Source organism: Natronolimnohabitans sp. A-GB9 (genome assembly GCF_030848565.1).
In the GTDB taxonomy this organism is placed as follows: Archaea; Halobacteriota; Halobacteria; order Halobacteriales; family Natrialbaceae; genus Natronolimnohabitans.
The window spans coordinates 1-57,671 of sequence record NZ_JAVDDV010000006.1; the positions used below are offsets into that span (position 1 = coordinate 1).

Consider the following 57,671-nt stretch of genomic DNA (forward strand, 5'->3'; position numbering starts at 1 on the left):
CTCGAGAGACAATACGTATGCTCGAAATCATGTCCTCTCGGCCGATAACTGTACGCAGAGACACCAACCGAACTTCGAAATCAGACGGCGGAAAAGGAATGGGCCAACTCGGATTTGAACCGAGAGCCTCCACCTTATCAGAGTGGCGCTCAACCTAATTGAGCTATTGGCCCGCGCTTCGGCGCTTCGCACTCATTGATTGGTGGGAGGGATGTTTAAGGGTTTCTTTCTGATCCCGCTGTGAGAACTGCTATCGGGCGGAGGGGTCGTCGGAGTCGTCCAGTTCGTCGCTGGCGTCGGACGTGCGTTCGTCGCCGAAGTCGATCGTGTACCCGTCTCCATCGCGTCCGTCGTCGACTGTGTAGTCGTCGGCACCGAGATCGTAGGTTCCAGCATCGGTCGAGTCGGTCCGTCCGTCTCGAGCCGTCTCCTGATCGGGGAACCCGAACGTCCAGACTTTGCCGCTGGCGAAGCCACCCGTCTTCTTATCGGCGTAGGGGACGATCACGAAGCGTTTGATGGCGGCTCGGATCGGGATCCGGGTCACTGGGACGACGAGCAGGAACCCGACGGCGTCGGTCACCAGACCCGGAGTGAGCAGAAAGGCTCCGGCGGCGATCAGGAGGCCACCGTCGAGCAGTTGATTGGTCGGTGGCTCTCCCTGGGCCAGCGACCGTTGCATCTTCCGGACGGTTCGACGACCCTCGGCACGGACGAGAAGCATGCCGACGAGTCCGGTCAGAACGACGAGTAGCACCATCCCGACCCAGCCGAGATAGGTCGTCTGACTAACGACGACCGCGAGGATCACGGCATCGAGAAACGGGATGAGCAACAAAGCGGCAATCCACCGGAGCATGCCTCGACATAGCTGGTGGAGGGTGAAAACGCTTTACGCTCTTGTCTCGCTGAATGTGCCGGTCGATTTCGAAATCGGCGAGCTCCCGGGAGTGGAGCGAAACGGGCTGTCGGGTGGGAACGAAGGGCTTACCCCCACGACAGACGAGACTCCGGTATGGACGACCCAACACGTGTCGAGTGGCGCGAGTGGGGACAAGCGGCCTTCGACGAGGCGACTGAGGCCGACAGTCCCGTCTTGCTCTCGCTCACTGCGACGTGGTGTGATCATTGCCACGAGATGGACGAGGAGACCTACGCAGAGCCACGCATCGCGGCAAACATCAACGATAGCTTTGTCCCGATTCGAGTCGATGTCGACCGGCATCCGCGCGTGCGTGATCGATACAACATGGGCGGATTCCCGTCGACCGTCTTTCTGGCGCCCGACGGCTCGGTACTGACCGGTGCGGGCTATCTCGGACCGGACGGAATGCGCCAGGTCCTGGATAGCGTCCGGACCATGTGGCAGACGAAAGGAAGCGGCGCTGGACGAGTGCCGCGACCGCTCCGAGAGGACAACCCGCCAGCGGGTGACCTCACGGTCGACGTCGAGTCGGCGATGCTCGGCCAACTGAGCGAGACGTACGACGAGGTCGCAGGTGGCTGGGGTGGAAGTCCGAAGTTCCCTCTTCCGGATGCCCTCGAGTTCGCACTCAAGCGCGATCGGGAGATGGCCCTGCGCTCGTACGATGCAGTCAGTGCGAACCTGTTAGACGAGTACGACGGCGGCTTCTATCGCTTCGCGGCCGAGCGGGACTGGTCCGGGCTACAACACGAGAAACTACTGGACTCCAACGGCGCGCTCGTACGCGCGTTCGCGAACGCTTACCTGGTGACGGGGAAAGACGAGTACCGCGATCCCGCCGAGCGGACGATCGACTACCTCACGACGACGCTGTGGAACGACGACGTCGACGCGTTCGCGAACAGCCAGGCGCCCGGCGAGGACGAGGCCCACGGTCTCGACGCGACCGATCGTGCCACGGCCGATAAGCCACCAGTCGATGAGGGTGTCTTCGCCGGACCGAACGGGCTGGCGATCGAAGGGCTGTTGACCTACTATGCGTACACCGACGACGAGCGGGCCCGGCGATACGCCGAGCGTGCACTCGAGACGCTCCGGGACGAACTACTCGTCGACGGTGTCGTGGCTCACGTCGTCGAAAACGGATCCAACGGCGGTGAAGCCAACGAGCCGATCCCACTGCTGGCGAACCAGGCCCGCGTCCTAGCAGCCCTGACGACGGCTGCGAGCACGCTCGAGACGGACGTCCTCGACGACGCCATGGCAATTGCAGACGCAACGATCGAACGGCTCCACGACGGAGCGTCGTTCCACGATGGGCCTGCGGCAGGTGCCGGTCTGCTCGAGCGACCGCTCCGACCGCTCGACACCAACGTCGCCATCGCGGATGCATTGCTCGAACTCGCGGTCCTGACGGGCGAGGAGCAGTACCGCGAGGTCACACGGGAGACGCTCGAAGCATTCGCGGGTGCGAGCGATCGCTTCGGCGTCCAGATGGCCCGCTACGCGACGGCCGTCTCACGGCTGCTCGAGGGGCCGCTGGTGATTCGTGTCGCCACCGAGCCCGGAACCGATCTCCACCGTGCAGCGCTCCGACTCGCCGATCACGAGAAAGTCGTCGTCCCCAATGCCGACGGCCTCGAGTCGGGGACAGCACGTGTCGAACGCGACGACCAGACGTCGGAGGTCGCCGAAACCCCTGACGAGTTGAGTAATCGCGTCCAGTCGATCCTCGAGTAGCACCGCCAGCAGGGCCGACGCGTCGAATCACTCGCCTATCAAACCACCACAGCGTTTATGTTTCTCCGGTCGATTCCCTCATCATATGGCCAGTCTCAGGGATCTCGGGCTCTCGGAATACGAAGCTCGAGCGTACCGCGCATTGCTCAATACCGGTCCGACAACAGCTAAAGAGTTGTCACGTGCGAGCGACGTACCGATGGGGCGGATCTACGACGTCTTGAATAGCATCGAGCAGTACAACCTCGTCCGAAGCCAGACGGCGAGTCGGCCGAAGAAGTACGTCGCCGTCGAACCGTCGACGGCGCTGGATCGCCTCCTCGAGGATAAGAAACGCGAACTCGAGGAAAAGGCCGACCAGTACGAGTCGATCGTCGACGAGTTGGCCGACGAACTCGACGCCGCCGAACCGGTCGAGGATCAGTTCTGGACCGCCGCAGTCGGACCCGAGGAGACGATCGATCTGCTGCTCGAACGGCTCGCGGCCGCCGACGACCACATCGTGATGGTCTCTGCCGACCCGGCACCCCAGTGGGACCTCGAAACGGTAAGCGAAGCGGTAAGCGCCCAACTCGAGGACGCCCTCGATCGGGGCGTGTCGGTCGATCTCCTGATGACTCGCGAGCTGGTTGGCTCGCTCTCTGCTGACGTCGGCCAGCGCTACCGGGATACCCTACAGCAACGCGACGACTTCGACGTCAGGACGAACGACGACATCTCCGGCTCGTTCAACATCATCGACGGCGTCGAGGTCTGTATTCAGGTCCCCAATCCCCTCTCCTCGGGCGAGGCGTTCGGAATGATCGATCTCAAGGATCCGGAGTTCGCTGCGAACGTCCACGACGAGTTCGTTCCGCGGTGGAAGGAAGCCGAACCGCTCGAGTTCTGACGCCGTCAGTAACCGTACTGCCACGACCGCAAGCCGCCGTAGGATGGCACACCCCAGACGGGTTGGGGCGGGCCGGCGCTGACGGACGGTGACTCTTATCAGGTCTCGTCGAGGACGACTGGGACGCCCCTGGCCGCGACGTCGGCCGCGAACGCCCGAGAATCGGCCTCGAGTTCGGGGAACGTATTGTAGTGGATCGGACAGACGAGATCGGGGTCGATCGCTTCGGCCAGCGACGCGGCCTCGGTCCGGTCCATCGTGTAGTTCTTCCCGATCGGCGGCAAGAACAGTGAGACCGAGCGGTCGGCGTGAGAGTCGAGTACGTCGGAGTCACCGGGCCAGAACACGCTCGTACCGTCGACCTCGAAGCGGTAGCCACAGCCGAACCCCTCGGGATGGATGGGGTCGCCCTCCGTGTCGACGTTTCGCCCGTCGGCGTGGTTGTATGCGGGACGGACCTCGAGGTCGACGCCGCTGACCGTCAGTTCGTCGCCGTATTCCACCCGAGTCACGTCGTAGGGAAGTGACTCGAGGTCGTCGACGTCGCGGCCACCCTGCCGGATCGACTCGGCGTCGACGGCTTCGTAGGCGACGACGGTGGCGTCGTCGTTTGCGACTCGACGAACGCCATCGGAGTCGTAGTGGTGGTCGTGAGTCACCAAGACGAGGTCGCCGTCCCGTGTATCGTACTCCCGACCAGGGGGATGGGAGACGTCACCGTCCCAGTCGCCGGTGAGCGTCCCGTATCGGCCGGGATCGAGGTAAACGACCGTGCCGTCGTCGGACTCGATTCTGACCGTGGCGTAGCCCAGCCACGAGACCGTCAGATCGTCGTGTCGTACCGTCACGGGAGTGGCTATCCCTGGTTCGCTGATAACGGTTTGGGTCCAAACGAAGGGGTGTCGTACTCGAGAGGAGAAAAAACAAGAGCCGTGGACTGCCACCGAGCGTCCGAACCGCCGATCCTATGCGTTCTCGGAGACTTCCTCGCGCAGCGTTCCCATCTCGACGACTCGTTCGGCGTGGGCGTTGTGCTGGTGGATGGACTCGTCGTTGGACTGTTTCATCGTGATCACCGCGTCGTCGGGCAGATGGTCGAACTCGTCGACGACGCCTTCCGCCAGCGCACGGACACAGTCCTCGACGAACTTCGCGTCCGCGTGGGCCGCGTAAGTCATGTGGTCCTCGTCGGGACGCTTCGCGAGGTTGTAGATCCGGGCACTCATCGCGTCACGCGCGATATCGATGATGTCGTTCAGATCGATCTCGGGGTCGCCGTTGGACTCGACGGTCAACGTCGCGTGGCCGCGCTGGGAGTGGCCCGGCTGTGGCACTTGCTCTAGGAACTCCGTGATGGTCCCTTCTTCGACGCCGAGATCCTCGAGGGTCTGTTTTGCGCGTGCGGCGGACATCCCCTGCGAGCAGGGACAGACGGTCATCCCGGTGACTTCCGCGCCGATCTCCTCGCGAGTGCCCTCCTCCGTAGCCGTGGCGGAAGCGATGATGTCGACGGTGTGTTGGGTTTCACGGTCGCTTGCTGGCGTCTGCTCGCGGCGCATGAACTCCGCTTCCATCGATACCTTCGCGGTGGAGGTGTAGTCGTGTTTCTCGAGGAGCCGTTCGGCGGCGTCGCCACAGATCTCCTCGACGCGGTAGGCCTCCTCACGGGTAGCTTTCTCTAAGATCTCGTCGATGACCTCCATGTTGCGGCTCATGTCGGCGCCCTTGCGCCAGGCCGGGAGGTCGACGAAGACTTCGAACTCGGCGGTGAGAACGATCGGGCGTTTGCCCTCGCGGGCGATCTTGACGAGTTTGTCGACGCCGGTGACGCCGACCTGACTCAGACCGACGGTGACGTCTGGCGACGTTGCCTGCACGTCCGGGAGCTGGTGACTCATTGTCCGTACTCGGGCCAGCGACCGATTATGCCTTTCGGAACCTGCAGTCGTCGGAGCTCGTGCTCGCAGACTCGATGTGAACCGACGGAAAACGAGACACGGCGCCCCGGAAACTCGAGTCGCGTCGTCCACAGCCAGCGGATCGCGTCGTGATCGTTCGACGCGATCGGTTCTTTAAGTGCCTCTGGTCACAAGGTGTAGATACGACGGACGAACGGTTCTCCTCGAGTCACGTATTCTACAGTCAGCGGAACGCACAGCGGTTCGACTGACCTATCTCCGCAGAGCAGTTGACTGTCGGCACAAGTCTATCACGAGGCACAAGTCTATCACGAACCCGAGAAGCCAGTCGTCCTTTAAGTTCCTCTGGTCATAAGGTGGAGATACGACGGGAAATCGTCCTTCTCTCTATCTCACCTCGAGAAGTCACGACGCTGTGGCCGGGGAGACACGAGTCGTCTCGAGCCAGTCGCTCTCTAACACAGTATCTCGCTGTGTGTCGTATCGACTCGAGTCCGATCGCTTCTTTAAGTGTCTCTGGTCACAAGGTGGAGCTATGACGGGAGGACGTCGTTCTTCGCGGTTCTCATCGTAGCGAGTCTCCTCGAGCGGAGGGTATCGCACCCCATCGTCGTTTAAGTGCTTCTGATCACAAGGTAGAGCTACGAAGGGCATTTTGGAGCGACAAACTGCTATTGAGCGATAGCTATGCCATCCGTCCCAGCCTACGTTTTCGACGCTGTCGACGAGTTACTAACCACGATCGAAGGTGAGTACGACGTCGACATCGCAGTGGCGGCCGCTCGCGGGAGCCACGCTTGGGGCGCGGCGAGTCCGGATAGCGACTACGACGTCGGCGCCGTTTTCGTCCCGACCGATCTCCGGCAGTACGCACATCTCGAGGGGCCGACGGACGTCGTCCACGAGACCGACGGCGAGATCGAGGTACAGGGCTGGGACGTCCACACGTTCGTGCGTCTGCTCGCCGACTCCAACGACGGCGCGATCGACCTCCTCCGGAGTCCGATCCGGTATCGAGTCGACTACGAACCGGACGATCTCAGAGACTACATCGAGCGGACGTACAACCCGATGGACCTCTATCACGCGTGGCGCGGCATCGCGACGAGCAACTATCGGAAGTACATCTCACACCACTTGGTGCGTACCGACGACGAAACGTTCCCGATCGTCGAGAGTCGCGAGGACGAATACGTGGTCGAAACCGACGACGGAACGACGACCGTCCCAGCCGACGACGAGCGATTCGAGGAGACACAGACGAAACCAACAGTGAAGCGAAACCTGACGATCGCCCGGGCAGCGATGTCGGCACGCTATCTGAAAGCGACCGGCGAACGCGGGGGCCACGAGCTGCCGGCACTCGAGTTCGACCGATTCCTGACCGAACAGGCGCCGTCGGTCTTCGACGACGACCGAATCGAACGGGCCCGTGAACTGCTCGAGCGGAAACGGGCGGGAGAAGGGGCCGCGACCGTCGGCGATGCCGTCGGCCGCGGGTTCGCCCATCCGCCGAAAGCAATCGACCCCGAAGTACACGCACGCAGCGGGCCCGATCCCGAACGGTTGGACGAGTTCATCGACGACATCATCGCCGCGGTCCAGTAGCTCGAACGCCGCGCTATCGGATCGTTCTTTAAGTACTTCTGGTCACAAGGTGAAGCTACGAAGGGCTTTTCGCGGACGTTGCTTCGAGCGCGAGCGTATCGCTCGTCGCTCGAGTCGACTCGATCTGTCATCTCTGCTGTCAGTCGCCGTTTCCGATAGTTTGACGGGAGCGAGCCTTTTTCCGTCTGCCGGTCCGAGAGTGCGATAATGAGAGACGACGGTGCTGAACCCGGTCCCGGCCCCGCCGATGCCGCGGCCGTCGGCGACAGCCCGCGACTCGAGGAGGAGGACGATCGCCGCCTGGAGACCCGACCCGGTTCGGGATCGCTCTCGCGGGCGGACGTCCAGCGCGACTCGACGGTCCGTCAGTGGGGCGTCGTCACGCCGAGTGCGACCGTCATCGGCCGTGCGGAGTCGCCGGACGCGGACCTCTCCGAGAGCGTGCGTCGCCTCCACGACGAACAGCACGCGGCAACGCCGGGCTACAGCGAGCGTGCCCACCGGCTCGACCGGTTGCGGACGACGCAAGCGCTGTGTAACGCACTCGAGATGACGCCGTGGCAACGCGACCTCGCACTCGGCGTCATGGACGAGATCGACCTCACCGAGTTCGGCAGCCAGCGTGCGATCGAAAAGGTGGCACTGGTGGTCATCCGCCACGTCGTCGACGTCGACCGGCGACAGTACTTCGGGCTCGACGACATCGACGCCCAGGAGCTTTCGGCCGATCGAATGGAGGAGCTGTTCGGCCAGTATCGAGCCCACGACATCACCGAAGAGGAGACGTTCAAGCGCCTCGCCGCTGACTACGGGCTCGACACGACGAGCTTGAACCGACTCCGTCGCGTCCTCAAAGAACAACTCGACGACGAGCTTCCCGCCTACGGACGCAACCCCTACCGGGACCCGAACTTGCCGAGCGTGACCGAGCAGACCGAAAGCGGCGAGAGTGGCCTCGCGGCCGGCGAAGACGCCAACGGCGTCTGATCCGACGGGTCACCGAGGACCGATCGCGAATCCGAGCCGTCGACTCGAGGCGACACCGAACACACCTCCGAGTGCCGTCGACTTTTCCGTCACCGTTGCCTATCGAGGGTATGTCCGAACCGACCGATCGGCTGTCGCTCTATGCCGACTACGTCTGTCCGTTCTGCTATCTGGGAACGCGATCTCTCGGGCAGTACCGGAAAACACGAGACGCGCCCCTCGAGGTCGACTGGCAGCCGTTCGATCTCCGAAGTGACAAACGGAATCCGGATGGATCGATCGATCACGACGCCGACGACGGGAAAGACGAGCAGTACTTCGACCGCGCCCGCCAGAACGTCCGTCGCCTGCGGGCCGAGTACGACGTCGAGATGGCCCAGGAGTTAGCGATCGAGGTCGACTCGCTGCCCGCCCAGCAGGCCTCGTGGTACGTGAAAGGGGAGTATCCCGCCAGGTGGGCTGCCTTCGACGAGGCGATTTACGACGCGCTCTGGCAGGATGGTCGGGATATCGGCGAGCGCGACGTCTTGACGGACCTCGCCGACGACGTCGGACTGCCGGTCGGCGAGATCCGATCGGCGATCGACGACGACGGGCTTCGAACTGAACTCGAGGACCGGTTCACGATGGCCCAGCGGCGTGGGATCACCGGCGTCCCGACGTTCGTCGCCGGTGATCGGGTCGCCCGTGGTGCCGTTCCGCCGGCCAAACTCGAGCGGCTGCTCGAGGGGACGAACGACGACACGAATCCGAACACGCGGCGCTAGAGCGATTACCGTCAGTCGAGCTTTTCGAGACTCTCTATGAAGTTCCCCTGTGGACCGACGAGTCGGATCGGCTCGTCCGCAACCGAGAGTGTGACCGTCGTCGGTGGGTCGAGCCGCCGTCGGTTCCGGCCGTCGCTGATCACGTAGGCAGTGTCGGTATCGGAGACGGTGATCTCGAGATCGGTCTCCGGATCGACGACCAGCGACGGCATCCCGTCGGCGGTGGCCATCCCCGTGACGACGAGGCCGTCGGCCGAGGGATGGACGATCGGTCCCCGTTCGCTCAGGTTGTACGCGGTCGAGCCCGTCGGCGTCGCTACCAGAACGCCGTCGGCGTGACTCGCGGCGTAACAATCGCCGTCGACCTGAACCTCGACGGTCGCACCGCCGCCGTGGCCCCGGCGTGGGCCGTGAACGACGATTTCGTTGAGCGCCGGCTCGAGCGTCCAGTCGGCGTCCTGGCTCGTCGCCTCGAGTCGGGTGAGTTCGCGACCCTCGAGGGAACCGGTCGTCCGTAGCTCGGCGACGAGATCGGTGACGACGTCGACGGCATCGGCGGGCGTGACGGCGTTGAGAAAGCCGACTTCACCGAAGTTGACACCGAGGATCGGGGTAGAGCCGACCTCGCGGGCGACGAATAGCAGCGTACCGTCGCCGCCGATACTAACGACGAAGTCGCGATCGGTCATCTCGCCGACCGGACGGGCCGGCGCGTCGACTGCGTCACCAGTCGCGTTGTCGACGACGACCGACACGGGCGCGCTCTCGTGGCCGTGTTCGTGTTCACGGTCGTCTTCACGCTCGAGCGCCTCGATCAGCGTCGCAGCGAGTTCTTGGGCGCGCTCGTTACCACGTTGGGCGACGATGCCGACGGCGACGTCCATCGGCGGCGGCTACCCGTTCCGGAGTCAAAAAGCCACGCTTCCGCGTCGAGTGCAGGTATTCGGCTGATACGGAAGCTGTACCGGTCCTCCGATATTCCCACGTCACGATCGGAGCTGTGGCGATCCACTCTGACAACGGCCATGCGAAACTGGTTGGACATCGACGGTCAGGAGCGACAACACCTTACGACAGAGACACGTGGCGTAAGAACACGTTCAGTAACACGAACTGACTCGAGATCAAGCCCCGTGAATTCTCCGAGACCGCTGGTAAAAACCCGTTAGGAGCGCGTTCGCTGCCCATACTTTTGCGGCCGTCACCGCCACTGGGCCGTATGGCCGAACGGACGACGTTCGACGACCGACTCCCGCGATCGGAAGTCGCAGCATATCTGGCGGCTCTCGCAGCGGAGTTCGACGACGAGGACGGAATCGACGTCGAGGTCGGTAACAAGACGATCTCGCTCGATCCGCCCGAAGAGGTCGACTTCTCGGTCGACGTCGTCGAACGCTCCTCGATGCTACGGGGCAGTCGTGAGACGATCGAACTCGAAGTGAGCTGGAAACCTTGATCTCCGTCCTAACCGATGTCTGCCATCGACGCAGCCGTCATCTTCGTGCTTAGTCTCCTGATCGGGACGGTCGCGATCGTAGCCGGGGTTCGGGTCGTACTGGACCGGGACGCCGGCGTCCCCAACGCCGCATTGACCGCCCTCGTCGGGGCGGCCGCCTGGGCGGTGACGAGCTACGTCGCCGGCTGGCTTCCGCTCGTGGGCGTCCTGATCATGCTCGTCGTGTGGGTTGGCGTGATCAACTGGCGCTATCCCGGTGGCTGGGCGACGGCGACCGCGATCGGCGTCGTCGCGTGGGTCGTTGCCGTCGTGATCGTCTACGCGGCCGCACTGGTCGGAATCGTCACGCCGGAGGCGCTTGGTATTCCCGGCGCCTGATACCGCCGGACAGCAGTCAGTAACCCATCGGCGCGTCGTGCTGTCCGTCAGTATGACTGTTGTCAGGTATACGACCGCCGCGAACCGAGCCGGTAGTGGCCGCCGAGAAGGAGTTTGTCGACCGTTACGAGGCGAGACGCGGACTCGGGGGGCTATTCCCACGAGCGGAGAACGACGGTAATCGCTTTTTCGCCAGGGACGAGTCTCTCGAGTAGGTCCCGATGTACGATACAGTTCTCGTCCCCACTGATGGCAGCGAGCAGGCAGCAGTCGCCGCGACACACGCGATCGACATCGCGGAGACACGATCGGCGGCGGTTCACGTCCTCTCGGTTGTCGACGATCGAGCCTTTCTGGTCCTCGGCGACGACCGCATCGAGGCGGTTCGCGAGGACTTGCAGGCGAACGCACACGAGGCGGTCGACACCGTCGCGACCGAGGCCAGTGGGAAGGGTCTCGACGTCGAGACTAAAATCGAGACGGGTCACCCCGCCGAGTGTATCGTCGACTACGCCGGCACACACGACGTCGACCTGATCGTAATGGGGACAAGCGGCAACGAGTACGAGCGAAACGTCGTCGGGAGCGTCTCCCAGCGGGTGGTCCGCGAAGCGCCCGTCCCCGTCCTGACCGTTGGGCCGGACGTCGACGACTGATACGGACTGCTGTACCGATATCCGGCACTCGAAACCGACGGGCAACGATCACGTGGATTGATGGACATCCGTTCGGTATTGGCGGGAGTATGCGTCGGTCGCTCGTGATCGCGGTCGCGTTGGTGGCACTCTCGTTTCTCTTCGTCGGCGGCCCGTCGCTGTTGTTCTCGCCGTCGACCGACACCATCGACTCCGACGAGACTGAAACGCCCGAGCTGGTCTCGATGGATGGCTCCGAAAGCGAGTTCTGGAAGTACCTCAGCCCACAGGAGCGATTTCAAGAGCGGAGTCCGCTCAACGTGATCGTCCGCGGCGACAGCGAGGACATCACGTACGCGATGACCGAGGCTGACGACGGCGACTGGGAGGAGATCGAGGAGGTCGAAGCCGAGTACGAGGACGACGAAACGCCCCTCCCAGAAGAGCAGTTCCTCGAGGAACACGACCGCCACGCGACGGGGATCGAGTGGGGTGACGCCCACGGCACGACCCGCTATGCCTGGATCGACCCTGGCCCCGAGGCGGACGCCTACTGGTCAACCGAGACGGGGCAACTCGAGGAAGGTGACTACTACGGCCAACGGTACCACATCCGGCTCTACGAGAGCCCGAACGCCGACGACGAGTGGGTCGCCATGCAGGCACACACCGAACACTTCGACTGGTTTACTCTTCGCCACCGCGTCGACGGCGTCGAGGCCGCCCAGTCGAAGGTCGAGCGAGACTTCATGGACCACCCCGGAATCGACGTCGAGGAGGACGTCCGCCGGGTCTACCTCGGGAACACGAATTCCGCCGACTCCGATGGGTGGGCGACCGTCGTCGATCTCGCCGGACTGATCGTTCTCCCCGCAGGCGTCGGACTCGTGGCCCGCAGACGCGCCCGGGCAGCAGGCGACGTCGATCGACGAACCGATCCCGAGCAGGTCGCTGATCACACGCCCACAGCCATCGATGATCGCCTGACGGACGTCGACCGGCGCCGGATCGCGGCTGCCTACGACCGCCTCGAGGCCGGCCACATCGTCCTCGTCTTTACGATCCTCGCGCTGTTTCTCGGCGTGCGACTCGGTGGGATCGCCCTCGAGCGCAACGTCGGATTCCTGACGCCACACATGATCGCCGCACTGCTGTATCCGGTGATCGCGGTCGGAATCCCGGTCGCAACCTATCTGATCGCCGGCACGCTCACGCGACGACTCGACGCGGCTGTCGTTGCCGCCGGTTCGCTGGCGGTGGCGTTCTGGCTCGACTACGGTCTGTTGGGCGTCGATTCGCTACCCGTCGACGTCGTCGTTCAGCGAATGCTCGTCGTCATCGCACTGGGGCTGATCGCCGGTGGCGCGGCAAGACGCGCGACTCGGGAATCGCGGTTCAACGACATGCTGCTTGCAGGTGTCGCGACGTGGATCATCGTTCTTGGCGGGACGTTGTTGGGCTACTTCTAGTGGCGGTCCACGCCTGCACTGCTGGGTGAAATCGATGGCTGTCGGCTGCTGTCACCCATCAGTCGACGGTTGGAACGGGACTCGTTTCCCGACCCGATACGGCGGGTCGAATCCGTCGTGCAGAACCGGTTCGATCCCTGATCGGCTGGTCAGAAGCGATCGGACACGAGGGCGAGACCTAAAAGGCTCGGTCACCAGTATCTAGTCGAAATGACGAGCCCAGCTCGCCAGCGCGAACGTGATCCCGAGACGACAGACACGAACCAATCAACACGCGAGCGGGCCTGCGACGAGTGTAACGAGGGCCAACTCGTCAAAAGCGAGGATCAAGGCGAGCTCGTCTGCGATCACTGTGGCCTGATCGTCGAAGGGACGAACATCGATCACGGGCCGGAGTGGCGCGCGTTCAACCACTCCGAACGCCAGAACAAGTCCCGCGTCGGCGCGCCAACGACGAAAACGATGCACGACAAGGGGCTGACGACCTCGATCGACTGGAAGAACCAGGACGCCTACGGGCGATCGCTCTCCTCGGACAAACGCTCCCAGATGCGCCGCCTGCGAAAGTGGCAAGAGCGCATCCGTACCAAAGACGCCGGCGAGCGGAACTTACAGTTCGCGCTTTCGGAAACCGACCGTATGGCCTCCTCGCTGGGGATCCCTCGCTCGGTCCGCGAAGTCGCCTGCGTGATGTATCGGCGGGCACTCGACGAGGACCTCATTCGCGGCCGTTCGATCGAAGGCGTCGCGACCAGCACGCTCTATGCGGCCTGTCGGATGGAGGGGATCCCCCGCTCGCTCGAGGAAGTCGCCGCCGTCTCTCGCGTCGAGCGCAAGGAGATCGGTCGCACTTACCGATACGTCGCTCAGGAACTCGGCCTCGAGATGGCGCCGGTCGACCCGAAGAAGTACGTCCCGCGATTCTGTTCCGATCTCGAACTCTCCGAGGAGGTGACGGTCAAGGCAAACGAGATCATCGATACGACAACCGAGAAGGGACTGCTCTCGGGGAAGTCACCGACCGGCTACGCCGCCGCGGCGATCTACGCCGCGTCGCTGCTCTGTAACGAGAAGAAGACCCAACGCGAGGTCGCCGACGTCGCGCAGGTGACCGAGGTCACGATCCGAAACCGGTATCAAGAACAGATCGAAGCGATGGGGATCCACTGATAGCGGGGGCAGCGACTACGCGCTGAATATCATCGAGAGCAGTTTCCGTTCGGCCTTCCGTAAGTGTTCGGCGAACGTCGGGTACGTCACCTCGAGTTCGTCCGCGAGTTCCTCGCCGGTCTTTTTGCGCGGCCACTCGTAGTAGCCGTTCGAGTAGGCAAACAGGAGAACCTCGTGCTGTCGGGGCGTAAGCAGCCGGGAGACAGCATCGGCGAGTTCCTGACGCTGGAAGAGTGAAACCGGGTAGTCCTTCTGTCGCCGTGCGATGATCTCCATCGACGGATAAGTCTCCTGAAACCGGTCGATAACGTCCGACGCGGAGTAGATCGACGGGATCTCCGCAGCGATCCGCGCGACGCCGTCCGTACTCGCTAGCTCCGTCGGAATCGCACCCGCGTCGGTCAGGCTGATCGTGAAGAACTCACCGCCACCATCGATTCGAAACTCGACGATGGCGGTGTCGTCACCGTCGCTGACGACCTGTGCCTCGAATCCGTCGTAGTCGCGTGCGAATTCGACGATCCGTTCCGGGGGAGCGTCCGTAACTCGATGGAAGACCGTATAGGAACCGTTGCTCCGCGGGAGGATCTGAAGCAGTTCCATCTCACAGCCAGTCTCCGCCGAGAGCGCGACCAACGGGTACTGCGGGTCGGAAACCTCGAATTCGACTTCGACGACCGTCTCGGTCCTGTCTGCTGTGGTCACATATAGGGACAGTACGACATCCGTGTTACGTGTTTCCGTGCCACATGAGCGTATGCGATACGGTTCGATATGATTAGGTGTTCGCCACAGTGCTGGAACGGGCAACTATCAGTACCGACCTCGAGAAAACTCGGATGCGCTGGCCGGGAATTGAACCCGGGCTATGAGCTTGGGAAGCTCATGTCCTACCACTAGACCACCAGCGCACTATACACCGACACGTAGCTGTCGGTCGCACTTCAACGTAGCGCTCTGCCTCGAGTACCGATAGTCCGAGGATCTAACATTCGTCCACTTTCTTCCCGTGAGGGGGAGTCTATTAGGCCAGCCCACCCGTACGGACGGCCAGACACATGCTCGACCTTCGTTTCTCGGATCCGGAACTAGGCCAGCGACGCGATCACATCGTCGAGTTCATCCGGTCACAAGTCGACGCTGCGGGGGCCGACGGCGCCGTCCTCGGACTCTCCGGAGGCATCGACAGCACGCTTACCGCCTATCTCGCCGTCGATGCGCTCGGCGCCGAGAACGTCCACGGCCTCGTCCTCCCAGCGACCGTCAGCAGCGACGAACACATGAGCGACGCCGAACGCGTCGCACGGGACCTCGAGATGAGTTACGACGTCATCGAGATCGAGCCGATCGTCGACTCGCTGCTGTCGGCCTACCCCGACGCCGACGGCGATCACGAGGCTGTCGGCAACGCCCGTGCACGCGTTCGTGCCGTTCTCAACTACCTCGTCGCAAACCACGAAGACCGACTGGTGCTTGGAACGGGCAACCGCAGCGAGGCCGCAGTCGGCTACTTCACCAAGTACGGTGACGGCGCGGTCGACTGCCATCCGATCGGCAACCTCTACAAGGCACAGGTCCGCCAGCTCGCAGACTACGTCGGCGTTCCCGAGGATCTCGTCACGAAGACACCCACGGCAGAGCTATGGGCCGACCAGACCGACGAGGACGAGATGGGACTCAGCTACGAGACGCTCGACTCGATCCTCGCAGCCCACATCGATGGCCCGCTGTCGGTCGCCGCGACCGCACGAGAACTCGAGGTCGAAGAGGAAACCGTCGAAAACGTTCGAGGCATGTACGAGCGCAGTGCACACAAACGGCAAGTGCCGCCGGCGCCGGCGCCCCTCGACTGATTCGCTCGATTTCGACCCACATTCTGTCAGACGGGCGAGTCAGTACTGTTTACTCGAGAACGGCGTCGACGTCGTCTGCGTGGGCTTCGACGAGCTCGCCGAACGCGTGGGCCTCACGTCGTTCCTGGGTGGCCCGCTCGGCGTCGTCGCGCAGCCGCCGTTTCAGGACCGCGAGCGCATCGGTGGCGTTCCCGGCGATTTCGTCGGCAACCGCCCGTGGCTCGTCTTCGATCCGCGAGATCAGCCCCATCCGCAGCGCTTCCTCGGCGTCGGCGGTTCGTCCCGAGAGCGCGAACTCGAGGGCGTCGCCCTCACCCAACACGCGGGGCAGACGCACGGTGCCTCCCCAGGCACCGAACAGGCCGAAAGTGACGCCGGGCTCGCCGTACGTCGAGTCGGGCGTCCCGACGCGAACGTCACAGGCGAGAGCGAGTTCGAGCCCGCCGCCACGTGCAGGGCCGTCGATTCCAGCGACGACGATCGCCGAGGTATCCTCGATCGCCCGTGCGACGCGTTGACCAAGCCGGGCGAACTCGACAGCGCGGTCGCGGTCGCCGTCGAGGTCGCCGACCGCCTCGAGGTCGGCACCCGCACAGAACGCAGGGCCGGCCCCGCAGAGATAGATCACGGGCTCGTCGGCGTCGGTGATCGCTGTCTCGAGTGTCTCGAGGCCCTCGGTCGTCAGAGCGTTGCGCGCTGCGGGGCGGTCGATCGTGACGGTGCGAATCGAACGGTCGGCATCGACGTCTACATCGATCATGTACGCGAATCTACCGGACGTTTCCAAAGGTCTTTGGCTCCTCCGTCGTAAGGGACCGCCAATGGAACAAGCCGACAGCTGTCGGCGTGCCGCCGCCGAGGCCATCGCGGATATCGAACCACCCGAGTTACACGACCGTATCGAGACCCTCCTCGAGGACGCGTCGATGGTTCCTGGCGTACTGACCCTCGAAAGCGCTGCAGCGACGGCGGCCGACGGACGTGCCGTTCTCGAGACCGACGACAACACAAGAGCACAACACGACGCCGGCGACCTCGCCACGCAGGCGGCCGGCGTTCAACTCATCTACGAAGGACTACGGTTGACCCGCTCGCTGGCCCACGAGGAGCCCTGGACGGGATCGGGAGACCGAGACAGCGATCGAGGTGACCTCGAGATCCTCGCCGCCGACATTCTCGTCGCCCGTGGGTTCTACCTGCTCGCTCGCACCGACGCCGCTGGCAAGGCAGTCCGGACGGTCCAGGCGTTCGGGCGGGATCAGACCCGTCGCGACGAAGTCGCCGACGAAACTGCGTCGGGTGTGGCCGGTACCGATGGCGACGCCGCCGTCGATCCGACATCGATCGACGCCAACCTCGAGCACGACATCCTCGAACTCGCCGTTCTCACCGGTGCCGCCGCCGTCAGCGACACGCCGTCCCAACGACTGCTCGCGACCGCAGACGAGATCGCCGACCGCGTCGGGACCGCCTTTCCGCCGGCCGCGGAGTGTCTCGACAACTGCAGGTCGCTCCGGTCAGACCAGTCCCTCGAGGACCACACGACCGATCGAGCGACTTCGGTGACCGACCCGTAGTCCCACTGGAACTGTTACTACCGGACGCCACGATTGAGGCCGACCGTGTCGGCCAGTCACTGATCGTTGTCCACCAGTACGACGACCGACCGTCCTACCGAGACTATCTCCTGTACTGATTTCCCGGCACAATCACAGATAGATCGCGATCGTGCCGGTATGACAGACAGTGGTCCGTCTGCGGACTGTCTCGAGTGCCTCGATATCTCACCCCACGCCCGGTTGCAATCGAAAGCCATAAAGTCGACTCGAGACAACGAATAACTGCGTGCCTGGGTAGCTTAGCGGTAAAGCGCGTCCTTGGTAAGGACGAGAGCCCGGGTTCAAATCCCGGCCTAGGCTTGATACGACTTCTTCAATTTCTCCCGTAAATGGGGGAAGGCTACCTGAACACTACAGTTTCAACTCTCATAAATTTGGGTGTCGCGCGAGGCATATCGTCGGCGCGCCGCCCGAGACGACCGCCGGATATGAGGGCCGGCTCTCAATGGAGGAGGTGGTCTAAGTGGCCGCCCAGCAGTTCCTCGAGACCCAGTGCCACGAGTTCGACGCCTACCTCAATTTCGACGAGTACGGGCTGAAGCCGTACTACGGACTCACTACGTTCCGGAAAGAACACGACTGGGTCAATAACGGAAAGCCGTCGACGACGTTCGAATTCGACGGACAGGAATACGCAGCCGTCCTGGACTACGACGACCAGCCGATTCTCCCATGGTCCGATCCGTCCTACAAGCTCGAGACAGCGTACCTCTATCGCGTGTACGTCGTCTGCATGGACGAGACGTACGACGACAAGAGCGCCGACTCGAGCCAGCGGGTGAAAGGCGGTACGTTCACCATCTACCCGCGGTGGCCGGACATGAAGAAACGCGACGATGAGACGGGCGAGATCAGCAAGGTCAACGGCTACATGGATCTGGGTCGGCCGTATCTCACCGTCCGCGCTCAGGCGTCGAATATCGACTTCGCGAAGTACGTCGATCTCACGGCCGAGGCTTTCGCGGCGTTCGACGTTCCTCGTCGGTACTTCTCGAACCCGCACGAGTCGAGTAACGTCAACGACGCCGCAGTGTACGTCCGTCCGAAGCGCGACGTGTCCGGGCCGATCTACGCGGCCGACGGACCGATCGCGCGCATTCACCAGCTGCTCGAGTCCGATCGATCGGGCTATCGAAAGCACGTCGAGGACAATCGGGAACGTCCCGGCGACCAGGTGACGACGATGGTCGACTCCGAGCGCGCGGCGAAGCTCATTCGGGGCCACAAGATCGGAAAGGAGCTGAAGCACTACTACATGCGGAACCCCGACAACTACAATCCCGATCAGTTCGGGTGGCATCCCAAACTCGAGGTATCTTTCCAGACCTCGATCACCGACGAGACGGTCTACTGGGACCGCGAAGACGCACTCGACATCGAACAGTGTCGGCGCGAACTCGAGGAGATGCTGATGAACGTTCTCGACTGGGCCGGTCTCGACGTGACCGGCGGCGACGAGTACCACGAGGACGCGTACTTCGGTCCAGAGCGTCGAAAGCGGCGTAGCCTGAAGCTCGTTGACTGTCCCCTTCCGGAGATCGAGAGTGAGCAGGAGAACGCCGTGATGCGTCTCTGGGGCGATATGAACGGAAGCGATCGGGAAGTCACCGAGCTGTTGCTCACGGATGGCGGTGAGATCTCGCCGAAGGACGCAGCCGAGAAGACCGGCTACTCCTACCGGACGATCCGGCGAGTGGTCGACCGGCTCGAAGGCTTCGTTCGGCACACCTACGGGAAGCTCGAAGTCGAGAGCGACTTCGCTGCCCAGGAGATGCTCAAGCGCGTCAGATCGGCCGAGGAGCAGTTCCGGCGAACGATCGGGGCAACGGCCATGCAGGTCGCTGAAGACGCGTCTGGGTTCGAGAGCGGGCCGTTCGATCGCTTCAAGAACTCCTACGAGGTCGGCGTTCGTGAGACGGACGAGCGCAGCCGGAAGCTCCTGCAGGTTCGATACACGCCGGCCGATCGCGACGAGGGGCTCGAGATCGCCCGTGAGGCGGTCACCAGTTACCAGCAGCAGTACGATGATGAACTCGGTATTAGCGGTATCTGGATCCAATTCGAGTATCCTGACGGATCGACCGAACGGTTCCATCTCACGAACGTCTTTCAACTGTCGAAGGCTCGCGTGAACGTCAGCCGATCTCGAGAGGATCGTCCTCTCGACAGGACGCGGCGAAAGCTGCTCGAGGAGCGCGAGAACCTCCCGCGACGGATGAAAAGCCGAAACGCGCTCGGCGGCTGAGCGCCGCCTGGTGAGTGGCAACGCTATTTCTTCCCTTAATTTCGTCTCTTATCGAGTGATTTTTGCGTAACTTCGCAGCTCGTCAGAGCAATCGCGTCGCTTCGACTCGATCGCCTCGGTGAGGCTTGCGTGAGAAACCGGACGCGTCGCGTCCGGGTCCCCCTTAGGACGTGTGGCTAAGGCCAAAGGACCAAACTAACCGCTACGCCTCCGCACCGCTGGAGTGGAAACAGAAGGGGGGGTCTCTACCGCCGAAATGGGCCCGCAAAGAGTCCCGAATTTAGCAGATCTGGACGCTACTATGTTCTATTACACCGAAAAACGTTATTAACATAATTTTAACCTATAGCAGACACGACACACATCCAACAGAGATTGAACCAGTATGCCATATCTTGGAACCATAAACGGGAAGCGCGTTATTCCACCACAGGTCGAAAATAACGCTGAAGTGACGTGCCCAGTTTGTGAGGACCCTATGGGGGTCGTCAAGTCGCACGAACGAGGTGGCGCGTTTATCTCACGTCATTTTCGTCATCACGATCGAGAGGATCAGACCGAGTTCACGACCACTCACGGTCAGTCGACATTTGACGATCTTGGGAGCGGCGGAAAGTGTCCAGGTGAGTCGGATGTACATCTTAAGATGAAGTCAATTGCTTATGCCCGGCTCAAGCACGATTTTCCCGACGCGACAGTCGAGCTCGAGTCAGGAGTGGACGAGCGAATCGCCGATGTCCTCCTGACCTTTGACGAGCCGTGTGCCCCCTATGGAAATGGCATCGCGATCGAAGCACAGTACCGGAACGAGGGGAAAGACATCGATGGCGTAACCGAGCACTATCTGGAACGAGGATACAGCGTCGCGTGGCTGTACGAAGACGACTTTTCAGGGTACGATGTTGATCTCTCCGGGCTACACACCGTCTGGCCATGTGCGCTTCCCGATCGATCCGGTCTCGAAGGGTATCCCGATGTCACACGGTGGCTGAGACAAGAGAAGTCACCATCTGTCAAACTCGAGGTCCCAATTCCAGGAGAGTTCTGGGCATCGTTCGATAAGTCCGGTGAGTGGGTTCAGGTAGCACATCGATACCTCCGTCGAGGACGGTTTTCTCATAGCAGTCGTGCCTGGGTTACTATTTCACGATCGCCAACCGGACAGTTGACGATCCAGATCGGAAAGAAAGACTGGGGATTCGGTGGCGATAAGCATCGTGTTACGGTCCAACTCGAACGAAGCGATTGTGAGGAGCTACGAAGCTTTGCGACCGAACTCGAGCACGAGGGATTTGAGTCGGAGCATCCGTCAGCGGACGAGCGTGAGGAATCGTGGTACGATCTCACCACGGCTTGGTTTGTTGGATCTCAGAACGTCACCTCATGGCTCTCAGCATCTCTCTCACCCGATGACGAGATAGTTCTCTCACTCGGTAAGAAAACCGGGGGAGATACTGATCGCGTGAGTTTGCAAATTGACCAGACCGCAGTTGGTGCGCTTCGGAGTATCGCTGATCTGTTAGAGCAGGCGTTCGAACTGGAAACGTAGTCTCTAGAGCAGTGAGTTGACTCGAGATCGGAGATGGTCAAACGCATCGGTCGCGACATCGATATTCGGAGCACCAGTGATAACCACTTTGCCGTTCGCGAATAGCAAGATCACAGCAGCATACTCTTCTGGACGGTAGACAAGTCCTGGAAACTGCTCTGGCTCGTATTCAGTTGACTCAAGGCCGAGACCAATCGAGAGTGCATTCAGGTTAACATCTGTTCCAAGTTCTGCAGTACTGACGATGTTCTGGACCGAAAATCCAGTCTCTTCGGGAGTCTCAATCCCGTTCAACGCGGACAGCTTATCTAGGAACACGTCGTTCGATTCCTCGAGCTGATCGAGACTCGAAGAACCAGTGATGATGTACTTCCCACTTCGGTAGACGGTAATCAGCGGCCCGTCTTCCTCTAGCCGAACGTAGAGGCCATGATAATTTTCCGGATTGTACTCCGTATACGGAACGTCGAGATCAGCACCGAGTTGTTCAACGTCTAACTCGAGGCCGAGACTACCAGATCCAACAACGTTAGTGATAGTAACCATCACTCTACCTCGCCGTCTGGAATGACGAACGCAGCGGACACCAAGTCTGGCTCTTCCGGTGTGACGTGTTTCTCCTCTTCGAGGCGTTCCAGTTCTTTATCACGTTTCCGACGGAGTGATTCGAGTTCTCGTTTCGCGTTTCCGATCGGAGCAGACATATCCTTGCCCTCCTCGTCGCGTTGTTGGTACGTCTCGAGTCGGTCCTCCCATTCGCCGATTTCCTCCTCGAAGTATCGCTCTGCATGCTGGCGCTTGATCGCTATCTCACGTTCACGTTCTTCACGGGCTTCGTCTGCAAACGACTCGACTTGAGTCCATGCTTCCATCTGTGCTTCTTCATGGAGATCGTCTACAACCGATGCCAGCCTCTCGAGACTCTGGATAGATGTCGTCTTCTCTGGAGGAAGTGTATCGACTATCTCAGGAGTACTGGTAGTGACCTCGCCATCGGTAGTGACATACAGCGGCACAAGCTTCTCAGTGACTACATCGCCTGCTCCTGAGACGTAGCCCAGCCGGTAGGTGAAGAGAATCCCTGGTGACGGCTCGTCTTCGGCAGCGACTTTCACAGCGACCTGTCCCTGTACGTGGTCGGAACTGAGACAGAATTCGATGAGCGACTGGACCAATGGATGATCGAGCGCAATGAAGTCGACATCATCCTTGTCCATCGCGATCTGTTTCGTAAAGGTTGCACTGTCGTACTGTCCTGCTACTTGGTCACCGGATAGAACGTCGGGAACGTCCAGTTGGTAAACGTCACCGCCAGAGCGTGCAGGGCCGGGCCGAACGCCCTTGATCGTCCCGCCGAACTCGTCGAAGAACTCCCGAACGAGAACCTCGATGTCGGCTTCGCTCACTTCGCCGTGTTGACTACGTTCGATGACCTCGAGTACCTCCTCGTCCTCGTTCGAGAGGTCGAACCGATCTCGAATGAGAAACTCGTTCTCAACGGTTTCCAAGGCTTCCTTGCGCTCCTCTATCGTCGATTCGATGTCTGCCACAACCTCGTCTGTCGGCCTTCCTTCGGCAATAGCGGCCATGATCGTCTCGTCCAGGTCAACGTCCTCTAGGACGCGCCCCATCACGTCGGAGCGCATCCCGAGATCGGATTCGATCTGGTTAGTCTTCTCAACGAGGAGGTTGAGAATTTCGCTCTCACGAGTGTCTTTGAAGAAGAGATTACGGATCTCGACCGTGTGTTCCTGCCCGTAGCGGTGGAGTCGGCCCATACGCTGGTCGATACGAATCGGATTCCAGGGGAGGTCGTAGTTCACCATGATGTGGGCGAACTGGAGATTGAGCCCCTCCTGGGCTGCGTCGGTCGCGAGCATCAGGTTTGCCTCTTCCTCGAACTTCTCCATCTCCCGCCGGCGTCGCTCCTGGTCTAAGTCGCCGTATACCTGTGCAATGTCGTGCTCGGGAAACACCTGATCGCGAAGGTATTCGAGTGTGTCCGTATACTCGGTGAAGATGAGGATCTTCTCGTCGGGATCCTCATCCAGAATGCGGTCGACGAACTTGCGAAGTAGTTGTGCCTTCGAGTCAGTTTCTATGGCTTTGGCCTGTTGCCAGAGCTGTTTAACCCGGTCTAGTTCTTCCTGTATTTGCGACTGATTCAGGGTGATTGTAACAGTTTCAAGGGCCTCTTCGACTCGAGAGCGTTCGGCTTCAGTCAACGTCTCGGGTTCGGTGCTGTACCGCGGGATGAGTTCCTGAACGTCGTCGGGAAGTTCCTCGGCAACGCTATCGTTCTGGATCGCCCGCATACGGTTCTCCAAGGATTTTCTGATCGCGTGGACGCTCGAGACCAGCCGCTTTTGGTAGATAACCATCGTGAAACCGGCGGCTTGGTTCTCCTCCTGCTGAGCCAGGTTGTAGTACTCGCGGATGTACTCGGTGACATCGTCGTAGAGCTGCTCCTCTGCATCGGACATCCCGACGCCTAAGGCCTCGATATTCTTCTCGGGGAACATCCGCGTCCCATCAGTATCGTACATCTCGTCTTTCAGCCGGCGGATCATCAGATCATCAAGGCCGTCGGGATGGATCTGGGACTCGTGGCTGAACCGGTAGGGATCGAGCAGGCTCACGAGGAAGTAGAACTGGTCGGACTTGCCCTTGTGGGGAGTTCCAGTCAGCAACAGGAGTGCGTCGGAGTTGTCGGCGACCGCTTCGCCCACCAGATATCGCTGCGTTCGTTCGATTGAGTCGTCACTCGATCTCCGAGCCGTTAGGTGGTGGGCCTCGTCAAAGACTGCAACATCCCACTCCGGCTCGAGGTTCTCGAGTGCATCGAGCACGGAAACCCTGTCGGCGCTGGGATCGTCGGTCGTCTGCTTCGCGAAGTCGATCGAGGTAATGATAAGATCCTCTTGTGCCCAGACGTTCTGGTTAGGATGGGACTGGCGATACGTCTCGACGGTTTCACGGTCGTAGATGACGAAGTTCCGGTCGAACTTCTCGCGCATTTCTTCCTGCCACTGGACGGTCAGCGGCGCAGGCGCGACGATGAGGACTCGATCGGCACGACCTCGAGCGATGAGCTCCTCGATAACCATACCAGCTTCGATGGTCTTCCCGAGGCCGACCTCGTCACCGATGAGATACCGGTGGTCGTAGGAGTTCAAAATCTCGTAGGCCGCCTTGACCTGATAGGGCTCGATCTCGATACGGTTGTTCGTCAGCGATAGGAAGCGGTCGTACCGGTAGGCGAGGTTGAGCCGGGTTGCCCGCTCTCGGAGGTCGTGGTGAACGGGCGAATCGGCCTGTCCGGCGGCGAGTCGGTCAACGAGCGAATCGAGTTTCTCGATATGGGGTAGACCGCTGGGGAGTTTGCGGAGCTGCCCCTCCGAGGTGTAGACATGGAGGAGGTGACCTCCATTGGGGCGTTTCTCGATTTTCGTAATTTCACCACGCCCGCCGGCGAACTTGACGCGGTTGCCAACCTCGAAGTCAGTCATCTTTTACTGCAGACTCAACGATTTCGATTTCCTCATCAGTTAGCCCGTAGAGATCGTAGACAATTTCGTTGATCTGTTGATCGACCTTCTCGATTTTCTCTTCCAGTTCGTCGGCGCGCTTGCGGACCTTGGTGTACTGCTCCAGTCCAGTTTGAATCTCGTCGATATCAGGCAGCGTCAGGTCCTTCAGACGATCCAGCGGCGAGTTCGTCTGGGTTGCGCCCTGACGGAACCCAGCAAAGCCTTCGGCCTTCTCGACGGCGACGGGGACGAACTCACACAGTAGCGTCTCTTCGGCGTCGGAGAGTCCAATGAAAGCCATCGCCTCGTAGGTCTCGAACTCCGATTCGGTAAGTCTGTCCCATCGGTCAGTCTCACGAGGGTCGTCTTCCTCTACCTTGTAGCTGATATCCACCGACAGCACCAATCGACCGTTGTCGTCCTTGAAGAAGACGTCCTCAATGCGTAGGCCATCGTACTCATCCGTTGTCTTGGTCAGTGGTGTGTTCGCAACGCCCTCGAGTGGCATCTGCAGGTCTGCTAGGGTGCCACCTGTTTTCGACTCGGGCAGTTCGTCAGTTGGGATTCCAAGGTAGTCGAACAGGTTGAGGTTGAGGTTAGTCCTTTGATTTTTAAGATCGGATATTCTTTTCGCAAGCTCCTGTAGGCTTTCATCAGTTTCCGAATCTACCTCGCTCAAATTTGGAGCAATAGGCATATCATCAAGACTCTCTTGTGTAGTGTAGCCGGTTCTAGACCGCTGTTCTGTCTGCCAGTACTCGGATACTCTCGAATTTAATATTGCTGTAAGTCGGTAAAGATCTACTTCTGAATCAAGAGGTTTGAGTAGAGTAATATCACGCCGTTCGTAGTATTCTTGATCCTCTACTGCATATGGCTGCCAATCATTTCCCCAGTTAGAATAGACTATCTTGGGTGTCTCGAATAGCTGCTTATTCCGTGGCCACTGCAGACTGTACCAGCTTATTTTATCATTTTTGACTTCTCTCCTATCCTCTAACTTGGACCTATATCGATTAAGGTGCTTCTCGATTTGCGGATATTGGTCGATGTCTACACTTGATGTCACATAGAGAACATATAGGTTGTCGGGATAGCCGATATGGTATTTGGATATGTCCGAGTTGCTATATGCTGGCTTAAGCAACTGGTGGTCTTCACTAATCCCAATACGTTCTAAGTCATCATCATCTAAGAGAAACACGCCTTCTCCAATTTCAACATCTTCATTTTCGTAGTCTTCGTACGATTGTTTAGTTACTTTATCTGGGTTAGGGACGATACCTTGTTTAGATTCAAGAAAATCAGAGAAGGTCTGTCCGGTATCTGGTAATTCTAATGAACCTTTTGCTAGTCCCTTTATACCGTACCATTCGCTACCATCAGAAGGTAGATCGAATTCTTCATAATTATATGTCTCTTGGTAAAATAGGTCTTTTTCTCCTAGTAGTGACTCCGCTACAGCGTTGTCTCCATACTTGTCTGAACAAATATACGAAAACGTGATATTCTCGGATCCAGAGTTATCGAATTTATAGATGAGGTTTTCCTGACCGGGTGCCTGATTGAATACTGTGAACCCATCGAACTCAAGAATTTCTCTAATGCTCGTCCTCTTTGCAATTTCATTACGGAGATTTTCTGCGCTATTAGCTTCAGGCCAATAGGATGTAGTAATCATAGATGACGTTCCAGAGCTATTGGATAGTTTAATACCTAATAATACGAAGAAATATAGCATATCCATCCGTCCTTGATAGCATTCCTTGACGATCGAACAGTTCTTTAGAAGCTCAAATGTCTCTTTTCTTTCTTTTTCTCCCACGTACGGTGGATTCCCAATTACCGCGTCGAATCCGCTTTCCTCTTTGATCTCCCCGTCCTGCTGGTAGAACGCAATCGGGAACTCAAGTTCCCAGTGGAAAAAGTTCTGGTTTTTGGCCATCGCCTGCGCAGAACAATACCAGTCCTGATCTTCGATGTCAATCCACGAGTCGTCACGTAGTGCCTCAGCCATGCGCTCGTAAGCGTCGTCTGGAACGTCAAGGCCGGACTGTTCGGCAGTATGGACATTTGCCATGGCGATGAGATGCTGGTATAGCGGGTCATCGCGCACCTGTTCATAGACTGCCTCCATCTCCTTGATATCGTCCAATGTCTCGTTGTCGATGGCGAGCAGGTCCTCGAACTGATCGGTGACGTGCTCCAACGCCTGCCGGCGCGTTCGGTCGAACGACTCTTGCAGGGTTAGCTGTCCTTCTTCGATGTCGGCGTCAGGGTCGCCGTTGTCCAGTACAGTCTCGATGTCGCTGCCCACAAGCGAGTTGCCAGCCTTGAGGTGGTGATCGAGGAACGCGAGCGGCTGCTCGGCGGCGAGCGTCCGCAGCCAAAGCGATACCTTAGCCAATTCGACAGCGAGCGGGTTCAGATCGACACCGTAGATACAGCGCTGGGCAACCTGACGGCGAGCCCAGTTGATATCGTGCTCCTCATCGACCGTCTCGATCCCCTGCTGGGCTGCCTGCTTCTCTTGAGCGTCGATGATCTCGCGAGCCAGATAGTCGATTGCGCTCGTTAGAAAGTGACCGCTCCCCATTGCCGGGTCAAGAATCTTCAACTCAAAGATACGCTCCGCGAACTCTTCCGCGAACCCGCCCTCGTCGTATGCGCTTTGGCCAGCGAGATCCATCCGGATATCTTCGACGATCGGCCCCAGCGTGTTCTCAACGATGTACTCGACGACGTACTCTGGTGTATAGTACGATCCTGTGGCCTTCCGCTCACCGCTGTCGGTCGTCAGGTATACCTCTCCCTCCTCGACGACAACGTCGTCACCCTCGTCGGGAATCACGTACTCGCCGTCCTCGAGTGCCAGCGGCTCGTCGGCGACGTTAAGTTGGTACTCGAGCAGCCCCTCGTAGATGCTTCCAAGATGACGCACGTCCAGCGAGGAGTAATCGACGAAGATTTTCCCGCCACCGTTACCGTCCTCGCTGCGCGTCAGGAGATCGATAACCTTCGCGAGATAGGCATCGCCGGCCTTATACTCGGCGAGGAACTGTGCCTCAGGACTGTCACCGGCGTCCGTATCCGTCCGAAATAGACCACCATTGTACGCTGGGATGTAGAGGTCCTCCTCCGGGATCCCTCGGGACTTACTTCCCTTGTCGATGAGCTTGAACAGCCCGTCGAGCTGGTCCCAGAGGTTATCCTGCCAATCCCGGTATGTCGGGTTCCCACTATCGAGTTCCTCAGCGACCACCTGTTTGAGATTGTTCAGGCTGTACTGCTCCTCGTAGATCTCGTTGTCCGTGTCGAGCAGGTCACGTCCCTCTGCCTCAGCGTACAAGACGAAAATGAGCCGATACAGGTAGATGAGTGAGGAGTCATGGATTAGCTCGAGATCGTCCTCATTGAGGTCATTCTCCGGATACTGTAGGAACCCCTCAGAAAGAATCTTGATCGCCTCGTAAATGTTGTCCTGCAGGTCTTCCCCTAGCTCCTGGGCGAAGACGTTGGACTCGCCGTAGACATCGTCGAGGAAACAGTCGCCGCTTGCGTCCTTGAGAAACGCCTCGTGGCGGAAGAAGAGGTAGAAATATTTGAAGTCCTCGAGGTCTCCGCTCTCGAGAATCGTCGCCAGATCGACCTCGTAGTAGGAGTCGAGCCGGTGGCTGGTCGGGCCGTAGTAGAGTCGCCACTTCTTCCCGTCGGTCAGGACGGCCCAGCGTGCGGGCGTCTCCTGCAGATAGACGTGGATCTGGTAGCTTGGGTTCTCGAAGTCGCGCTCATGCTTACCGCTGCCTCGCGTGTCGAGCGGGCGACCCCACCGTTTGGCGTCGGCGACGGCGACGGCGTTCTTGTAGAAGTCACCGCCTTCCTCACGGCGTTCGAAGGCATTACGGGCAGCATCATCGGATTCGAAGAAGCCGTAGTCAGGGCGCTTCTGGGTCCGGCTCGTGCTCTCCTCGACCTCAAAGGGAATCCCGAGCTTCCGGAACATCGGACGGATGAACTTCTCCTCGAGCTGGGACTCATTTCGCTTGGGAGCCGTGCTTTTCTCGCGCTCCCAGAGGTCCATGATGTCGTCGTAGGCTTCCTCGAGTTCTTCGTCGCTGACCTCATCCCATTCTTCGGTCTCGGGGAGGTGCTCGTCGAGGTAGTAGTTCGAAAACAGGTCGCGGTTCGTCCGGTAGGTGAGTGCTTGCTGCATGGATTAGGCTGGCGTAACGATGAGAAATTCCTCTGCGTCCTTACTCTCGATCACAGCTCGGGCGATCGCCTTAGCGTCGACGACCTCGACGTCGACCGCGTCACCGATATCGACGCCGAGTTTCTCCAGTTCGTCCCCGGAGACGTTGATCCGTCCGGAGTTCCCGGAATTGCGCCCGATCTGTTTCCGTGTCATCGCGTATGGGCCGCGAAACTCATCGGAGATGTATAGTCTTTACTTCATCTAGGTCGCTGTCACCTTCCAGCTTTGATCGAAGGGCGGCCCGACCTCAGCTTCTAACCAGGTATTTGTCCTTCCACTGTGAACCGTGGCGTGAATGATATGACCGGAATCGTGATTTTTCCTGCTAGTCGCCAAGACGCCCATGATGACTACAAGCGATCGCTCAAGCAGGGCCATCCCCTCGAGGATCTCGAACCGTACCTGCCCGATGAAGAACTCGAGGACCTTGAGGCGACTTCGGAAGACGGACGAGCACATCTCTGGGGGAGCTCCGTTGCAGGGAAGTGGCAAAACGTCGAGCCGGGCGACATCGGATTCGTGTACCGCAAGGGAGAATTCGTCTCTCGTGGCCGGGTTCTCCTCTTGAGTGAGAACCACGAATTAGCCGAGTACCTCTGGAAGGATGGCGTCGATCACGATCGCTGGGATGCAGAAAAGCCGTGGAAGTACCTCACGTTCCTCACCGACCTCGAGGAGATTGAGGTCGACATCGAGGAGTTCAACAACCTCGTCGGCTACGACGAAACCTACCGACCCCAGGGATTCACGAGAGTCTCTGACAGCCGACTCGCTCGTCTCAGAGATGAGTATGAGTCGGTCGAGACGGCACTGGCCGAGCTCACCGAAGCCGGTGAGAAAGTCCACCACGTCAATGACACCGACGACGAACAGACGACTGATCTTGCCAGCCGCCTCGAGGCAGCCAGTACCAACGGGGATGATCCCGACGAGTTCGAAAAACTCGTCGCGAAGGCGTTCACTCGACTGGGGTGTACAACCAACTGGATCGAAGGTGGCGGCGACACGGATGTCGAGATCGAAGCGCCGCGCCATATCGTCGTCGAGGCCAAAACTCGAGGCCGTGGGACGCTCAATTCCCTCGAAGTCACCAACGTCGACAAGCACCGACGCCAACGTGGAGCCGAGCACGCTATTGTCGTCGCCCCTGGTTTCAGCCCAAAGGTGATCGAGAACGCAACGACGAACGAGTTGACGACGATCGCCGTCGACGACCTGATCGAGCTCCTGGACCGCAGAGAGCAGTACGCCATTCCGCCCGAGCAGACCCTCGAGTTACTCACCCGGCCGGGGTCCTTCCAAGACGACCGACTCGATCTTCTCGACGAGAATATCCAGGATCGGGTCGATGCCGGTGAGACGCTTCTGGCTGTCATCCGAGCCCTCGAACGAGCCGACGGCCTGGTCGAGACTGCGGCCGACGTCCGGTGGATCGTTGTCGGGATGCAGGACTCGGATGACGTTCCCAGTGAACGGGATGTCAAGAGTGCACTCCAACTCCTGGGCCATCCGAGCATTGGCGTCGTCGAGCAGACCGAGGAAGGATACCGGACCGTGACGAGTTACGAGAACGCCGTCGCACTCGTCCGCTCGCTCGGTGAGGTCGTCCAACCACCGAGAGAGGAAAAATAGGTCGGGTACTGCCGGCCTGTGCTGCTTATCCCGACCCTATTATATCGGTCTCCCGATCGCACCGAGTAACCGACGATCTCTCTACTGATATCCCGACCAACCCGACCGACGCGGGACGTTGGAGATACTGATACCTACCGAACTGAGTTCGGGTGTTTCGGTCGGTGAGAAAGCCGGTTTTACCGACAACCACCAGTATCGAGAGTGGGTTTCGAGTGGCACTCGAGTAAGCGCCGACCAACTACCGACCCCATCGGGATCATCTCTTACCATTTCAACCCGGTCTAATTGGTGGTGGTCCGGACTCCTTGTAACTCGAATACGGCGCTCCCGGCGAAAATGACGGTTTAGCCGGTGAAATAGCCGACAGGGCTCGACGCCGAAGGCAATTTCCGCCGACGTTGGGAAGACCCGACCAACTACCAGAGTCTGTGGACCGGGAGCCGGCTATTTCGACCCGGCCGAATAGGGGATAAGTCCGGCTCCCCGAAATCCGAATACAGCCGTTTCGTCCGGCGGGAAAGGCGGTTTAGCCGACAGAAGAGACAACTGCGTTTGACAGCGAAGGCGATCTCGGCCGGCGTTCGGGGCGTCCCGACCAACTGCCGGTGTGGATGGGATGGTCCCCGACCATTTCTCCTCGGGTCAATAGGGGGCACACACGACTCCCTCACAATTCGAATACGGCCATTTCGACCGGCGAAAAAGGCGGTTCTACCGATAGAACGGGGTTATTCGCTGACCCGTTCATCGGGTTCGTGTTGGTGCTGTCCAGTTACTCGGTGACGCCCGACCAATTCAGCCCGGTGGGCCGGAAAGGATCGCCTCGAGTCCCCCGACCATTGTACCCCGTGTCCCCAACCCGGATTTTACCGTTTTGGCCGACTGAGAATCCAGTTCTACCGACAGACTGGGTTTCTCCTACCGGGTGAAAGATACCCACCGACGGTTCTCTGGTCTCCCCGACTAACTGCACCCGGTCCCAGTTGCCGAGTCACTACCTATCCCCAGGTCTCTATCGACTGGCCCCGGTAGAGACACTCGTGAGATAGCCGACCCATTCGACGAGGAGGTGATGAACGTCGTCGACGAGCCGGTACATTATCTCGGGCCGATCCATCCGTTGCGGGGTCGATCCGGTAATAGATATTCGCTTGGTCCCGGTGCCCTCTGCTCGGCGGGATTATCCTCGAACGTGTCGTCATCTATGCCGACTCGAGCACTACAATGGAGTCTCCCTGGTCGAGGAGGTCGACCCGACTTCCAATAGCCGGCAGGCGCGGCGAAGTTGGACCAACTCCTGATGGTCGACACCAACTCCTCCTCGATCGTTTCGGACACCTGTCGAAGGTGGACGCTCGAGCACGGACAAACTTATCCAGCGACGAAGAACGAGCCTCTACGTTCGCATAGCTTCACCAATACGCGCTTCAGTTGGCTCTGCCAGATACGGCTCGATAGCGGAGTAATCGGACCAGCCGCCGATGCTCATCATGGTCCGAACGTCGACCTGGCGCTCGACGAGATGATAGGTCGCCCAGGACCGGCGGAGATCGTGCGACGAGACCGACTGCCAACGTTGGTCGCCAGTTTGCTCTGCGATGGTGTGAGCGGCTTCCTTGACCCACCGACGAACGGAGGGAGTGCTGGCGTCAACCCACGGGTCAGACAGATCGAGGCTCCGTTCACGGCTGTACTTGTGAATATCGTCGGCAACGTCGTCAGGCATCCACGCGTCGCGTGTTTTCTTTGACCCACCTTTCGTATTCTTCCCTTGGACCTCGAAGAGCCAGATCTCTCCATCGTCAGAGTACTGCAGGTTGCTATCGCTCGGGTAGCTCACTTCCGACGCCCGGAGCCCGCACCGTCCCATCAACTGGATCGCCACCTCACGCTCCCACCCGTCTTCTCCAGCTGTTCGCTCAAGTCGGTCCAGCTCATCGGGAGAAAGCCAACACTTCGTCACGTCATCGCTGTCGTCGATACGAACCATAATCGGATATCACAGTAAACCCGATTATAGCTTAGGTTCTCCCGGGCCAATTTCACCGATCTATGCCGTCCGTTGGACGGCCCGTAATCGGGTTATCCAATAAAGCGATTAAGATGTGTGTGCCGAAGTATCGACTGTGCATTATAGAAATGTGGTTTAAACAATACTGATAGATATAACCACTTGACTCAATCAGTACAGAATACACACGCACCATGATGAACAACAATATGTATTTGATATGTAAGAAAAATATATGAAGGTGTGGTGGATGTATTCATCAAATAAGTCTATGAGAATAGTTATGTATCTTCAAATTTGACACTAGCTCGTTATGTTTAACGACTGGGGGAGGCAAAAGCAGATAGAAATGCTAGACCTCTGGAAAACGCACTTTTCACATCATCTTTCGGGGTTTGAACTATTCACCAGTCCACTCAGGGAGAGTGCCTCGGCGGTGGTTGTTGGATATAATGCTGGTGGGGGCGACCGTGACGCTACCGAACTTAATTCGTATATGACTCGTTTCATGGCCGAGAACCCCGATTTTGGCTTACCTGATAGAGGTCACTATGAAGAAGGAGGGCGCAACTATATCGTCGCCAACAAGATACGGCGGTACTTTTTCGAAGGTAAACGTCACCTTCTTCCAGACGCCATCGAGACAAACCGCTACTTCCTCCGTACAGAGGGGAAATCGCATCACAAAGATGTTGTCGGCTCGGTTAGTAAAGAGGCTCAGGCGGAATATAGACAGTTCTGTCGCGAAACCATACGAAATTTGATTATTCGTAGCTCCCCGTCTGTTGTTCTTGATTTCAGTGGAAAATATACAGCAAGCGAATTCTGTGAAGATCTTCGATTCAAGTACAACTGTGTAGACATTCACCAACATCAGGATGGAAAAGATTTCCTAGCGGAAGTGAGCATAGCAAAAATAACAGAGGAACCCGCATCTGCAGTTATATCCGTAAAACCGCATCCATCTCATCCATGGCTATCGGATGAGCACTTGGAGTTCTTTAGGAATACTGTTCCTTTATATCTTCCTGAGGATTCTAATTCTCACTAAGATACTATTGAACAGAAGTTTTAGATTACACGCCCAGAATCTTGTATGATGTTTTGAATGCCATTTGGATTTGTTAAAATCCGATCGGTCAATCAGTACTGGTCTGGAGGTGCTACGGTAGTCGTCACTCGTGTACCTCCGATCCCGTCCGGAAACTCGTGAGTTCGTCGATGCGGTCCTCCAAATCCTCGATCTCTTGGCGTAGCTCTTGGGCTTCTTCGCCTTCTGTCGCTGCGAGTTGGTCTTTGAGACCTTGCAGACGGGTTTCCTTAACCTCCTCATCGACCTCGGCCTTTCGAACGTACTCGCTTTCGCTGATGTCGTACACGTCGCTCTCGGCCAGCTCTGTCACCTCGAGAGCGTCATCAACCTTGTCGCGGTCCACCCCCATGACGCGCTCAGGATCGATTCCAGCATCCTCGAGCGCTGCCAGAACCTCTTCGTCATCCTTGAGGGAACGGTTACGGCGACTCGTCCGTTGGACAGAGCCAAACGGGCCATTGACAGGCCGATCGTGGTGGAGGCGATTGAGGAGCACATCAGCAACGTCTTGGCGGAAACTGTTGGCATTTCGCTGAACGTCCGAGAGAAGGGTATAGAGATTAACCAGCACAGCCGTTTCCATGTCCTCCAACGTGGCTACATCGTGGCGTTCGAGTGCATCAACAAGCAAGAGCGCGTCGGCGTACACATCGAGATCGGGCTCCGTCCGGTCTTCGGTCTCCGGCTCGATCTCGTCCTCGAGCAGCTGTGTCGCTGTCGGCCCATCTGTCTCGACGATCACGCCAGCATCCTCATCGATCTCGAAACGAGGATGGAGACTCCACACAGCCGGGAAGGGATCGGCATCAGGCGGGAGCCGGTCGAGTTGGAAGCCATTTGGTGCATCGGTGACCCGTCGGTACAGCGTCTCGAACTGATCACGCTGCAGTGGTCGCTTCTGATCTTTGTTTTCGAAGTCGATGATGACACGTTGCTCCTGTACGTCGCTGATCCGGAACCGATTATGCGACAGGGGCGTGACGAGCGTCGCACCATCCGGGAGATCATCGAGTTTCTCGAGGAGCGTGTGCCAACTCACACTGAACGGCATAGTAGATGAGAAGTAATCGGAACGCAAAATCGTATGGAATGCGTCCAGACCGATCATTATTGTGGCCTCCAATATGCCGAGTATTATGGACTAGTTGGCCCAATAGATCGATATGGAACAACGGTGGGACGAATTTGCGGCTGACATTCGATCAGGTGATTCCGAGCAGGTTACCGAGACGATCGACGAAATTGAGGAGTTAGATCTCGATGAACGGGTTCAGTTGTTCGAGACCTGCTTTGACGAGTTGACTTCCATCTACGCTCAGAGCGAGGACGGATACGTCCGACAGTCGACCGTCCGGGTTGCAGAACGACTGACGCCGGGGATCGCACTGGTGTTCGCCGTCGCTGAGAGCGACCGATCGATTGAGATTGATGTGGACACCGTTCGCGAACAGACGGACGAGGTTGGTGGATTCCTGCTGGAGGCACTGACGGACGAGGACGGTCGTGTCAGGCAGTCAGCCAAGCGCGGGCTGAAAGATGTGTTCAGAACCTACGATTCCCTCGAGGACGAGGAGACGATCGAGGCGTTCGCCGTCGAATTAAACGAGATGGCAACGGAGTACTCGGACAAACGCCGAAAGCATCTCCTCGAGGCGAAAGAGGACGCCGAGTTTTTCCTCCAATCCGGCTTCGGACGGCTTCTCGAAGGGTTCCAGAAAGAATTCGGCGACTCGCTGGAAAAGTAGGACGAGCTATTAGGACCGCTGAAATTCGTCGCGCTTCCCAGTATCTCGTATCCCTTCACTGGTCCGTTCGACGAACCCGTACTGCTCGAGATATTCGTATCGACGTTCGATTTCGTCTTCTGATACGTCTAACGTCGACGCGAGTTCGCTGACGGATGTTGCGGTGTCCTCGTCCAACTGCAACCGGAGTTCGTACCCGTTCATGTATCGTTGGTAATACTCCCGGACGACATCGTCGAGTGGTGTTTGAATCCCTTCGTTCTGATCGAGTCGTTCCAGCGATTCGGAGATCACCGTGACAAATTGCTCACCGCCCAAGAGGTCTACTTGGCGTTCGATTTCTTCTTCGATCACATCGAAATCGAGATCTGTCTGGACGAGTGTCGCCATGTCTCCGATATCGTCCGGACGCTCTGCGACGGCTTTGAAGAGGAAGATATCCTCGAAGGAGACGAGGCCGACTGAGAAGGACTCGTCCGAAAGAAACGCCTCACTCCGCGCTTGCATTCCATCGCTGAAATACAGCTTATCGGCAATCTGTCGATAGAAGACGTCGAACTGACAGCCGGCATCATTTCGAACGCAGTGGCGCGCTCCTAACCGATCGTACTCCTCACCGAGATCGGTAACTTCCTCGTAGCCGAGGTCGTCGAGTACCCCTATCAGACGGCGAAGGGCCGCCTCGTCCACGACGACGAGATCGATATCTTTGGTCGTGTCCTTGAGAGACGGCTCGTGAAGTGACATTGCGCCACCGCCGATGAGATAGGCATCAACGTCCGTCTGGAGGTGATCCGCAATTTCCTGGAGCTCGGCCTCGATATAATTACGACCGAATCGTTCACGAGAACTCATACAGTGATCTCATAGTCTCTGGCCGTTTGTTTGAAGTCTTCCCATTTGGGCAGTAGGTCTGTTGTTTTGGTTCCGTCCGTCTCTAAGTATTCGATGAGTTCATCGACGATAGCTCGTAGATTGATCCCCGCTTCGGGGAGATAGTGTTCAGCACGCTCCCGTAGTGCCGTCCGCTCGATCTCCTGTTGTTGAATCAATAAGAGGCAGTACATTCGGTACCGGGGACCGTCATCGATAAGCAGTGTGTGACAGACTAATTCTGCGGGAGTAATCTCTGAAAGTTGGTCCGTTCGGAAGTAGTGTCGCCGGTCCCGCGTGAGAAGCGGGATATCGAACGCTTCGAACAGGGCAGGGCCGGTTAGGTAAAATCCGTCAGCAGTAACCTCACTGTCGCAGGCGAAGAGGAATTCGTCGTGTGTTTCCCAGAGAAAGTTGAGTCCACTCGCGTGTCGCTGTGCTTCACGACGATGTTTCTGGTGGAGCAGTCCTCGAGCGATCGGGGCTAACACTGCGAACGGATCATTGAGACGATATTGGGATTTCGATTTCCCAACGACGCCAACGTGCTGAAAATCATCTAACCGGCGGTATATCGTTGCTTGACTCACACCACTCAATTCGGCCAACTCGGTTGCGGTCCGTCCTCGATCGAGATAATAGAGCACGAGTAACCCAGCGCCAGCAATGAGATCGGGCAGATCCATGTGGCTATACTCCGTGAAAAGTCCCTCGAGTTGCTGGATTGGTTCGATATCCGTCGGAGAAACCAACTTTTTCCGGCCGCTTTGCTTGGTTTGGACGTAGCCGTAGACTTCTAATTCGGAGACGATACGTGAGGTGTGGCCAGCGCTCCAGTCGAGTTGATCAGCAAGCGTACTGATACCCATTTCCGACCCACTCCCTACTACAAGATGTGATAATAGGCGGAAGTGACTCTTTTCTACCATGTGGTCTCATATTACGCAAGTGGTTTATAAATCCCTTTCGTGATTTGAGATGATATAACTGAAGTCCAATAAGTAGTGTTCCAAACATTACTGATAGCTAAAGGGATTTGTGATGGAAACCACTGACACCAAAGGTAATGTCTCCGACGGTATCGGGGTGTTCGGCCGGGGCGACATGAACCCCCTATTTTGTACATTCTTCGATGGTACCAAGAACGAGGGGCAGAACTCGGAGCGGATGAAACCGATTCTCCGCTGGATGATGAGATGGAGGCGTCAACGTTTGCACGTCGTCTGACCCACTGCGTGATACGTTGATCTCATCTGCGTCAGGGAGATATGTCCACCGGAGGAATGGAGAGTCCCCGTTCTCACGATCCGTCTGATACGTAATGACGAAATCCCTCGTTTCGTACCATCGTACCTCGAGAATTCCACATACTGTCGGCGAACCCCGGTCACTAACGGTTGCACGTACCAGACGCGGGTGAGTCCTATATGGCTCGAGGCTGGCATTCTCGATCGCCTCACGACGACCCAGAAAACGGTGAATCACCCGCAAGGATTCTCTATCCGGGTTGGTGTCCCATCGCTTGATTGTCGGGACGTGGTTCGTGGTAGTCATTGCGACTCGGACGACACATGGTCGTTGGTGTGGGTCTCAACGAACGCCGATATCAGACGACCATCGTTCTGTTGGAGTTGGCGCGCTGCCTCGTAGAGGCGGATATCCCGCTGAATACCGTTCCATGTACCGATCGCCTGCATCAGTTCATGTGTTGGACGATCACTATCTGATCTGTATACTGAGGCTGAATCCGGGCCTTCAACGCCGAACTCTTCTTTGAGGTCGGCTTCTTTCGCTTCCAGATCCCGAACCCGCTCAGCGAGATCTTGGACTGAATGATCTTCCGCGATCTGGGTTACCTCTCGCCATTCCAGGTACGCGTCGTTCCGGCGGAACATGAGAGGGTTCTCTGGATTGTGGCATTCGACGATACCCATCTGGGTTAGGCGTTTCAAGTGTTTCTTTGCGGTATTGGGGGCACATTTAGCGACCTCAGAAACCTCATGGTGTCTCACAGGTCCCGGAATGCCCAGAATCGCTTCGTAGACCCTCCCAAACGCGTCGTTTTCTCCTCCCCAGGAATCCCGGATATCGGTGACAATGTCTTCTGAAGGATTCATACTCTCTGCTATCCGGCTAGCTCAAACTATTTTTTGGTTTAGCAACTATCTGATTCACTAATCTATTTTTAGCTATAACCCCTTGTGTTGAGTGTGAAGCACACATCGGCTCTTGAAGGAAACCCACGGTTGCTGTCCCCCGCATTGAGGGGCAGTAACCCCCCAAACGGAGCCGAGAAACACTCGATGACGTAACCGGCGACACGACAAACTCAAGAATATGTCTACAGACACGACCAGCATTCGCTCTAGCGAACGCATCGCACGCAAATCGACCGCTCAGACGGAGGGTGCCCAATGAGCAGCCAGGAACCAATCTCCGAAGTGAGCCGCTACGCGGACCGGAACACAGAGTTCTTGTCCCGAGTTCTCGCTTACGGCGACACGGAGGCGCGAGCGTATGCTCTGGCTCTCCTCTCGAACGGAGCCACGGCTGAGGACATCGACAAGATACAAGCAGAACTCGATCGGATACGACGGAACCTCAAGTAATGGCGCTACTCGTCCGAGAGGGACTCGGCGAACGCTTGTGCATCTTCGAGGATATCGGGATTGTCGTCAACGATATCGGAGAACTTTCTCGCTTGCTGGATGTCCTCGAGGAACTCCGGATTTTCCTGTGCGAGCCGGAAGACCTGGTCCCGGACCTCTTTTTGATCCTCTTCGATCGATTCGATCGCACCGTACTCGAGCGGCTGATTACACCAGACGCATGTTTCCCGATGGCGCGGCGTGTCCTGCTGACATCGCGGACATTCGACCGGCCCCAGTGGCTCAGAGTCGTCCTCTTCGACTTCGAGCCCGTGCATTTTCGCGTACTCGTTATCGGCTTCGCCGCCGAACCGTGCGACGTAGTGGGCTGTCGCGTCACTGCCTCGCTTCCGCCCCTGACGATCTTCGATAAACGCCTGGTTCATCCCCTGGCGTGCGAGATACGTTGCGTTGGACTTCCGGAAATTGGTCGGCGTCACCGGCTTCTTGACACCGGCTCGTTCAGCCGAGTCGGAAAAGCAGTTGTTGAACTGCCGGTAGCTGAGTTCCTCGGGTTTCGTCAGTTTCGACCAGAGCGGCGCACTCGAGTTGTCCGGCTCGGGGTGATCGTTCAGCCAGCGCTGGAGGTACGGCACACTCGGAACCAGCGTGACCGATCGCTGTCCGGTCTTCCCGTCGACGTGGATACTGAGACCGTGCTCGTGGTCGCTCACGTTGCCGATAGTAAGGCCCTGGAGTTCGCCGCTTCGAGCTCCAGAGTCGAAGGCGACTGCGATGAGGGCCGCGTCACGAGAGTTTCTGGTCTGGTCGATCATCGGAAGAATGTCGTCTTCCCAGCGGAGCATATCGCCGGGATCGGGAACCGGATCGTGGCTGTTGGACATCCCCGATGGGATCCACTCGATGCTCGTCGGAAGATCGTCGCCCTCCGTCACTCGTCGGGCGAAGACTCTGAGCGCGGTCCGGTAGTCGTGGTTCGTGTATTCGTTGTCGTAAGTGCGATTGATCCACCGAACGAGATCCTCTGCCGCGTCGCGGTCCTCAAGGGCGTCCGCGAGGCCACCGACGTTCTCGGCCAGGATAGTGCAGTGGCGGAGCAACTTGTTGTGTCGGTGATCAGTGTACTCCGATTTGAGCAGGTCAATCCTGTCGGAAAAGTTTATGAGAAGATTCTTATCTCTCTGTTTGATTTCATTAGATTCCTCGATCCTGTCTCGCAGATTTTGTATTTGCTTTCTGTTGTCTGTCATTCAGTGAACACCGAGCTTTTATTAGGGGAGACATTGAACCTATCGTTAATGTCCCGGCCTAGGCTCTTGTTGTTTTGCGATAACCTCGCTCAGAATCCACTCTCGAGATCGATCTGAACGGGGCTCTGATCGTCCGAGAGTATTCCGAAGCCGTTGTTCAACACGCGGGTTTCGTGGATTGCTGGTATTGTCGGACAGCAATCACTGATACTGCCGGGCAGCAGTCAGTAACTCGTCGGTGAATCGTGCTGTCCGGCAGTATGAAGAGTATTCGCCGGGCGTGAGCGACGGATTCTCACACTACGGTAGTATATCCACGGTCGAAAAAAGTGAGTCCCGACTCGAGCGTTACGTCGCGACCGCTGCTTCGGCGTCGGGTGCGTCGCCGCTGATCGGCTCGTCAGGGTCCTCCTCTATCGGATCGTCATCCACTGGTTCGTCGACCGGCTCGTCATCCTCGACGTCAGGCTCCTCTTCTATCGGCTCCTCATCCACCGGTTCGTCGACGCGCTCGTCGACGTGGTCAACGTAGATGGTGGCCTGTTCGATCGTCACCTCGAGCGTAACGTCGTCAACCGGTTCGTCCTCAACTTCTTCGTCATCCATGGTCGGTGCTTCCTCTACATCTTCCTCGTCGAGATCGTTGTCGTCAACACCGGGCTCGTCAGCATCGTCCATCTCGGGTTCATCATCGACCGGTGGTGCGTCAACTGGTTCGTCGACACCGTCCGCGAGGACGACGAAGATGGTCGCTTCTTCGATCGCAACGTCAGGAGCAACCTCGTCGTTAACGGGATCCTCTAGGTCGTCTTCAGCCTCGAGATCGTCGTCAGCGGTTGGTGGCTCGTCCTCATCGACGTCATCCTCGACTGGGTCGACGTCATTTTCAGCAGGGTCGTCGACGTCATCTTCGGCTGGATCGTCGACATCATTCTCGACAGGCTCGTCGACGTCATCTTCGGCTGGATCGTCGACATCATTCTCGACAGGCTCGTCAACGTCATCCTCGACTGGGTCGACGTCATCCTCGACAGGCTCGTCGACGTCATCCTCGAGAACGACGTAGACAGTCGCCTGCTGGAACGTCAGTTCGTCTTCGTCGTCAATTTCTGGCTCTTCCTCATCGATTTCCGGTTCCTCCTCTAGGTCGTTCTCGTCGACGTCATTCTCGACTGGGTCGTCGACGTCATCCTCGAGAACGACGAAGATCGTCGCCTGCTGGAACGTCAGTTCATCTTCGTCGAGTTCGTCGTCAACGTCCGGCTCTTCGTCATCGACTTCGGGGTCTTCCGCATCGATTTCTGGCTCATCGGCTTCCGGCTCCTCCGCTATGTCGTCCTCGGCGTTGGGTTCGTCGTTAACTTCGGGATCGTCGATTGTCATCTCACCGACCTGATCGAGGAGCATGGCCTGTTCGATCGTCACCTCGAGCGTAACGTCGTGCATCACGTGCTCTGCGTCGTCAGCGTCGGGTTCCTCGTCGTCGACGTCAGGTGCGTCCTCGTCGTCGTCAGCAGGGACCTCCGCTACGTCGTCGTCATCGTTCATTTCGGGTTCTTCGATCGGTTCGTCATCGACTGGATCCTCCACTGGATCGTCGAGGCCGATGGCGACGATCGTCGCCTCTTCGATCGTTACGCGTAGTTCACCGTCGTCGACGTCCTCCTCGTCTGGTTCGGGAACGTCTTCGTCATCGTTTTCGTCGTCTACAGCGGCGCCCGCAGGCGCTACCGCAAATGCGCCCCCGCTTGCGAGCATCATTATCGCTACCGCTACGACGAGTATATGTCGTGTGCTCATGCCTCCACGTCGATGGGTGCCAGCTAAATTCTTAAACCGGTACTATCATTTCGGTTATAAATACTCAGTTCCGATGGAAAGTCATCAGTTTGTTAAACATATGTCCGATCACAGAACCAGATTCGCCAGCAGACGGGTGTCTCGCAAGGAGTAGAAACTGATCATCAATAGAGATGTTTATCCAGTAATCAACTGATTACGACCGAAAGAGTCCGACTCCCGATTCGGTGGATTCGTTCCGCTTCGTTTTGCCGCCCGAGGGTTCCGAGGCCGCTACAGTGGACATCGTTCGACGGCCGTACCGAACGGCAAGAGCGGGGGAGGGATTCAACAGCCGTGGACCTGTAGGGTGGCTCGGACGGACCGAACAGCAACCGCGGCCACCCGTATCACAATGTCTCCTCAGAACACGGAATCGACCGACCGCGAGGCGACGTACAGCACGAGCGAACGCGATCGACGATCCGACTCGAGCGGGCTCCGGTCGAACGTCGGCAGATACGCCCAGGACGGAACCGGTGCAGTCCTGGCCGGTGCCGTCCTGCTGGTTGATGCCATCAGGACGATGCGACGCGACCGGCGACGAGCAGGGATCGACGCAGCCGTCGGCACTACGCTAGTGGGTATCGGTCTCCGTCAGCGCCGCTCGAGTGAGAACGCGACGATGGCGGAAACCGTCGGCGAGCCCGCATCGATCGAAATCGGCGAGACGGGTTCAGGCTCCGGGATCGATCGCGATCCCGAGACGAGTTCCAGCACGACCGACGAGTCGGACGTCGGAACGGAGACGGAACCAGACGAGGGCGAGGTCCAGTTTACGAGCGGTCGAGACGAAGCATCGCCGTCCAGACCTCGGCTCGAGGAGACGGACGCGGACGATCCGCGCCGATCCGACGCAAAACAGGGACGCGACGACGATCACGTCTCGGTAGACCTCTCGGAGGCGTCGACAGCCGACGAGGCAAGCGAGGCGACGGGACCGGATCCGGAACAGGCGTATCCAGCCCGGGAAGGCACCGATCCCGAACCGACGTCGGCGGACGCACCGCCGCGACGAAATCAGGGTGCCGTCGGGAACAAGACATCCGACGAGGAGGGACAGGGGATCGACGATACGGAAGGCGACGACGAATCGACGGAGTGAGCGACTCGACGTCCGCGAAACGATCGATCACGAGCCAGCGGAACGGTAGCGTGACGTACGAACGACGCCTGTCTACCGCGGTTCGAAGACGGCCGACGACGGTGGACGGTAGCGTGAGACGGTGTCTTCGTTCCGGGCTAGCAACGTGACTCGAGGCTCGCCGTCGACGCGATATTCGGCGTAGTAGACGATCGACAGCTCCGAACACGCCGCCAACAGCTCGTTCGGCTCGAACCGATACCGATCGCCGGGGCCGGACTCCGCGGCCGACGACTCGAGGTAATGTTCGTACCAGAGACAGCCACCGGGAGCCAGCGCGTCGATCAGGGCTGGGAGTCGATCGCGCGCGTCGAAGAAACTCACCGTCACGAGATCGTACCGGCCCGCTGGGAAACAGTAACTATCGACGTCTGCCAGGATCCAGTCGATAGAAAGCGATCGTTCGGCCGCCCGCGACCGCGCACGCTCGAGTTGTGACCGCGAGATATCGATGGCCTCGACGGTCCAGCCGTGGGCGGCGAGTGAGATCGCGTTTCGCCCGGTTCCGGTCGCGACGTCGAGTGCCCGCCCCGACGGACGCTCGTCGGCGACCGATCGCAAGAGCCGTTCGAGGCCGCCCGGCGACTGTGCACCCTCGTTCCGGGCCCTGGGTACGCTGGTCCGGCGCCGATCTTCGGGATCCGTCACTGGATCGTACTCGTGGGAGCCAGCCACTTATAAACCGACTGCGGAGGATTCGTCCATCGTACGAGCACGGACGCGTACGGCAGCTACGACACGTACAGCGAGTAGGCGATGACGAGAAAGCCGACGAGCATGAGGAGGCTCTCGAGCAAGATTCCCGTCATCAGTGCGACGCCGAGCAACTCGTAGAGCAACCCGGCGAGGACGAGTCCGAGCGTGACGAACCCGAATCCGACGGCGAGCAAGCCGAGTGATCGCTGTCGGGTTCGGCGGTAGGCCTTGAACGCGAGGTACGTGATGAAACTCCCCACGAGCAGGATGAGCGTTTTGACGACGGCGAGCGAGATGGCGATCAACGTCCCTGCATCGTGGAAACTCATACTGGTCCGTACGTCGAAATTACGAACAGAAACCAAGTAGCTTGCGTTCACGACGAGTGCGCCACCGTCCGGTCGGCCAGCTCTTTTTACGACTGCGTGTGAACGACTACCTATGACACGACTGGTCGAACTCGAGGAAACGGGACCGCGGAAACTGGACCCGTCCGATATCGACGACGAGAAAGGCGACGTCGCGATCTGTCAGTGTGGCCTCTCGGAGTCGTTTCCGTTCTGTGATGGCAGCCACCGCCGGACCGAAGACGAGGATCCGGAGACGACGTACGTCTACGAGGATGGTAAGCGACGGGAACTCGAACGTATCGTGACGGCCGACCAGTAGTTGAAAGCACGACGGAAATACGGAACTGATTCTGCTCCGTTCGGACCGGATTCTCGACGAGAACACGATCGGCGTCGAACCTACTTCTGAGAACTGAGTGTTTCGTGATACGACGTCGTGAAATCAGCAACAGCGAACGAAAAACAGCGACGGAAACGAGTGCTGCAGCTACCGAGTTGGGCCACCCCAGAAGGACGCTACCTGGAGTTACCCGTAATCCACACCAGGAAACTCCAGATCAACATCAAGGGTTCCGAGGACACGTCGGTCCAGCTCGTCCAGGTAGGAGTTCTGCTTGACCACAATCTCGTCATCGTCTCGATCGGGACTCTGGTCAGCAACGGCAGTGTTGAGCATCACCCAGCCGTTATAGATCAGCGTGGACATCATCCAGAGGTAGCGGCGGAAGCCGAGGTCTCGGGACCGCGTCTTGGGCTGGAACTGTTCTTTCCGGTCACGGAAGGCGGTCTCTACACCCCACCGGTCCCGGTAGTGCCGACCGATTCCCCAGACCGTCCCTTCGGGGTCATGGCCGACTGGGTTCTCGTCCGGGTTGATTCCGGTGCCCTGGATGTCCTTGTTCGTGATCATGCAGAAGTAGTCGATCTCCTCATTGTCTTCCTGCGGCTCGTCGATAGCCTGTCCGATGGTCAGCTGCTTCTCGTCGGTCTCGACTTCATCCTCGTCATCGCTGAAGTCCGAAAGGGTGGTCTCTTCGGTCTCCTCGTCTTCTTCGCCCTCGTCACTGGCGGATGAGTTCTGATTGCTCTTGAAGTTCTTCTCGACGGCCACCAGCGTCGTGTCGATCTCGTCGAAGCGCCCCTCGCTGATCATTGTCCAGTTGTTCACCCAGTCGGCCTTGCTTTCGACTTCTTCCTCGATCGTGTCTTTGACCGAGTCGGTAGCGCCCTTACGCAGGATGAAGTCACACCCACGATGGGTGGCGTAGCGAGTAATATTGACTGTCGCAAACTCAGCGTCAGCTAGAACAGTATCGACGTTCACGAGTTCCTGCGCTCGCTCGATCAGGTATCGGACACACTGGAACTGGGTGTTCGTCGGGAGATAGTTGACCGACGCAATCACGAACGCACGTCCGTTGATCTTGATGGTCGCCTGGAGTTCCTTCCAGGCGTAGCCGGTTTCGAAATGGCTCTGCTTGTGAACGCCGATCGGCGGTCGGCTGTCGGTCGAAGAGTGCCGCGAGTAGTCGTGAGTCGTGTAGTCTATCCGTAGATCGAACGACTCGTCCTCGTCGATCACACCCTCGTCGATGAGCCACTGGATCTGCTGTTCGATCCCTTCTTCGGTCCGGCGGTGCCAGACTGATGTTTCGCCTCGTGGGTTGTGGGGATTGATCGTCCAGGCTTGTTCGAGCGCTTCGCGGAGATCGCCATCGACGGTCTCGGGATCGATCAGCTCGTGAACCGGCTTCCAGTCCGCGCCGTAATCGTTATCATCCCAGTTGTGGGTGAGTTTCTTGCGCTCAACGTTTCGAACGGCACGACGGTACGTCTGCTGTGTGAACACGTCATCGAGGCCGTACTCCTCGACAAGCCGGTCAATCCCCTGCTCAGCGTACTCGTTGAGGCGGCACATGTGAGCGGTCGCGTCCGTGATCAGATCAGCGTCGTACTCCGTCGAATCGTCGCGGTCGTACTCACAGAGGTCTCGAATCAGGTTTGCCTGGAAGGTGTAGGCATCGTCCTTTATCTCTTGCTCCAGCTCACCGATCGGGTCGAGATCATCGGTATCGTCATCCCGCAGGAAGTCTTCGATCAGGTTCTCGCGGATATTCTCCGCAGTTTCGAGGCCAATATCCTCGGCTCGAACAGCCTTTCGTGCCGCTTCATACCGCAGATGACGGCGGAACCCTGGTCGAACCCGCGACCACCATTGGGTTCGGAGTGTCTTCTCGCTTGGCGTATCATCTGGGTCGAACCCGAGCTTTTCGGCTAACCTCGGATTGGAGTCCAGGCGCCCTTCGAGCTGTTCCCAACTGACGAGCGAGTATCCCTCTGACGGAGCGATTAGACGGTAGGCCCAGGCGCTAATCATTGGGCCGAAATCATAATGGGAGTTCGGCTTCTGATTGTCTTTGCCCACCCAATCGATCAGAACTGGAGTCAGAAGATCCTCTACGCCATCATATCTCTGAGCGAGGAGCTTGTCTACCTTCTCAAGCTTCTCATCCAACGAACTAAGATCGAAATCAGAATCCGAGTATGATCTCTCAGAACGGGGTTTTGGAACCGTTCGGTCTGGGGTCCAACCATCAATATCAACGTAGAGACCGTCTTGTTCCCGCGCCTCGTTGTCCGAGGGCGAACCGGTTTCGTCCGGGCGCGGATGCTTCATACCGAACTAGTAAACGAGCATGGATTAAAAGGCTGAGGTCATTGGAGTGAAAGTAAATGTACTTAGCTTCCATATCTGATGGGACAGCGTCTTCTAACGGCTGACTTTGTAGCCCAGGCAAGTCAACGTTGTAGATATTTCGTACAAGAAGCCGAAATGAGGATGGAAGACTGTGACATCGCTGGTGACGGCGTTGCCTGGGTCCTTTCCCCAGCGGACCAGTGTTATTATCTAATTGATATTAGTGTCCACCCTACATGACGAACTGGAGTTCAATCTCGAGATAATCGACCGGCGGCCCTTCGAGCAGTTCGGGATGGCATTTTTGCGCGCTCTCGGATACGAGGTACACGAGAGCGGCGCATCCGGCCCTGACGGTGGGTGGGACAGACGAGTTAAATTAGGCGAAAGAGAAGGGATTGTCCACATGAGTACGGCAAATCGCTGGAAACAGAAACTCAGAAAGGACGCTGAGAGTGTTAGGTTCGATTCGGTACTGCTCGCCCTTCTCTCCGTCATCATTCGATTTGGCAGTCTCGAATACACCAGTTTCCGCATCGTAGATGATAGGTATCTTCTCTTCTTCATCCGTGGATCCGACAATTTCTGCGATCCCTTTCCTTTCGGGGTTTGTAGCAGTTCGGCATGCCTCGACATCCCCGTCTTCGTAGACGAGGAAGAGGTCAGTGTTGTCTGGCAGCCCACGGTATTTCTTCGGGGCCCCGCCTTCTATAGTAGGCGTTAGAAATAATTACTCACTTTTGGAACGGTAATCTGATCAATAGCTGTATCAATCGCTGTTGTAAGCTCGTTGAGTGAGTCAAAGAAACGATTGCTAAGTGCCGCTTGGAGCTGTCTCCAGCACTCTTCGACGGGATTAAGCTCTGGCGAGTACGCCGGCAATGTCACGAAGGCGAGGTCGTCACGGGCCGCTAGGTCCGTGACGGCCGACGCCCGAAAATATAGCGCTCCATCCAACACAACAATCAAGTCATCTTCGAACTCGTTACATAACGCAAGAATGAAATGTTTTGCGTGATCTGCGGTAACGTACTCTTCAAACCGAGCGAAAAAGCGATCACCGTTCTCGGTGATCGCGCCTAAGAGACACGTCCAGTCGCGTTGTCCGGACAGTTCAACAGACGGTCGCGTGCCGCGAGGAAACCACGCGGCACGCGGCTCAACTTGGACGGATTTCTTGGTTTGGTCGATACAGACTACTGTGGCGTCCATTTCCCGTCGCTTTTTTTGAGTTCTTCGCGGAACGCTTCTTGTTCCTCAGCCTCAGATTCGGCGGCTGTACGGCGTGGTTTTTGATAGCTCAATCCCGCTTCTTTGAGCAACCGCCGGCAACTCGGATAAGAGTACTCGACGCCGTAGGTTTCGTCGAGATACTGCTGGACGAGCGCCGGCGTCCACGCCGGCGCGTTGATCCCGACTTTCTCGGGAGGTTCGTGAACGGTTTGTTCGAACTCTTTTTGCTGTTTTCCTGAAAGCTTTCGTTTTCTCCCGGATCGATGAGCATCAGAAACGGCTTGCTCAAGCGGTTCGTCCGTATCGAGTCGCATGAGCCAACTGTAGATTGTTCTTCGACCAGTGTCGTGCCATTCTGCAAGTTCGGTCTGATTCACGCCGTTCTTGTAGGCAATCGCCGCTAACAACCGTTGTGTCGGCTTAGATCCATCAACTCTATCAAGGGCATCTTGGAGTTCTTCGACGGAGATCTCGTCGAGATGGTCCATTATCTATAGTAACAATCTACGGGCGGAAAGTTCTAACGGTTACTATAGCTCTCCAGTGAGTTCGTCGACTTCGAAGTAGGTTCTGGTCCAGCATCGGAATCGTTGACTTCCGCGTACACGAGGGTCCCGAACTTCGTTTCCTGCCTTTCCCATGTGAATCCGCAGAAAAATTCCACCCACCTAAACAGAAAAATATATGTTTTTTTAATCCATAATTTCTGATTGATGAGTGAGTCCATCGCTGAACGCCTTCATCAACCAGAATATACTGGTGAGAATAGATGTGAAGCGTGTACGGTTGTTAACGTAATAATCGCGATAATCCTTGGTGGTATTATCAGCCGGAAGTCGAAACTTGTTGGAGTTTTCTCTATCGGTATGTCGCTTGTATTGATTTACTTACGTGGATATCTTGTACCAAAGACGCCTACATTAACAAAACGATATCTCCCGGCAGCAGTACTTCAATGGTTCGGTAAGGAATCGGAACGTCCGCCCGTACAGAGTGGGCTTGCAGCGACTGAGCCAACAGAGACGGGCACCTCTACTGAGAAATCTAATCCGCCTACATCAACTGACTCTCACACAGAAGACGTGGACCCAAATGATGAATTGGAAACGACAGCAACTGAAGCCGTCTCGCCACCTTCCCCTGAGGAATATTTCCTCGAACAGTTTGTCTTAGAACCGTGTGCAGACGAAGACGATCTTTGTCTTACTGAGGAGTTCACCGAAGAGTGGAATGAACAAATAGCGAAAACTGATAGTGAGTCGCTTGATGCAACTGATGCAGCACGTACATTCGGATTTGATACCAGTGAACAACTGGATAGTGAGGACGAAGACCAGTCTGAACGCACGTATGAGATCGAAGAGTTCGGTGACGCACAAGTCTTAAAACAGGCGGAACGAACGATTGGCCAGTGGCCATCACAGGCTGCGCTCGTCGCAGATGTCACTGCTGCGCACGTACTCAATAAACGGGACCCGCAGTGGGACGCCTATCCGCCGGAAGCGAAAGGCAGTCTTCTCAACGGATTACGGATGTTCCTTGAAACGTGTCCCACAAGTGGTGATGATACGGTGATGAGAACGGAAACCGTCGAATCCTGCTGTCAGTCCCACGAAGTCGTTGCCGTCACGTGTGAAGAGACCGGTGAACGGTTGTTCGAACATCCGATCGACGAAATAGAAGCATAAACCGAAGGAAACAGATTATTATAATCTATATATAAATCAGTCATTTTCTAATACTATTAGATTTAAGTTATAATAGTAATACCTTCTAAGTGCATGGAAGGCAAAGATGGATTTAGCCGTCGGAATTGCTTAAGAAGCATTGGCGTTGCAGGAGCGGCTGGGATCGGAGCCGCTGGCCTATCCAGTTCGGTGGTGGCGAATGAATCAGAAGTAGATATAGTCGAACTTGGAGGTCCGGAAAAAAATAAAGCTGTTGCCAGAGCGAAACGCTCGGACGAATACAAGACCCTCAAGAAAGCCTTGCAGGAGGACGGGAAAGAAATTAGTAAAGAAGAGCGTGCTGCATTCTCACTGACTCCTGCTGATGGCGAGTCGTTCACCGCGGTAATGTTCTCGTACGATCAAGACAATACCGATCAGTCGGTTGAAATCGGTATTTCCCTTTCTAGCTCTTGCCCCATTCCGAGCAAGGCAACCGTCATCGAACATGATGATACCAGCGGATTCCCACTTCGCTCCGACGAGCTCGTCGTCGGTATTCCAGATGACACCGAAAAACAAACAGTTGACGCAGAGGACAACGCCTTCTCTCAATCAACTGAAAAGTTGACCGTGCGGGACGAGACCGTCACAAAACGATCCACAGAATTACAACAAAAAGATACTATTGGCATCCAATCTGAGGATTTTGACCCGAACGAATGTGAACTAGACCCAATGCCATGTTGGGCCTGTAAGGACCTTGTTTCAGCGGCTAACGTAGTTGGATGTGGGACTTATTCGTGGTTGATTTGCGCTGCCGCAGCCATCCCGACTGGTGGAATGGGTGGGCTCGCCTGTGGTCTTGCCGTTGCCGTCGTCTGTTGGATTATTCTTGAAAAAGGTGTTACAGCTCCCGAACGGGTCTGCTCAATGGAACCGGCCTGCTCCTGCTGACTCTACTATTTTGACCTTTTCAACGTTTGTCAGATGAGATAATAATAACAGTAAGCATCGCAACCATCCATAGTACTACTGTTACCAACACCCTGTTGATAGGGTCCTGATGATTCGAGGTGAAAAACGCGAGCAACGCCAATACCGTACTGATGACCAGTGCCAGTTTGAGATCCTGGCTATTGACTATGAGTGGTCCGATCTGGCTCATTACTGTCTAATTATTGTGAATACTATTAATAGTGCTGTCTTTGAATGGCAGTATTCGTCCGAGAATAACTATTGACACTATTCGTCTGAAAGGTATTGGCGGCGTTGCTCAAGCCTTTTCTAGCGGACCGCTGATCGTAGTGCCTCTTCAGTATGTCCATCCGATCGCTTACGATCCGTTCGAGGGTATTCGATTGAAGATCATGTGTAATCGAACCTCTTCGAACAGGATGTCGACTCAACGCAGATTGGCACTTGTATGCGTACTCTGTCGGACGTACTTCACACTCATTGATGCCTCGGTTCGCGCACGCACGGCGTCGCCGAGCATGCGCTTGATCACCGAGATGACGGTCTCAGACAACGCTCTTTGACCATAGGGTCCTATCGATCCGCGCGTTATGCGCGTGATCGATGGGACGGAACTCTCGATGCTTGATCAGCGGTCTTACGCCCTCTTTCCGGAGTTTAAGCTGAGTTCGAGAGTGAGTACGATACAGGTCGGGGACATCTAGAACCGATTCAACAATCTTGTTGGCAATGGCGAGATCATCTGTCAGGAGCACGCCAACGGGAACATGACCTACTGGTGGACAGAAGCTGATAGTAAATAGGTATCGAGAGTCAAACAAATTCATATAATTGCAATATAATAATGTGTTAATTAATTAAATGTATATCGAATAGTAGGATGAGACAGAGTTCCGGATTTGATCCGCTTTCAACTACTGGCCGACGACGAGTGACCGGACACATACCGACGGAACTCGAGTCGAGCCGAGAACCCAGGCTCACAGCGACCGCGCGGAGTTGACGACGACGAGGAAACTACTCGCCGCCATCGCGACGGCGGCGAAAAGCGGGTTCAACAGCCCGGTGATCGCAAGCGGGATCGCGATTGCGTTGTAGACGAACGCCCAGCCGAGGTTCTGTCGTATCCGTCGATGCGTTCCGTTCGCGACGTCGAACGTCTCCGCGACCGACTCGAGGTCGTCGCCAACGATCACGGCGTCCGCAGCATCGGTCGCCAGTTCCGTCCCGCTGCCCAGCGCGATACCGACGTCGGCAGCCGCAAGCGCCGGTGCGTCGTTGCTGCCGTCGCCGACCATCGCGACGGTGCCGCGTCCCCGGAGTCGACGGACCGTCTCCGCCTTCGCTTCCGGTGGGACGCCCGCAAAGACCTCGCTAACGCCGTCGACGTCTCGGAACCGGTCTGCCGCCGGTCCTTCGTCACCGGTGAGGACGACGACCTCCCGGCCGTCCGAAAGCGTCCTAACGGCCTCCTGCCAGCGCTCGCGGGGTGCATCACCGACGACGATCACGCCGCGGGCACGGCCGTCCCAGCCGACGACGACCGGCACGTCACCGGCAGCCCGTGCCGCCTCGAGTCGGGACTCGAGACTCTCGGGGATCGATAGACCGTGATCGCGACAGCAGTCGGGGTGGCCGACGACGACGCGTTCCCCGTCGATCTGGGCGCTGACGCCGCGGACGTGGCGTTCGAACGTCTCGGTGTCGACGATCGCGTCCGCGTCGTCGATCTCTTCGCGATCGCGTGCCGCGTCGACGATCGCGGCTCCGATCGGATGCTCGGAGAGCGCCTCGACGGCTGCAGCGCGACGGAGCACTGTCCGTTCGGTATCCTCGTCACCGCCGTCGACGTGTAACCCTTCGACGGACATCGCCCCCTCGGTGAGCGTCCCCGTCTTGTCGAGGACGACGATGTCGACGTCGGGGGCGTCTTCGAAGATCGTCTCCGCGGCGACGACGATCCCGCGTTTCGCCGCGGTCTGGACACCCGAGGCGATCGCCAGCGGCGTCGCGAGCCCGAGCGCACAGGGACAGGAGACGATGACGACGGTCAACCCGATGAGAAACGCCGTCGAGAGGTCCGAGCCGGTCGCGAGCAAGGTAGCGGTCACGAGAGTCGCGAGCGTGACGACCAGCGGGACGAACACCGTCGCGAGCTTGTCGGCGAGTCGCTGGACGCCCGGGCGGGCGCTCTGGATCGACCAGAGCAAGGAGACGAGTCGGTCGTGGGTGCTCTCGGCGTCTTCGCCGACGGTGACGACAAGCGGCGCGTCAGTGACGACGGTCCCACCGCGAACGGGGTCACCAGATTCCTTCTCGACGGGCAATGACTCGCCGGTGATCAGCGATTCGTCGACGGCTGCCTGTCCCTCGTGGACCGTCCCGTCCAGTGGCACACGTTCGCCCGGTCGGACGAGTAGCCGATCTCCCGGCTCGATCGCGTCGATCGAGACCGTTTCACCGGTCTCGGCGAGTCGAGCCTCGTCGACCTGGGCTTCGGTGAGGTCGGAGAGGAGTCCGGCGGCACGACGCTTGATCGTCCCCTCGTAGTAGGTACCCCCAGTGACGACCAGCACGATCGCGACCGAGACGTCGAAGTAGAGGTCCGTCCGGCCGAGTCCCATCGCAAGCGTGCTGTAGGCGTACGCACCCAGTGCGGCGAGCGAGACGAGCAGGTCCATATTCGGCATCCCCGCGCGGAGACTCACGTATGCACCGCGCAGGATCGGCCAGCCCGTATAGAAGAGGACGAACGACGTCATCAGCCAGATGTTGACGGCCACGTAGTAGCCGTCGTAGCTGCCGAACTCCGCCAGCGGCTCGTAGCCAAAGTAGGTCGGATAGAGGAAAACGGCGTACCAGACCATCACCATCATCCCGAACAGCCCGCCGCCGATGAGGAACTTTACGAGCGCGGCGTCGCGGTGGTCCTCGCCGCGACCGGCATCCCGATCGCGGGCCTCGTACCCGTAGCCCGAGACGATGTCGGCGAGTTCGTCGTCGTCGACCGTCTCCGGATCGTACGCCAACCGCAGCGTATCCGTCGCGTAGCTCGCCTCGGCACCGAGGATCCCCTCGGTGGAGGTCGCTCGAGTTTCGAGAAACGCCTCACAGGTCGCACAGTGCATCCCGTCGACCGCGAGAAACGCGTCGTCGCCATCGCAGTCGTCGAGCGTCGACGGGTCGTCATCGAGTCGGTCGCGAACCGCGTCGGCGTCGGCATCGTCGACGTCGTCGAGTGCCTGGTGGACCTGGAGACAGCCCTGACAGCAGAACTGCCCGTCGACGTCGGGGTCGGTGATCGGCTCGGCCGGAACCGGGAACGAACAGAGAGTACAACCGTCGTCGTCCGACTCCGAAGCCGACGACGGATACCCGTCGCTGGGCTCGGTTTCGGACGTCTCGGATATCGGGCGGCGGCTCATGGAGGGGAGTTAGATCTGACAGTAGCTGAGAGAGTGGTTATCGGTTCGTTACGAACGACTGGTGTGGCGGTCCGGTTCCGTGGACGGAACTCAGCGGACCGTCGAGTGTGAACGTGTCGTGAACCGAAACGATACCGCGTCGCCTGGGACGATTTGAAACTCGTCCCGGGTTCGGTCATCACTTTTTACGTCGCCTTGCTCGAGCCGTGTCCGTGCTCGTCGGAGATCGGCGTGAACGCGATGTAGAGTGCAGTGACGATGATCAACACGTTGATCGCGGTGACGGCTCCGGCGGAGAGCGAACGCCCCAGCCCGAACCACGCAACCGGCAAAAGCGCCAGTAATGCGATGATGAGCGCACCGCGTGGAGAGACGTCTTCGAGATCCATGCTAACAGGTTAGACGCGGAAGCCTATAATACTCTACCCGGTTCCTACCTGCTGGGAATCGATCTAGCGGTTAACCCTGGACTATCCTTACACCGATCTATGGGTCAGGCGATAGAAAAGCCAGAAGAGAAACGAGAGATCGGTCACGACGAGTACAACCCGGTGGGAACACTCGCGTTGATCCTCCTATACTTCGTGTTACTCGTGTTCCTGTGGTTCTTCATGTACTTCGTCGAGTTCCTCGGTAACGATCCGACCGTCGTCGGGACGGTCGTGGCGTCAGGGGTGGTGGGATGAAAATACACACGTACGAGAAACTGTGGCTGGGTGCAGCGATGGTGCTGATCGTTGCACTCATCGCAACGATCACGTACGGAGCGGTCGGACTCGGGATCTCGATGGTCGACGACGAAGAGGAGACCATCGATCCCGACGCGCTCGATGAAGACGATCGGTTCAACGATCCGCGCGTCGAACACGTGGGTGAAAACGAGTACGAAGCCTACGTCGTCGCTCGGACGTTCATGTACCAGCCGGATCCGATCGAAGTACCGGCGAATAGTGAGGTGACGTTTTACGTGACGAGTACTGACGTTATTCACAGCTTCAGCGTCGTTGGAACGAACATTAATACGATGGTCATCCCCGGCGAGGTCTCGTCGATGACCGCCGAGTTCGACGAGCCCGGTGAGTACGGGGTCGTCTGCAACGAATACTGTGGCTCCGGTCATCACACCATGGAAGGCCAGCTCCACGTCGTCCCCGAAGACGAGTTCGACATGACCGAACTCGAGGTCGAGGGCGACGACGAGGTCGCCGAAGACGACGAGGTAACGCTCAACGTCTCCGTCGAGAACGGCATGCTCGACGACCTCGAGACGACGATCGAAGCCGAGATCGGCGAGGAGACGTTCGAAGAGGACGTCACGGTCGAGGGTGACAGTACCTACGAGACGACGATCACCGTCGACGCCGCTGACCTCGGCGAGGGCGACCACGACTGGTCTGTCACCGTCGACGACTACGAGGACAGTGGCACCGTGACCGTCGTCGACGACCTCGAGGACGACGGAGGTGATGACGATGAGTGAAAGCGGTGGGACGTATATCGATAACTTCCCCGCCGAAGCGCGGGTCGTCAGATCGGCCCTGTACAGTTCGTTCCTCGCGCTCGCACTCGGGGGGCTGTTCGGGATTATCCAGACCCTTCACCGGACCGATATCTATCGGTTCATCGAGTCGGACATGTACTACACCGTCCTCACCGCTCACGGGGTCTTCCTGGTCGTTACGTTCACGATCTTCTTCCTCGTGGGCGTGTTTACCTGGGCGGTAACGACGAGTTTAGACCGCGGCGTCGAAGACATCAGGTTCACCTGGCTCTGGTACGGCCTGATGACGATCGGGACGGTGATGGCCGCAGCAGCGATCCTGGCTGGCTTTACCGACTCGATCGACATGAGCGCGGACGTGCTCTTTACGTTCTACGCACCACTACAGGCCCACTGGTTGTTCTACCTCGGTCTCGTGGTGTTCGTCGTCGGTACCTGGCTCGCCGGTGCCGACTGGTTCCGTTCGTGGTGGGCCTGGAAGCAGGAGAACCCCGACGAGCGGATCCCGCTGCCGACGTTTATGGTGTTGACCACCATGCTCATGTGGTACATCGCGACGATCGGCATTGCAGTGTCGATCCTCGTGTTCCTGCTGCCGTGGTCGCTCGGGATCATCGACTCGGTGAACCCGACGCTGACCCGGACCCTGTTCTGGTTCTGGGGCCACCCTGTCGTTTACTTCTGGCTGCTACCGGCGTACATGATGTGGTACGTCATGCTCCCGAAGATTTCGGGTGGCAAACTGTTCAGCGACCCGCTTGCGCGCGTCGTGTTCATCCTCTTCCTTCTGCTCTCGACTCCCGTCGGGATCCACCACCAGTATCTCGACCCGGGTATCGCTGAAGGATTCAAGTTCATCGCGATGACGAACACGATGTTCCTGCTGCTGCCGAGCCTGCTGACGGCGTTTACGGTCGTCGCCAGCATGGAACACGGCGCCCGTCAGCGCGGTGGCACAGGGTATTTCGGCTGGCTCAAGGCCCTCCCGTGGCGTGACCCGGTCTTCGCCGGGATGGCACTTGCCGGCCTGATGTTCGCCGCCGGCGGCTTCTCCGGGATGATCAACGCCGGGATGAACATCAACTACCTCGTCCACAACACGCTGTGGGTCCCCGGTCACTTCCACCTCACCGTCGGGACCGCCTCCGCGTTGACGTTCATGGCCGCCACCTACTGGCTCCTGCCGCAACTGACCGGCAAGGCGCTGTGGAACCGCTCGGTCGCGCTCGTCCAGGTCGTCCTCTGGTTCCTCGGGATGACGTTCATGTCCAACTCGATGCATCGCGCCGGGCTGCTTGGCATTCCGCGTCGCACCGCCGAACCGCAGTATCAGGGCTTCGAGTTCGAGGCTGGCGTCGGTAGCGTCGCCGAACTCGACTTCCAGCTCGCACTCGGTGGCGCCCTGCTCGCGATTTCGATCGTGCTGTTCCTCGCGAACGTGGTCGGAACGGCGTTCAACGGACGGAGCGACGACCTCCCAGCAAACGAGTTCGCCGAGACGCTGTCCGGTCCCGAAGACTCGCCACAGGTCCTCGACAACCTCAAACTCTGGACTGCGATCGCGGTCGTTCTCGTGATCCTCGCGTACTCGTTCCCGCTGATGAGCATCGTCGACCGCGGCGGCCTGTACGGTCCCGACATCAGCCCGTTCCCGGTGAGCATCGAGACGCTGTCGCTGCTCGCGTTCACGCTCGAGCAGTATACGACTGCAGCGATCGCGACCACCGGTGAGTTCGTCCAGACGACGCTTACGGGGGTGATCCGATAATGCGAGTCTCCAAAGAAGCCTTGCTCATCATCCTCGCGTTTATCGCGCCGATAATCGTCGAGTTACGGACGGTACTGGCCTGGGCCAACATCGAACTCACGGTCCTCGAGTCGGTCGTCCTTGGACTCGCCATCGTCGCGCTCGTCCTCGTCTGGGCGTTCT

At 58.3% G+C, this 57,671-nt stretch carries 50 protein-coding genes, 3 tRNA genes and 1 pseudogene (1 of these 54 running past the window's edge); 28 read left to right on the forward strand and 26 right to left on the reverse strand.

Annotated features, from left to right (window positions below; translation table 11 throughout):
• Positions 1-99: 99 nt before the first annotated feature.
• A tRNA-Ile gene (locus tag RBH26_RS09480) sits at positions 100-173 on the reverse strand.
• Between the two features lie 77 nt (positions 174-250).
• Entirely contained in the window at positions 251-859 is a 609-nt protein-coding gene (locus RBH26_RS09485; protein WP_306757990.1) for an FxsA family protein, read from the reverse strand.
• A 156-nt stretch (positions 860-1,015) separates the two neighbouring features.
• On the opposite strand from RBH26_RS09485, the gene RBH26_RS09490 reads away from it, so the two are divergent.
• Positions 1,016-2,665, forward strand: coding sequence for a DUF255 domain-containing protein (locus RBH26_RS09490; protein WP_306757992.1), 1,650 nt, complete (start codon positions 1,016-1,018; stop codon positions 2,663-2,665).
• Between the two features lie 85 nt (positions 2,666-2,750).
• Positions 2,751-3,554 carry a TrmB family transcriptional regulator gene (locus RBH26_RS09495; RefSeq protein ID WP_306757993.1) on the forward strand — a complete coding sequence of 268 codons (804 nt, stop codon included), beginning with the start codon at positions 2,751-2,753 and terminating at the stop codon, positions 3,552-3,554.
• 98 nt (positions 3,555-3,652) lie between these two features.
• On the opposite strand, the gene RBH26_RS09500 is transcribed toward RBH26_RS09495, so the two are convergent.
• The gene (locus RBH26_RS09500) at positions 3,653-4,402 is read right to left on the reverse strand and encodes an MBL fold metallo-hydrolase (protein ID WP_306757994.1); all 750 of its coding nucleotides are present in this window, start codon (positions 4,400-4,402) and stop codon (positions 3,653-3,655) included.
• Positions 4,403-4,519: 117 nt separating this feature from the next.
• Positions 4,520-5,452, reverse strand: coding sequence for a GTP cyclohydrolase MptA (gene mptA / locus RBH26_RS09505; RefSeq protein ID WP_306757995.1), 933 nt, complete (start codon positions 5,450-5,452; stop codon positions 4,520-4,522).
• Positions 5,453-6,160: 708 nt separating this feature from the next.
• On the opposite strand from mptA, the gene RBH26_RS09510 reads away from it, so the two are divergent.
• The 3 genes from RBH26_RS09510 (at position 6,161) to RBH26_RS09520 (ending at position 8,835) form a co-directional block, all read left to right on the forward strand.
• Complete coding sequence (locus RBH26_RS09510) at positions 6,161-7,081, forward strand: nucleotidyltransferase domain-containing protein (RefSeq protein ID WP_306757996.1); 921 nt, start codon at positions 6,161-6,163, stop codon at positions 7,079-7,081.
• A gap of 207 nt (positions 7,082-7,288) precedes the next feature.
• A complete protein-coding gene (locus RBH26_RS09515; protein WP_306757997.1) occupies positions 7,289-8,068 on the forward strand; it encodes a DNA-directed RNA polymerase subunit epsilon in 780 nt (259 codons plus the stop codon).
• Between the two features lie 110 nt (positions 8,069-8,178).
• On the forward strand, positions 8,179-8,835 hold the full coding sequence (locus RBH26_RS09520; RefSeq protein WP_306757998.1) for a DsbA family oxidoreductase: 657 nt from the start codon (positions 8,179-8,181) through the stop codon (positions 8,833-8,835).
• An 11-nt stretch (positions 8,836-8,846) separates the two neighbouring features.
• On the opposite strand, the gene RBH26_RS09525 is transcribed toward RBH26_RS09520, so the two are convergent.
• Positions 8,847-9,719, reverse strand: a complete 873-nt coding sequence (locus tag RBH26_RS09525) for an NAD(+)/NADH kinase (protein ID WP_306757999.1) — start codon at positions 9,717-9,719, stop codon at positions 8,847-8,849.
• A gap of 335 nt (positions 9,720-10,054) precedes the next feature.
• Between RBH26_RS09525 and RBH26_RS09530 the strand changes: the two genes are divergently transcribed.
• The 5 genes from RBH26_RS09530 (at position 10,055) to RBH26_RS09550 (ending at position 13,943) form a co-directional block, all read left to right on the forward strand.
• The gene (locus tag RBH26_RS09530) at positions 10,055-10,291 is read left to right on the forward strand and encodes an amphi-Trp domain-containing protein (RefSeq protein WP_306758000.1); all 237 of its coding nucleotides are present in this window, start codon (positions 10,055-10,057) and stop codon (positions 10,289-10,291) included.
• A gap of 15 nt (positions 10,292-10,306) precedes the next feature.
• Positions 10,307-10,669, forward strand: coding sequence for a hypothetical protein (locus tag RBH26_RS09535; RefSeq protein ID WP_306758001.1), 363 nt, complete (start codon positions 10,307-10,309; stop codon positions 10,667-10,669).
• A gap of 221 nt (positions 10,670-10,890) precedes the next feature.
• Positions 10,891-11,325, forward strand: a complete 435-nt coding sequence (locus RBH26_RS09540; protein WP_306758002.1) for a universal stress protein — start codon at positions 10,891-10,893, stop codon at positions 11,323-11,325.
• 89 nt (positions 11,326-11,414) lie between these two features.
• Positions 11,415-12,773 carry a hypothetical protein gene (locus RBH26_RS09545; RefSeq protein ID WP_306758004.1) on the forward strand — a complete coding sequence of 453 codons (1,359 nt, stop codon included), beginning with the start codon at positions 11,415-11,417 and terminating at the stop codon, positions 12,771-12,773.
• 210 nt (positions 12,774-12,983) lie between these two features.
• A complete protein-coding gene (locus RBH26_RS09550) occupies positions 12,984-13,943 on the forward strand; it encodes a transcription initiation factor IIB (RefSeq protein ID WP_306758005.1) in 960 nt (319 codons plus the stop codon).
• A gap of 15 nt (positions 13,944-13,958) precedes the next feature.
• Here RBH26_RS09550 and RBH26_RS09555 read toward each other — a convergent pair whose 3' ends face one another.
• Both RBH26_RS09555 and RBH26_RS09560 read right to left on the reverse strand, forming a co-directional pair.
• Complete coding sequence (locus RBH26_RS09555; protein ID WP_306758006.1) at positions 13,959-14,648, reverse strand: bacterio-opsin activator domain-containing protein; 690 nt, start codon at positions 14,646-14,648, stop codon at positions 13,959-13,961.
• Between the two features lie 135 nt (positions 14,649-14,783).
• A tRNA-Gly gene (locus tag RBH26_RS09560) sits at positions 14,784-14,854 on the reverse strand.
• Between the two features lie 147 nt (positions 14,855-15,001).
• Here RBH26_RS09560 and RBH26_RS09565 point away from each other — a divergent pair.
• Positions 15,002-15,796, forward strand: coding sequence for an NAD+ synthase (locus RBH26_RS09565; protein ID WP_306758007.1), 795 nt, complete (start codon positions 15,002-15,004; stop codon positions 15,794-15,796).
• A gap of 49 nt (positions 15,797-15,845) precedes the next feature.
• Here RBH26_RS09565 and RBH26_RS09570 read toward each other — a convergent pair whose 3' ends face one another.
• Positions 15,846-16,556, reverse strand: a complete 711-nt coding sequence (locus tag RBH26_RS09570) for an enoyl-CoA hydratase/isomerase family protein (protein ID WP_306758008.1) — start codon at positions 16,554-16,556, stop codon at positions 15,846-15,848.
• Positions 16,557-16,617: 61 nt separating this feature from the next.
• Between RBH26_RS09570 and RBH26_RS09575 the strand changes: the two genes are divergently transcribed.
• From RBH26_RS09575 to RBH26_RS09590, 4 genes are all read left to right on the forward strand, one after another.
• Positions 16,618-17,373, forward strand: a complete 756-nt coding sequence (locus RBH26_RS09575) for a hypothetical protein (protein WP_306758010.1) — start codon at positions 16,618-16,620, stop codon at positions 17,371-17,373.
• Positions 17,374-17,643: 270 nt separating this feature from the next.
• Positions 17,644-17,715, forward strand: a tRNA-Thr gene (locus RBH26_RS09580).
• A 163-nt stretch (positions 17,716-17,878) separates the two neighbouring features.
• On the forward strand, positions 17,879-19,660 hold the full coding sequence (locus tag RBH26_RS09585) for a hypothetical protein (protein ID WP_306758011.1): 1,782 nt from the start codon (positions 17,879-17,881) through the stop codon (positions 19,658-19,660).
• A 478-nt stretch (positions 19,661-20,138) separates the two neighbouring features.
• Complete coding sequence (locus RBH26_RS09590) at positions 20,139-21,209, forward strand: hypothetical protein (RefSeq protein WP_306758012.1); 1,071 nt, start codon at positions 20,139-20,141, stop codon at positions 21,207-21,209.
• A gap of 3 nt (positions 21,210-21,212) precedes the next feature.
• Here RBH26_RS09590 and RBH26_RS09595 read toward each other — a convergent pair whose 3' ends face one another.
• The 4 genes from RBH26_RS09595 to RBH26_RS09610 are packed head-to-tail and all read right to left on the reverse strand — an operon-like array spanning position 21,213 to position 29,147.
• The gene (locus RBH26_RS09595) at positions 21,213-21,755 is read right to left on the reverse strand and encodes a TATA-box-binding protein (protein WP_306758014.1); all 543 of its coding nucleotides are present in this window, start codon (positions 21,753-21,755) and stop codon (positions 21,213-21,215) included.
• Positions 21,755-24,718: a helicase-related protein gene (locus tag RBH26_RS09600; RefSeq protein WP_306758015.1), complete on the reverse strand. Its 2,964-nt coding sequence runs from the start codon at positions 24,716-24,718 to the stop codon at positions 21,755-21,757. Before RBH26_RS09600 ends, RBH26_RS09595 begins: the two co-directional genes overlap by 1 nt.
• Positions 24,711-28,952: a DNA methyltransferase gene (locus RBH26_RS09605; RefSeq protein ID WP_306758016.1), complete on the reverse strand. Its 4,242-nt coding sequence runs from the start codon at positions 28,950-28,952 to the stop codon at positions 24,711-24,713. The genes RBH26_RS09600 and RBH26_RS09605 overlap by 8 nt, the downstream gene beginning before the upstream one ends.
• Positions 28,953-28,955: 3 nt before the next feature.
• Positions 28,956-29,147, reverse strand: a complete 192-nt coding sequence (locus RBH26_RS09610; RefSeq protein ID WP_306758017.1) for a hypothetical protein — start codon at positions 29,145-29,147, stop codon at positions 28,956-28,958.
• A 147-nt stretch (positions 29,148-29,294) separates the two neighbouring features.
• Between RBH26_RS09610 and RBH26_RS09615 the strand changes: the two genes are divergently transcribed.
• Entirely contained in the window at positions 29,295-30,626 is a 1,332-nt protein-coding gene (locus tag RBH26_RS09615; RefSeq protein WP_306758018.1) for a restriction endonuclease, read from the forward strand.
• Positions 30,627-32,025: 1,399 nt separating this feature from the next.
• Here RBH26_RS09615 and RBH26_RS09620 read toward each other — a convergent pair.
• On the reverse strand, positions 32,026-32,619 hold the full coding sequence (locus tag RBH26_RS09620) for a site-specific integrase (protein ID WP_306758019.1): 594 nt from the start codon (positions 32,617-32,619) through the stop codon (positions 32,026-32,028).
• A 334-nt stretch (positions 32,620-32,953) separates the two neighbouring features.
• On the opposite strand from RBH26_RS09620, the gene RBH26_RS09625 reads away from it, so the two are divergent.
• Positions 32,954-33,691, forward strand: a complete 738-nt coding sequence (locus RBH26_RS09625) for a hypothetical protein (protein ID WP_306758020.1) — start codon at positions 32,954-32,956, stop codon at positions 33,689-33,691.
• Between the two features lie 124 nt (positions 33,692-33,815).
• Here RBH26_RS09625 and RBH26_RS09630 read toward each other — a convergent pair whose 3' ends face one another.
• Complete coding sequence (locus RBH26_RS09630; protein WP_306758021.1) at positions 33,816-34,784, reverse strand: hypothetical protein; 969 nt, start codon at positions 34,782-34,784, stop codon at positions 33,816-33,818.
• A 112-nt stretch (positions 34,785-34,896) separates the two neighbouring features.
• Between RBH26_RS09630 and RBH26_RS09635 the strand changes: the two genes are divergently transcribed.
• Complete coding sequence (locus tag RBH26_RS09635) at positions 34,897-35,478, forward strand: hypothetical protein (RefSeq protein WP_306758022.1); 582 nt, start codon at positions 34,897-34,899, stop codon at positions 35,476-35,478.
• A 9-nt stretch (positions 35,479-35,487) separates the two neighbouring features.
• On the opposite strand, the gene RBH26_RS09640 is transcribed toward RBH26_RS09635, so the two are convergent.
• From RBH26_RS09640 to RBH26_RS09650, 3 genes are all read right to left on the reverse strand, one after another.
• Positions 35,488-36,333 carry a DUF6036 family nucleotidyltransferase gene (locus RBH26_RS09640; RefSeq protein ID WP_306758023.1) on the reverse strand — a complete coding sequence of 282 codons (846 nt, stop codon included), beginning with the start codon at positions 36,331-36,333 and terminating at the stop codon, positions 35,488-35,490.
• The gene (locus RBH26_RS09645) at positions 36,330-37,280 is read right to left on the reverse strand and encodes a winged helix DNA-binding protein (protein WP_306758025.1); all 951 of its coding nucleotides are present in this window, start codon (positions 37,278-37,280) and stop codon (positions 36,330-36,332) included. Before RBH26_RS09645 ends, RBH26_RS09640 begins: the two co-directional genes overlap by 4 nt.
• A 621-nt stretch (positions 37,281-37,901) precedes the next feature.
• A complete protein-coding gene (locus tag RBH26_RS09650) occupies positions 37,902-38,468 on the reverse strand; it encodes a transcriptional regulator (RefSeq protein WP_306758026.1) in 567 nt (188 codons plus the stop codon).
• 297 nt (positions 38,469-38,765) lie between these two features.
• Between RBH26_RS09650 and RBH26_RS09655 the strand changes: the two genes are divergently transcribed.
• Positions 38,766-38,960 (forward strand): hypothetical protein, encoded by a 195-nt coding sequence (locus tag RBH26_RS09655; RefSeq protein ID WP_006826438.1) that lies wholly within the window; start codon positions 38,766-38,768, stop codon positions 38,958-38,960.
• Between the two features lie 5 nt (positions 38,961-38,965).
• Here RBH26_RS09655 and RBH26_RS09660 read toward each other — a convergent pair whose 3' ends face one another.
• On the reverse strand, positions 38,966-40,210 hold the full coding sequence (locus RBH26_RS09660) for a tyrosine-type recombinase/integrase (protein WP_345784081.1): 1,245 nt from the start codon (positions 40,208-40,210) through the stop codon (positions 38,966-38,968).
• Between the two features lie 348 nt (positions 40,211-40,558).
• On the reverse strand, positions 40,559-42,010 hold the full coding sequence (locus RBH26_RS09665) for a hypothetical protein (RefSeq protein WP_306758028.1): 1,452 nt from the start codon (positions 42,008-42,010) through the stop codon (positions 40,559-40,561).
• 394 nt (positions 42,011-42,404) lie between these two features.
• Here RBH26_RS09665 and RBH26_RS09670 point away from each other — a divergent pair, with 394 nt between their 5' ends.
• Positions 42,405-43,154, forward strand: coding sequence for a hypothetical protein (locus RBH26_RS09670; RefSeq protein WP_306758029.1), 750 nt, complete (start codon positions 42,405-42,407; stop codon positions 43,152-43,154).
• Positions 43,155-43,226: 72 nt separating this feature from the next.
• Here the strand turns inward: RBH26_RS09670 and RBH26_RS09675 are convergent, their stop codons facing one another.
• Both RBH26_RS09675 and RBH26_RS09680 read right to left on the reverse strand, forming a co-directional pair.
• Positions 43,227-43,868, reverse strand: a complete 642-nt coding sequence (locus RBH26_RS09675; RefSeq protein ID WP_306758030.1) for a class I SAM-dependent methyltransferase — start codon at positions 43,866-43,868, stop codon at positions 43,227-43,229.
• Between the two features lie 56 nt (positions 43,869-43,924).
• Positions 43,925-44,218: a hypothetical protein gene (locus RBH26_RS09680; RefSeq protein ID WP_306758031.1), complete on the reverse strand. Its 294-nt coding sequence runs from the start codon at positions 44,216-44,218 to the stop codon at positions 43,925-43,927.
• Positions 44,219-44,330: 112 nt separating this feature from the next.
• Between RBH26_RS09680 and RBH26_RS09685 the strand changes: the two genes are divergently transcribed.
• On the forward strand, positions 44,331-44,558 hold the full coding sequence (locus RBH26_RS09685; RefSeq protein ID WP_306758032.1) for a CDGSH iron-sulfur domain-containing protein: 228 nt from the start codon (positions 44,331-44,333) through the stop codon (positions 44,556-44,558).
• 207 nt (positions 44,559-44,765) lie between these two features.
• Here the strand turns inward: RBH26_RS09685 and RBH26_RS09690 are convergent, their stop codons facing one another.
• Positions 44,766-46,916, reverse strand: a complete 2,151-nt coding sequence (locus RBH26_RS09690; protein WP_306758033.1) for a transposase — start codon at positions 46,914-46,916, stop codon at positions 44,766-44,768.
• A 244-nt stretch (positions 46,917-47,160) separates the two neighbouring features.
• On the opposite strand from RBH26_RS09690, the gene RBH26_RS09695 reads away from it, so the two are divergent.
• A complete protein-coding gene (locus tag RBH26_RS09695; protein WP_306758034.1) occupies positions 47,161-47,661 on the forward strand; it encodes a hypothetical protein in 501 nt (166 codons plus the stop codon).
• On the opposite strand, the gene RBH26_RS09700 is transcribed toward RBH26_RS09695, so the two are convergent.
• Positions 47,658-48,658, reverse strand: a protein-coding gene (locus RBH26_RS09700) for an IS630 family transposase (protein WP_306758036.1) whose coding sequence is annotated in 2 segments (ribosomal slippage) — positions 47,658-48,166 and positions 48,166-48,658 — 1,002 coding nt in all. Because the reading frame shifts where the segments join, the coding sequence is not laid out codon by codon here. The two genes, RBH26_RS09695 and RBH26_RS09700, sit on opposite strands and share 4 nt — an antisense overlap.
• Positions 48,659-48,883: 225 nt before the next feature.
• On the opposite strand from RBH26_RS09700, the gene RBH26_RS09705 reads away from it, so the two are divergent.
• Both RBH26_RS09705 and RBH26_RS09710 read left to right on the forward strand, forming a co-directional pair.
• Positions 48,884-49,858, forward strand: coding sequence for a hypothetical protein (locus tag RBH26_RS09705; RefSeq protein ID WP_306758037.1), 975 nt, complete (start codon positions 48,884-48,886; stop codon positions 49,856-49,858).
• A gap of 93 nt (positions 49,859-49,951) precedes the next feature.
• The gene (locus tag RBH26_RS09710; protein WP_306758038.1) at positions 49,952-50,794 is read left to right on the forward strand and encodes a halocin C8-like domain-containing protein; all 843 of its coding nucleotides are present in this window, start codon (positions 49,952-49,954) and stop codon (positions 50,792-50,794) included.
• Positions 50,795-51,305: 511 nt separating this feature from the next.
• On the opposite strand, the pseudogene RBH26_RS09715 reads toward RBH26_RS09710, so the two are convergent.
• From RBH26_RS09715 to RBH26_RS09725, 3 genes and pseudogenes are all read right to left on the reverse strand, one after another.
• Positions 51,306-51,474 (reverse strand): annotated as a pseudogene (locus RBH26_RS09715) (IS5/IS1182 family transposase); the annotation flags it as partial.
• A gap of 321 nt (positions 51,475-51,795) precedes the next feature.
• On the reverse strand, positions 51,796-54,240 hold the full coding sequence (locus tag RBH26_RS09720) for a cation-translocating P-type ATPase (protein ID WP_306758039.1): 2,445 nt from the start codon (positions 54,238-54,240) through the stop codon (positions 51,796-51,798).
• 185 nt (positions 54,241-54,425) lie between these two features.
• Positions 54,426-54,629 (reverse strand): cytochrome-ba3 oxidase subunit, encoded by a 204-nt coding sequence (locus RBH26_RS09725; protein WP_306758040.1) that lies wholly within the window; start codon positions 54,627-54,629, stop codon positions 54,426-54,428.
• 99 nt (positions 54,630-54,728) lie between these two features.
• Between RBH26_RS09725 and RBH26_RS09730 the strand changes: the two genes are divergently transcribed.
• The 4 genes in view from RBH26_RS09730 to RBH26_RS09745 are tightly spaced (each overlapping or abutting the next) and all read left to right on the forward strand, a layout consistent with a single transcriptional unit that may run on beyond the window.
• Positions 54,729-54,926, forward strand: a complete 198-nt coding sequence (locus RBH26_RS09730; protein ID WP_306758042.1) for a hypothetical protein — start codon at positions 54,729-54,731, stop codon at positions 54,924-54,926.
• Positions 54,923-55,720: a cytochrome c oxidase subunit II gene (locus tag RBH26_RS09735; RefSeq protein ID WP_306758043.1), complete on the forward strand. Its 798-nt coding sequence runs from the start codon at positions 54,923-54,925 to the stop codon at positions 55,718-55,720. The genes RBH26_RS09730 and RBH26_RS09735 overlap by 4 nt, the downstream gene beginning before the upstream one ends.
• Positions 55,707-57,509, forward strand: coding sequence for a b(o/a)3-type cytochrome-c oxidase subunit 1 (locus tag RBH26_RS09740; RefSeq protein ID WP_306758044.1), 1,803 nt, complete (start codon positions 55,707-55,709; stop codon positions 57,507-57,509). The genes RBH26_RS09735 and RBH26_RS09740 overlap by 14 nt, the downstream gene beginning before the upstream one ends.
• On the forward strand, positions 57,509-57,671 hold the 5' portion of the coding sequence (locus RBH26_RS09745) for a CbaC protein (protein ID WP_306758046.1). The gene runs 59 nt beyond the window's last position; 163 of the gene's 222 nt are visible here — the first part of the coding sequence; its start codon is at positions 57,509-57,511; its stop codon lies beyond the right edge, outside the window. Before RBH26_RS09740 ends, RBH26_RS09745 begins: the two co-directional genes overlap by 1 nt.

Excerpts from the sequence above, each read along its gene's own strand:
- RBH26_RS09485 (WP_306757990.1), bottom strand. The coding sequence starts at position 859 with ATGCTCCGGTGGATTGCCGCTTTGTTGCTCATCCCGTTTCTCGATGCC.
- RBH26_RS09490 (WP_306757992.1), top strand. The coding sequence starts at position 1,016 with ATGGACGACCCAACACGTGTCGAGTGGCGCGAGTGGGGACAAGCGGCC.
- RBH26_RS09495 (WP_306757993.1), top strand. The coding sequence starts at position 2,751 with ATGGCCAGTCTCAGGGATCTCGGGCTCTCGGAATACGAAGCTCGAGCG.
- mptA (WP_306757995.1), bottom strand. The coding sequence starts at position 5,452 with ATGAGTCACCAGCTCCCGGACGTGCAGGCAACGTCGCCAGACGTCACC.
- RBH26_RS09510 (WP_306757996.1), top strand. The coding sequence starts at position 6,161 with ATGCCATCCGTCCCAGCCTACGTTTTCGACGCTGTCGACGAGTTACTA.
- RBH26_RS09515 (WP_306757997.1), top strand. The coding sequence starts at position 7,289 with ATGAGAGACGACGGTGCTGAACCCGGTCCCGGCCCCGCCGATGCCGCG.
- RBH26_RS09520 (WP_306757998.1), top strand. The coding sequence starts at position 8,179 with ATGTCCGAACCGACCGATCGGCTGTCGCTCTATGCCGACTACGTCTGT.
- RBH26_RS09525 (WP_306757999.1), bottom strand. The coding sequence starts at position 9,719 with ATGGACGTCGCCGTCGGCATCGTCGCCCAACGTGGTAACGAGCGCGCC.
- RBH26_RS09530 (WP_306758000.1), top strand. The coding sequence starts at position 10,055 with ATGGCCGAACGGACGACGTTCGACGACCGACTCCCGCGATCGGAAGTC.
- RBH26_RS09535 (WP_306758001.1), top strand. The coding sequence starts at position 10,307 with ATGTCTGCCATCGACGCAGCCGTCATCTTCGTGCTTAGTCTCCTGATC.
- RBH26_RS09540 (WP_306758002.1), top strand. The coding sequence starts at position 10,891 with ATGTACGATACAGTTCTCGTCCCCACTGATGGCAGCGAGCAGGCAGCA.
- RBH26_RS09545 (WP_306758004.1), top strand. The coding sequence starts at position 11,415 with ATGCGTCGGTCGCTCGTGATCGCGGTCGCGTTGGTGGCACTCTCGTTT.
- RBH26_RS09550 (WP_306758005.1), top strand. The coding sequence starts at position 12,984 with ATGACGAGCCCAGCTCGCCAGCGCGAACGTGATCCCGAGACGACAGAC.
- RBH26_RS09565 (WP_306758007.1), top strand. The coding sequence starts at position 15,002 with ATGCTCGACCTTCGTTTCTCGGATCCGGAACTAGGCCAGCGACGCGAT.
- RBH26_RS09570 (WP_306758008.1), bottom strand. The coding sequence starts at position 16,556 with ATGATCGATGTAGACGTCGATGCCGACCGTTCGATTCGCACCGTCACG.
- RBH26_RS09575 (WP_306758010.1), top strand. The coding sequence starts at position 16,618 with ATGGAACAAGCCGACAGCTGTCGGCGTGCCGCCGCCGAGGCCATCGCG.
- RBH26_RS09590 (WP_306758012.1), top strand. The coding sequence starts at position 20,139 with ATGGGGGTCGTCAAGTCGCACGAACGAGGTGGCGCGTTTATCTCACGT.
- RBH26_RS09595 (WP_306758014.1), bottom strand. The coding sequence starts at position 21,755 with ATGGTTACTATCACTAACGTTGTTGGATCTGGTAGTCTCGGCCTCGAG.
- RBH26_RS09600 (WP_306758015.1), bottom strand. The coding sequence starts at position 24,718 with ATGACTGACTTCGAGGTTGGCAACCGCGTCAAGTTCGCCGGCGGGCGT.
- RBH26_RS09605 (WP_306758016.1), bottom strand. The coding sequence starts at position 28,952 with ATGCAGCAAGCACTCACCTACCGGACGAACCGCGACCTGTTTTCGAAC.
- RBH26_RS09610 (WP_306758017.1), bottom strand. The coding sequence starts at position 29,147 with ATGACACGGAAACAGATCGGGCGCAATTCCGGGAACTCCGGACGGATC.
- RBH26_RS09615 (WP_306758018.1), top strand. The coding sequence starts at position 29,295 with ATGACCGGAATCGTGATTTTTCCTGCTAGTCGCCAAGACGCCCATGAT.
- RBH26_RS09620 (WP_306758019.1), bottom strand. The coding sequence starts at position 32,619 with ATGGTTCGTATCGACGACAGCGATGACGTGACGAAGTGTTGGCTTTCT.
- RBH26_RS09625 (WP_306758020.1), top strand. The coding sequence starts at position 32,954 with ATGTTTAACGACTGGGGGAGGCAAAAGCAGATAGAAATGCTAGACCTC.
- RBH26_RS09630 (WP_306758021.1), bottom strand. The coding sequence starts at position 34,784 with ATGCCGTTCAGTGTGAGTTGGCACACGCTCCTCGAGAAACTCGATGAT.
- RBH26_RS09635 (WP_306758022.1), top strand. The coding sequence starts at position 34,897 with ATGGAACAACGGTGGGACGAATTTGCGGCTGACATTCGATCAGGTGAT.
- RBH26_RS09640 (WP_306758023.1), bottom strand. The coding sequence starts at position 36,333 with ATGAGTTCTCGTGAACGATTCGGTCGTAATTATATCGAGGCCGAGCTC.
- RBH26_RS09645 (WP_306758025.1), bottom strand. The coding sequence starts at position 37,280 with ATGGTAGAAAAGAGTCACTTCCGCCTATTATCACATCTTGTAGTAGGG.
- RBH26_RS09650 (WP_306758026.1), bottom strand. The coding sequence starts at position 38,468 with ATGAATCCTTCAGAAGACATTGTCACCGATATCCGGGATTCCTGGGGA.
- RBH26_RS09655 (WP_006826438.1), top strand. The coding sequence starts at position 38,766 with ATGAGCAGCCAGGAACCAATCTCCGAAGTGAGCCGCTACGCGGACCGG.
- RBH26_RS09660 (WP_345784081.1), bottom strand. The coding sequence starts at position 40,210 with ATGACAGACAACAGAAAGCAAATACAAAATCTGCGAGACAGGATCGAG.
- RBH26_RS09665 (WP_306758028.1), bottom strand. The coding sequence starts at position 42,010 with ATGAGCACACGACATATACTCGTCGTAGCGGTAGCGATAATGATGCTC.
- RBH26_RS09670 (WP_306758029.1), top strand. The coding sequence starts at position 42,405 with ATGTCTCCTCAGAACACGGAATCGACCGACCGCGAGGCGACGTACAGC.
- RBH26_RS09680 (WP_306758031.1), bottom strand. The coding sequence starts at position 44,218 with ATGAGTTTCCACGATGCAGGGACGTTGATCGCCATCTCGCTCGCCGTC.
- RBH26_RS09685 (WP_306758032.1), top strand. The coding sequence starts at position 44,331 with ATGACACGACTGGTCGAACTCGAGGAAACGGGACCGCGGAAACTGGAC.
- RBH26_RS09690 (WP_306758033.1), bottom strand. The coding sequence starts at position 46,916 with ATGAAGCATCCGCGCCCGGACGAAACCGGTTCGCCCTCGGACAACGAG.
- RBH26_RS09705 (WP_306758037.1), top strand. The coding sequence starts at position 48,884 with ATGAGTGAGTCCATCGCTGAACGCCTTCATCAACCAGAATATACTGGT.
- RBH26_RS09710 (WP_306758038.1), top strand. The coding sequence starts at position 49,952 with ATGGAAGGCAAAGATGGATTTAGCCGTCGGAATTGCTTAAGAAGCATT.
- RBH26_RS09720 (WP_306758039.1), bottom strand. The coding sequence starts at position 54,240 with ATGAGCCGCCGCCCGATATCCGAGACGTCCGAAACCGAGCCCAGCGAC.
- RBH26_RS09725 (WP_306758040.1), bottom strand. The coding sequence starts at position 54,629 with ATGGATCTCGAAGACGTCTCTCCACGCGGTGCGCTCATCATCGCATTA.
- RBH26_RS09730 (WP_306758042.1), top strand. The coding sequence starts at position 54,729 with ATGGGTCAGGCGATAGAAAAGCCAGAAGAGAAACGAGAGATCGGTCAC.
- RBH26_RS09735 (WP_306758043.1), top strand. The coding sequence starts at position 54,923 with ATGAAAATACACACGTACGAGAAACTGTGGCTGGGTGCAGCGATGGTG.
- RBH26_RS09740 (WP_306758044.1), top strand. The coding sequence starts at position 55,707 with ATGACGATGAGTGAAAGCGGTGGGACGTATATCGATAACTTCCCCGCC.